Origin of the sequence: Achromobacter sp. LC458, from assembly GCF_001005835.2 — a bacterium.
Taxonomy (GTDB): domain Bacteria; phylum Pseudomonadota; class Gammaproteobacteria; order Burkholderiales; family Burkholderiaceae_B; genus Achromobacter; species Achromobacter spanius_B.
Map to the genome: position 1 here is coordinate 1 of NZ_LBHW02000044.1, position 45,392 is coordinate 45,392.

At 65.7% G+C, this 45,392-nt stretch carries 44 protein-coding genes; 21 read left to right on the forward strand and 23 right to left on the reverse strand.

Going from position 1 to position 45,392, the window contains the following annotated elements:
- Nucleotides 1–81 precede the first annotated feature (81 nt).
- The 12 genes from tmk to YH64_RS25585 all read left to right on the forward strand — a co-directional run bounded on the left by tmk (nucleotide 82) and on the right by YH64_RS25585 (nucleotide 11,813).
- Nucleotides 82–705, forward strand: a complete 624-nt coding sequence (gene tmk / locus YH64_RS25530) for a dTMP kinase (RefSeq protein WP_046806812.1) — start codon at nucleotides 82–84, stop codon at nucleotides 703–705.
- Nucleotides 702–1,751: a DNA polymerase III subunit delta' gene (gene holB, locus YH64_RS25535; RefSeq protein WP_046806813.1), complete on the forward strand. Its 1,050-nt coding sequence runs from the start codon at nucleotides 702–704 to the stop codon at nucleotides 1,749–1,751. The genes tmk and holB overlap by 4 nt, the downstream gene beginning before the upstream one ends.
- 80 nt (nucleotides 1,752–1,831) lie before the next feature.
- Nucleotides 1,832–2,602, forward strand: a complete 771-nt coding sequence (locus YH64_RS25540; protein WP_046806814.1) for a TatD family hydrolase — start codon at nucleotides 1,832–1,834, stop codon at nucleotides 2,600–2,602.
- A 203-nt stretch (nucleotides 2,603–2,805) separates the two neighbouring features.
- Nucleotides 2,806–3,762, forward strand: a complete 957-nt coding sequence (locus YH64_RS25545; RefSeq protein ID WP_046806815.1) for an ankyrin repeat domain-containing protein — start codon at nucleotides 2,806–2,808, stop codon at nucleotides 3,760–3,762.
- Between the two features lie 206 nt (nucleotides 3,763–3,968).
- A complete protein-coding gene (locus tag YH64_RS25550; RefSeq protein WP_046806816.1) occupies nucleotides 3,969–4,709 on the forward strand; it encodes an IclR family transcriptional regulator in 741 nt (246 codons plus the stop codon).
- A 203-nt stretch (nucleotides 4,710–4,912) separates the two neighbouring features.
- On the forward strand, nucleotides 4,913–5,656 hold the full coding sequence (locus YH64_RS25555) for a transporter substrate-binding domain-containing protein (protein WP_046806817.1): 744 nt from the start codon (nucleotides 4,913–4,915) through the stop codon (nucleotides 5,654–5,656).
- Complete coding sequence (locus tag YH64_RS25560) at nucleotides 5,653–6,321, forward strand: amino acid ABC transporter permease (RefSeq protein WP_046806818.1); 669 nt, start codon at nucleotides 5,653–5,655, stop codon at nucleotides 6,319–6,321. Before YH64_RS25555 ends, YH64_RS25560 begins: the two co-directional genes overlap by 4 nt.
- Complete coding sequence (locus YH64_RS25565; protein ID WP_046806819.1) at nucleotides 6,318–7,100, forward strand: amino acid ABC transporter ATP-binding protein; 783 nt, start codon at nucleotides 6,318–6,320, stop codon at nucleotides 7,098–7,100. Before YH64_RS25560 ends, YH64_RS25565 begins: the two co-directional genes overlap by 4 nt.
- The gene (hutG, locus tag YH64_RS25570) at nucleotides 7,097–8,044 is read left to right on the forward strand and encodes a formimidoylglutamase (protein ID WP_046806820.1); all 948 of its coding nucleotides are present in this window, start codon (nucleotides 7,097–7,099) and stop codon (nucleotides 8,042–8,044) included. Before YH64_RS25565 ends, hutG begins: the two co-directional genes overlap by 4 nt.
- A 271-nt stretch (nucleotides 8,045–8,315) precedes the next feature.
- Nucleotides 8,316–9,605 (forward strand): Glu/Leu/Phe/Val dehydrogenase, encoded by a 1,290-nt coding sequence (locus YH64_RS25575; RefSeq protein ID WP_104145655.1) that lies wholly within the window; start codon nucleotides 8,316–8,318, stop codon nucleotides 9,603–9,605.
- A 275-nt stretch (nucleotides 9,606–9,880) separates the two neighbouring features.
- The gene (locus YH64_RS25580) at nucleotides 9,881–10,360 is read left to right on the forward strand and encodes a thioesterase family protein (protein ID WP_046806822.1); all 480 of its coding nucleotides are present in this window, start codon (nucleotides 9,881–9,883) and stop codon (nucleotides 10,358–10,360) included.
- Nucleotides 10,361–10,703: 343 nt separating this feature from the next.
- Nucleotides 10,704–11,813 (forward strand): porin, encoded by a 1,110-nt coding sequence (locus tag YH64_RS25585; RefSeq protein ID WP_046806857.1) that lies wholly within the window; start codon nucleotides 10,704–10,706, stop codon nucleotides 11,811–11,813.
- Nucleotides 11,814–12,055: 242 nt separating this feature from the next.
- Here YH64_RS25585 and YH64_RS25590 read toward each other — a convergent pair whose 3' ends face one another.
- The 6 genes from YH64_RS25590 to YH64_RS25615 all read right to left on the reverse strand — a co-directional run bounded on the left by YH64_RS25590 (nucleotide 12,056) and on the right by YH64_RS25615 (nucleotide 16,193).
- The gene (locus YH64_RS25590; protein WP_046806823.1) at nucleotides 12,056–12,865 is read right to left on the reverse strand and encodes an RsiV family protein; all 810 of its coding nucleotides are present in this window, start codon (nucleotides 12,863–12,865) and stop codon (nucleotides 12,056–12,058) included.
- 32 nt (nucleotides 12,866–12,897) lie between these two features.
- Complete coding sequence (locus YH64_RS25595; protein ID WP_143215538.1) at nucleotides 12,898–13,674, reverse strand: biotin/lipoate A/B protein ligase family protein; 777 nt, start codon at nucleotides 13,672–13,674, stop codon at nucleotides 12,898–12,900.
- A complete protein-coding gene (locus YH64_RS25600) occupies nucleotides 13,671–13,946 on the reverse strand; it encodes a lipoate protein ligase C-terminal domain-containing protein (protein WP_046806825.1) in 276 nt (91 codons plus the stop codon). Before YH64_RS25600 ends, YH64_RS25595 begins: the two co-directional genes overlap by 4 nt.
- A 31-nt stretch (nucleotides 13,947–13,977) precedes the next feature.
- Complete coding sequence (locus tag YH64_RS25605) at nucleotides 13,978–14,442, reverse strand: GNAT family N-acetyltransferase (RefSeq protein ID WP_046806826.1); 465 nt, start codon at nucleotides 14,440–14,442, stop codon at nucleotides 13,978–13,980.
- Nucleotides 14,443–14,456: 14 nt separating this feature from the next.
- Nucleotides 14,457–15,158, reverse strand: coding sequence for a glutathione S-transferase N-terminal domain-containing protein (locus YH64_RS25610; RefSeq protein ID WP_046806827.1), 702 nt, complete (start codon nucleotides 15,156–15,158; stop codon nucleotides 14,457–14,459).
- A gap of 135 nt (nucleotides 15,159–15,293) precedes the next feature.
- Nucleotides 15,294–16,193 carry a DMT family transporter gene (locus tag YH64_RS25615; protein WP_046806828.1) on the reverse strand — a complete coding sequence of 300 codons (900 nt, stop codon included), beginning with the start codon at nucleotides 16,191–16,193 and terminating at the stop codon, nucleotides 15,294–15,296.
- 123 nt (nucleotides 16,194–16,316) lie between these two features.
- Between YH64_RS25615 and YH64_RS25620 the strand changes: the two genes are divergently transcribed.
- Nucleotides 16,317–16,784: an Lrp/AsnC family transcriptional regulator gene (locus YH64_RS25620; RefSeq protein WP_046806829.1), complete on the forward strand. Its 468-nt coding sequence runs from the start codon at nucleotides 16,317–16,319 to the stop codon at nucleotides 16,782–16,784.
- Nucleotides 16,785–16,830: 46 nt separating this feature from the next.
- Here the strand turns inward: YH64_RS25620 and YH64_RS25625 are convergent, their stop codons facing one another.
- The 3 genes from YH64_RS25625 to YH64_RS25635 all read right to left on the reverse strand — a co-directional run bounded on the left by YH64_RS25625 (nucleotide 16,831) and on the right by YH64_RS25635 (nucleotide 20,174).
- Nucleotides 16,831–17,322 (reverse strand): glutathione peroxidase, encoded by a 492-nt coding sequence (locus YH64_RS25625; RefSeq protein WP_046806830.1) that lies wholly within the window; start codon nucleotides 17,320–17,322, stop codon nucleotides 16,831–16,833.
- Nucleotides 17,323–17,411: 89 nt separating this feature from the next.
- On the reverse strand, nucleotides 17,412–18,608 hold the full coding sequence (locus YH64_RS25630) for a DUF1501 domain-containing protein (RefSeq protein WP_046806831.1): 1,197 nt from the start codon (nucleotides 18,606–18,608) through the stop codon (nucleotides 17,412–17,414).
- Between the two features lie 9 nt (nucleotides 18,609–18,617).
- Nucleotides 18,618–20,174, reverse strand: a complete 1,557-nt coding sequence (locus YH64_RS25635) for a DUF1800 domain-containing protein (RefSeq protein WP_046806832.1) — start codon at nucleotides 20,172–20,174, stop codon at nucleotides 18,618–18,620.
- Between the two features lie 226 nt (nucleotides 20,175–20,400).
- Between YH64_RS25635 and YH64_RS25640 the strand changes: the two genes are divergently transcribed.
- Nucleotides 20,401–20,733: a tetratricopeptide repeat protein gene (locus tag YH64_RS25640; RefSeq protein WP_082134614.1), complete on the forward strand. Its 333-nt coding sequence runs from the start codon at nucleotides 20,401–20,403 to the stop codon at nucleotides 20,731–20,733.
- 27 nt (nucleotides 20,734–20,760) lie between these two features.
- Here the strand turns inward: YH64_RS25640 and phrB are convergent, their stop codons facing one another.
- Complete coding sequence (gene phrB / locus YH64_RS25645; RefSeq protein WP_143215539.1) at nucleotides 20,761–22,182, reverse strand: deoxyribodipyrimidine photo-lyase; 1,422 nt, start codon at nucleotides 22,180–22,182, stop codon at nucleotides 20,761–20,763.
- Nucleotides 22,183–22,526: 344 nt separating this feature from the next.
- On the opposite strand from phrB, the gene YH64_RS25650 reads away from it, so the two are divergent.
- A complete protein-coding gene (locus YH64_RS25650; protein WP_143215541.1) occupies nucleotides 22,527–23,978 on the forward strand; it encodes a CoA transferase in 1,452 nt (483 codons plus the stop codon).
- A gap of 77 nt (nucleotides 23,979–24,055) precedes the next feature.
- Here the strand turns inward: YH64_RS25650 and YH64_RS25655 are convergent, their stop codons facing one another.
- From YH64_RS25655 to YH64_RS25675, 6 genes are all read right to left on the reverse strand, one after another.
- Nucleotides 24,056–24,604 carry a peroxiredoxin gene (locus YH64_RS25655; RefSeq protein ID WP_046806834.1) on the reverse strand — a complete coding sequence of 183 codons (549 nt, stop codon included), beginning with the start codon at nucleotides 24,602–24,604 and terminating at the stop codon, nucleotides 24,056–24,058.
- A gap of 85 nt (nucleotides 24,605–24,689) precedes the next feature.
- The gene (locus YH64_RS25660; protein WP_082134615.1) at nucleotides 24,690–26,183 is read right to left on the reverse strand and encodes a BcpO-related WXXGXW repeat protein; all 1,494 of its coding nucleotides are present in this window, start codon (nucleotides 26,181–26,183) and stop codon (nucleotides 24,690–24,692) included.
- A 33-nt stretch (nucleotides 26,184–26,216) separates the two neighbouring features.
- Nucleotides 26,217–26,381: a hypothetical protein gene (locus YH64_RS30280; protein ID WP_162941192.1), complete on the reverse strand. Its 165-nt coding sequence runs from the start codon at nucleotides 26,379–26,381 to the stop codon at nucleotides 26,217–26,219.
- Between the two features lie 258 nt (nucleotides 26,382–26,639).
- The gene (locus YH64_RS25665) at nucleotides 26,640–27,047 is read right to left on the reverse strand and encodes a DoxX family protein (RefSeq protein WP_046806835.1); all 408 of its coding nucleotides are present in this window, start codon (nucleotides 27,045–27,047) and stop codon (nucleotides 26,640–26,642) included.
- 214 nt (nucleotides 27,048–27,261) lie between these two features.
- Entirely contained in the window at nucleotides 27,262–28,650 is a 1,389-nt protein-coding gene (gene dbpA, locus YH64_RS25670) for an ATP-dependent RNA helicase DbpA (RefSeq protein WP_046806836.1), read from the reverse strand.
- Nucleotides 28,651–28,764: 114 nt separating this feature from the next.
- A complete protein-coding gene (locus YH64_RS25675; protein ID WP_046806837.1) occupies nucleotides 28,765–29,523 on the reverse strand; it encodes an IclR family transcriptional regulator in 759 nt (252 codons plus the stop codon).
- Between the two features lie 192 nt (nucleotides 29,524–29,715).
- On the opposite strand from YH64_RS25675, the gene xsc reads away from it, so the two are divergent.
- From xsc to YH64_RS25695, 4 genes are all read left to right on the forward strand, one after another.
- Nucleotides 29,716–31,527, forward strand: a complete 1,812-nt coding sequence (xsc, locus tag YH64_RS25680) for a sulfoacetaldehyde acetyltransferase (RefSeq protein WP_046806838.1) — start codon at nucleotides 29,716–29,718, stop codon at nucleotides 31,525–31,527.
- The gene (locus YH64_RS25685; protein ID WP_223265023.1) at nucleotides 31,517–32,494 is read left to right on the forward strand and encodes a bifunctional enoyl-CoA hydratase/phosphate acetyltransferase; all 978 of its coding nucleotides are present in this window, start codon (nucleotides 31,517–31,519) and stop codon (nucleotides 32,492–32,494) included. The genes xsc and YH64_RS25685 overlap by 11 nt, the downstream gene beginning before the upstream one ends.
- 127 nt (nucleotides 32,495–32,621) lie before the next feature.
- Nucleotides 32,622–33,014: a nuclear transport factor 2 family protein gene (locus YH64_RS25690; protein WP_104145670.1), complete on the forward strand. Its 393-nt coding sequence runs from the start codon at nucleotides 32,622–32,624 to the stop codon at nucleotides 33,012–33,014.
- Nucleotides 33,015–33,033: 19 nt separating this feature from the next.
- Nucleotides 33,034–34,437, forward strand: a complete 1,404-nt coding sequence (locus tag YH64_RS25695) for an FAD-binding oxidoreductase (RefSeq protein WP_046806841.1) — start codon at nucleotides 33,034–33,036, stop codon at nucleotides 34,435–34,437.
- A gap of 76 nt (nucleotides 34,438–34,513) precedes the next feature.
- Here the strand turns inward: YH64_RS25695 and YH64_RS25700 are convergent, their stop codons facing one another.
- The 4 genes from YH64_RS25700 to tauA form a co-directional block, all read right to left on the reverse strand.
- Complete coding sequence (locus tag YH64_RS25700) at nucleotides 34,514–36,046, reverse strand: PLP-dependent aminotransferase family protein (RefSeq protein ID WP_046806842.1); 1,533 nt, start codon at nucleotides 36,044–36,046, stop codon at nucleotides 34,514–34,516.
- 177 nt (nucleotides 36,047–36,223) lie between these two features.
- A complete protein-coding gene (locus tag YH64_RS25705) occupies nucleotides 36,224–37,051 on the reverse strand; it encodes an ABC transporter permease subunit (RefSeq protein ID WP_046806861.1) in 828 nt (275 codons plus the stop codon).
- Complete coding sequence (locus tag YH64_RS25710; RefSeq protein WP_046806843.1) at nucleotides 37,044–37,886, reverse strand: taurine ABC transporter ATP-binding protein; 843 nt, start codon at nucleotides 37,884–37,886, stop codon at nucleotides 37,044–37,046. The genes YH64_RS25705 and YH64_RS25710 overlap by 8 nt, the downstream gene beginning before the upstream one ends.
- 67 nt (nucleotides 37,887–37,953) lie before the next feature.
- On the reverse strand, nucleotides 37,954–38,982 hold the full coding sequence (gene tauA, locus YH64_RS25715) for a taurine ABC transporter substrate-binding protein (protein WP_046806844.1): 1,029 nt from the start codon (nucleotides 38,980–38,982) through the stop codon (nucleotides 37,954–37,956).
- 408 nt (nucleotides 38,983–39,390) lie between these two features.
- Here tauA and YH64_RS30725 point away from each other — a divergent pair, with 408 nt between their 5' ends.
- Both YH64_RS30725 and YH64_RS25725 read left to right on the forward strand, forming a co-directional pair.
- Nucleotides 39,391–41,112 (forward strand): methyl-accepting chemotaxis protein, encoded by a 1,722-nt coding sequence (locus YH64_RS30725; protein ID WP_046806845.1) that lies wholly within the window; start codon nucleotides 39,391–39,393, stop codon nucleotides 41,110–41,112.
- A 150-nt stretch (nucleotides 41,113–41,262) separates the two neighbouring features.
- Entirely contained in the window at nucleotides 41,263–42,606 is a 1,344-nt protein-coding gene (locus YH64_RS25725; RefSeq protein WP_046806846.1) for an amidohydrolase family protein, read from the forward strand.
- Nucleotides 42,607–42,650: 44 nt separating this feature from the next.
- On the opposite strand, the gene YH64_RS25730 is transcribed toward YH64_RS25725, so the two are convergent.
- The 3 genes from YH64_RS25730 to YH64_RS25740 all read right to left on the reverse strand — a co-directional run.
- Entirely contained in the window at nucleotides 42,651–43,343 is a 693-nt protein-coding gene (locus tag YH64_RS25730) for a response regulator transcription factor (protein ID WP_046806862.1), read from the reverse strand.
- 680 nt (nucleotides 43,344–44,023) lie between these two features.
- The gene (gene folE, locus YH64_RS25735; RefSeq protein WP_006219193.1) at nucleotides 44,024–44,569 is read right to left on the reverse strand and encodes a GTP cyclohydrolase I FolE; all 546 of its coding nucleotides are present in this window, start codon (nucleotides 44,567–44,569) and stop codon (nucleotides 44,024–44,026) included.
- Between the two features lie 193 nt (nucleotides 44,570–44,762).
- Nucleotides 44,763–45,392, reverse strand: a 630-nt coding sequence (locus YH64_RS25740; RefSeq protein WP_143215540.1) for a response regulator transcription factor, incomplete at its 5' end; no start/stop codon positions are given.

Consider the following 45,392-nt stretch of genomic DNA (forward strand, 5'->3'; position numbering starts at 1 on the left):
GGCCACCGCGCCCGTCACCGTGCCGGACGGCCCCGGCGCGGCGACGGACTCCGAAACCGACACACCTGAAGGACAAGACCAATGACCTCTCGCGGACGCTTCATTACGCTGGAGGGCGTGGACGGCGCCGGCAAAAGCACGCATACCGACTGGATCGCGGACTTCCTGCGCAGCCAGGGGCTGGACGTGGTCTCCACGCGCGAGCCGGGCGGCACGCCCCTGGGCGAAAAGCTGCGCGCGCTGGTACTGACCGATCAGATGGGCCTGGATACCGAAACCCTGCTGATGTTCGCGGCGCGCTGCGAACACGTGCGGCAAGTCATCGAACCGGCGCTGGCGCGTGGCGCCTGGGTGGTGTGCGACCGCTATACCGACGCCACTTACGCCTACCAGGGCGGCGGCCGCGAGTTGGGCGCCGAGCGGGTGGCCGTGCTGGAACAATGGATGCACGCGGGCCAACCCGATCGCACCTGGCTGTTCGACGTTCCCCTGGAAGTGGCGCGCGCCCGGCTGGCCGATGCGCGCGAGCCCGACCGCTTCGAACGCGAAGGCGCCGCCTTCTTCGAGCGCACCCGGCAGGCGTATCACGCCCGCGCCCAGGCTAACCCCGACCGCATCCACATCATCGACTCCACCCGGTCCATCGCGCAGATCCGCACGGAACTGGAAGCCGGGCTGCGGGCGTTGCTGGCCGCGACGACATGAGCGCGCCCCAGTTCCTGCCGTGGCAGATGGAGACGGCGCGTGCCTGGCTGGGCAACCGCGACCGCTTTGCGCACGCCTGGCTGGTGCACGGCCTGGCCGGCATCGGCAAGCTGGATTTCGCGATTGCCGCCGCTGCCAGCCTGCTGTGCGAAACCCCCGATAACGGCCTGGCCTGCGGTCACTGCGCCGCCTGTGCCTGGTTTGCCAGCGGCAACCACCCCGATCTGCGCCGCATCCGCCCCGAAGCCGTGGCCGTGGAAGAGGGCGCGGACGCCGCCGAGCCTGCCGAGGACGCCGAACCGACTTCGGGCGCGGCCAAGCGAGCCCCGTCCAAGGAAATTCGCATCGACCAGATCCGGTCGCTGGAGTCCTGGTTCAACACCGCCACGCACCGGGGCGGATGGCGCGTGGCGCTGCTGTACCCGGCGCACGCGCTGAACGTGGTGTCGTCCAACGCCTTGCTCAAGGTGCTGGAAGAACCGCCTCCCCATACCGTTTTCCTGCTGGTTGCCGACGCGCCTGACCGCCTGCTGCCCACGCTGGTATCGCGCTGTCGGCGCTTGCCCTTGCCGGCGCCCGACCCCGATACCGCGCTGCAATGGCTGCGTGCGCAGAACGTAGAGCCGGCGCGGGAATGGCTGGCGGCCGCGGGCGGCGCGCCGCTGGCTGCGTTGCGGCTGGCGCAGGCGGGCGATACGCCTTGCCCGCCGTGGCTGTCGCAACTGATCAACCCCTTGGCGCAGGGGCAGGCGCCCGATGTCGGCACGATGGCCGAAACGCTGGAAAAGGTGCCGGCCACGGAATGGATCGACGCCTTGCAGCGCCTGTATACGGATCTGATGCTGGCCAGCGCCGGCGCGCCCGTGCGGTACTTTCCGGCGTTGGGCGCGGGCGTGGCCAAGGTGGCCGCGCGCATGAACACGGCCCGCGTGGCCGAGGCGGCGCGCTGGCTGACGCGGCAGCGCGCGCTGGCCACCCACCCGTTGAACGCCAAGCTTTTCGCGCACGCCACCCTGCAACGCGTGGTGCTATCCTGCCAGGCGTAAGTCCCTGATTCAGCGGCGCTTTGTCTGTTGCGATTTCCTTTCGCAGCGGCCGCGCCGCGATCACTTTATGTAGTCACATCATGTACGTCGATTCGCACTGTCATTTGAATTTTCCTGAACTGGCCGCCGATCTGCCAGCCATTCTTGAGCGCATGGCCGCCAACCAGGTCAGCCACGCGCTGGTCGTCAGCGTCAACATGCCCGAATGGCCCGGCCTGATGTCGCTGGTGGAGCCCCAGCCCAACCTGTGGGCCTCGGTGGGCGTGCACCCCGATTACGAAGACACGCCCGATCCGTCGCCCGAAGAGCTGGCGCGCTTGTCGCAACACCCCAAGGTGGTGGCCATCGGCGAAACCGGGCTGGATTACTACCGTTTGTCCGAACCGCTGGATTGGCAGCGCGAACGCTTTCGCCGGCATATCCGCGCCGCGCGCGACACCGGCTTGCCGCTGATCGTGCACACGCGTTCATCCGCCGAAGACACGGTGCGCATGCTCAAGGAAGAAAAGGCAGCCGAGGTGGGCGGCGTGATGCACTGTTTCACCGAAACCTGGGAAGTGGCCCAGGCCGCGCTGGACCAGAATTTCTACATTTCGTTGTCGGGCATCGTCACGTTCAAAAACGCGCAGATCGTGCACGAAGTGGCCAGCAAGGTGCCGCTGGACCGCCTGCTGATCGAAACCGATTCCCCGTACCTGGCGCCGGTGCCGTATCGCGGCAAGCTGAATGACCCGTCCAAGGTGATCCACGTGGCCGAAAAGATTGCGGACCTGCGAGGCATCCCGGTGGCCGACGTGGCGCGGGCGTCCACGGAGAACTTCTTCAAGCTGTTCGGCAAGATCAAGAAGTAAGAAGTAAGAAGTAAGAAGTAAGCAGTAAGCAGTAAGCAGTAAGCAGTAAGCAGTAAGCAGTAAGCGCGGTGCGCAAAGACATACCGTTCAAAGACATACCGTTCAAAGACATACGGTTTGAATGCACATCATCGGCCAGGCCAGAAACCCGGCCTTCAGGCCGCCGCCCACCTAACCCTCGTTCCTTTCCATCCAGGATAGCCATGACCGCCCGCACACCGACTTTCCGCCCAGTCCTGTCGCAATGCCGAGGCGCGCTGTTGGCGCTGGCCGTCGCCTTCGGTGCCTGCGCGGCCCCCGTGGCCCACGCCGCCAACCCGGGCGATTGGTGGGTGTACGTGGCCAACGATTACCCGGACGACGTCAAGGACCTGCTGGCGCAGGGGGCCGACCCCAATGTGCGCTACCAAAACGGGCAACCCGCCCTGATGCGCGCGGTAGTCGACGGCGCCTGGAAGGTGTTTGACGTGATTGCGGCCGACAAGCGCACGGACGTGAACGCCGAGAATCCGGCCGGCGAAACGCCGCTGATGTACCTGGCCATTGCCGGCCAGACCGAACGCGCCAAAAAGCTGATCGCCCGGGGCGCCCAGGTCAATCGGCTGGGCTGGACGCCGCTGCACTACGCCGCGTCCAAGGGGCAGATGGAAATGGCGCGCATGCTGCTGGGCAAGAAAGCCATGGTGAACGCGCCTGCCCCGGGCGGTGAAACGCCCCTGATGATGGCGGCGTTGGGCGGCAATCGAGAAATGGTCGATCTGCTGATCAAGGCGGGGGCGGACGTCACCACGCGCGACCTGAAGAGCCAAAGCGCTGCTGACTGGGCACGCAACGGCAAGTCGGCGGCGGTGGCGACGTACCTGACCACGAAGGTGGCCCAGGCGGACGAGGCCAAGCGCGCGCGCCGCGCGGCCAGCCCCGCGCCGGTAGAGGCCGATGCCGCGACGGGTGCGGATGCCGCCGCGCAGGGCAGCGCGCAAGGTGCCGCGCAGCCGGCTGTGGAAACGTCTGGCGCGTCGATGGGCGTAGCGCCGGGCGCCGCGCCGGCGGCCGCGGCTCCGGCACCCGCTGGCAGTGCCTCGGCCCCGGCCGCCGCACCCAGCGTGGGCGGCGTATCCGGCGTCAAGCTGAACAACTACGACACCCCTGCCGCACCGTAAACAGGCAGGACGCAGGGCGCCCAGCCATCGCAACGCGCTGTTGCCCCTTTCCCCCCTGATAGGGACACATCAAAAAGACCGCATTGCGGTCTTTTTTTCGTACTTATCTGGGGTTTTCCCTGCTTATTCTCATCCTTCGGGAAAAAATCAAAGAAGAACCACCATGAATTGATAATCTCGGCTCCTTATTGGCGGGAGCAGAGTGGATGTCGGAACCATCGGTAGGGGCGGGCGCGGATCGTGTCCTGTACGTGTTGGCCACGCTGGCCCGGCACGATGGCCCGTTGACGATCGCCGCGCTGGCGGAAAAAACCGGGCTGGCCCAAAGCACGCTGTATCGCCAGGTTGCCTTGCTCAAGCGCTGGGGCTTTGTGGCCGAGCACGAGGGCGAATACGGCCCGGGGCCGCTCTGCGTTCAACTGGCGTGGGGCTTTGACCAGTCGTCCTTTTTGATACACGAAGCGCAGCCCGACATGGCGACGCTGGCTGCCGCATCCGGCGAGACCATCGGTTTGCTGGTCGCCGTCAAGGATCAGGCCGTGTGCCTGGACATGATCGAAAGCCAGCACCCGCTGCGCTGTTCCTTCACCAAGGGACGCGGCCTGCCGTTGGCGCGCGGCGCATCCGCCAAGTCATTGTTGGCCTTCATGCCGCTGGGCCGTCTGCAAGCCGCCTTGGCCTATCTGGCCGACGAAGCCGGGGTGGACCCGTCCCGCCTGGAAGACGAGCTGGAACGGATACGCGGGCAGGGCTATGCCGTCACCGATAGTGAAGTGGATGCCGGCGTGTGGGGCGTAAGCGTCCCGATATTCCAGCGGCCCAATCAGGCCGTGGCCTCGATCACGCTGATGGCGCCGTCCACGCGCGCGGCGCAACGGCCCGACGCACTGATCGCCATGACCGTGGCCGCGGCGCGCCGCATTTCCGACCGCCTGAAGGTCCACTGAAGATCCTCTGACCGGGCGCTGCCGCCCGATCCCAATCGAATATGTCGTTGCACTGTCGCCCCAGCCGTTTCGTTTAGCCGTCCCCTTGGCCGCCTGCTCCGCCGCATCCGCGGGCCGGCCCTTTTAGCCGCCTGTTCCGCCGCATCCCTCTAGCCGTACTCACCGCCGTACTCACCGCCGTACCCATTCGCATAGGACTCACCATGACCACTCGCCGCACATTGTTGACCGCCGCCCTGACGCTGGGCCTTGCCTGGAGCGCCGGCGCGGCGCATGCCCAGGAAACCATCCGCGCCGTTACCGACGCCACGTTCCCCCCGATGGAGTTCGTCAAGGACGGCAAGCGCACCGGCTTTGACATCGAGCTGGTCGAAGCGCTGGCCGGCGCCATGGGCAAGAAGGTCGAATGGATCGACATCGATTTCAAGGGCCTGATCCCCGCTTTGCAAGCCGGCCGTGCCGACATCGCCGTGTCCGCCATCTACATCACGCCCGAGCGCAGCAAGGTGGTGGACTTCACCGACCCGTACTACGCCGGCGGCCTGGTCGTGCTGACCAAGACCGATAGCCCCATCAAGACGCTCAAGGACCTGGACGGCCGCAAGGTGTCGGTGCAGGTGGGCACGAAGTCGGTCAACTACCTGAAAGAGCACCTGCCGGCCGTGCAGCGGGTGGAAGTCGAGAAGAACCAGGAAATGTTCAACCTGGTGCAGATCGGCCGCGCCGACGCCGCCGTGACGGGCAAGCCCGCCGCCAAGCTGTTCGCCCAAAGCACCACCGGCCTGACCGTGCTGGACGACCAGGTGACGACCGAGGACTACGGCATCGCCGTGCCCAAGAGCAAGCCCGAGCTGACCCGTGATTTGAACGCCGCCCTGAAAAAGCTGAAGGCGGACGGCAGCTACCAGGCCATCGTGAACAAGTGGTTCGAGGCGCCCAAGAAATGAACCTGGAATTCGCCCCCGTCTTCGCCGACTTCGACAGCCTGATGCGGGGCGCGGTGGTTACCGTGGAGGTAACCGCCGGCGCCTTGCTGCTGGGCTGTGTCATGGGCCTGTTGGTCGGCGTCGGCCGGCTCAACCCCAAGCGCTACGTCATCTACAACCTGTGCAGCGTTTATCTGCTGTTCTTTCGCGGTACGCCGTTGCTGGTGCAGCTGTTTATCTGGTTCTTTGGCCTGCCGCAGTTTGGCGTGACCTTGCCCGCGTTCGCTTGCGGCGTGCTGGGCCTGGGCATGTATTCGGGCGCCTACGTGTCGGAAATCGTGCGCGGCGCCATTCAGTCGGTGGACCGTGGCCAGACTGAGGCCGCGCGTTCGCTGGGTATGTCGTCCGGCCAGGCCATGCGCATCATCATCCTGCCGCAGGCGGTCGTGCGCATGATTCCGCCGCTGGGCAACGAGTTCATCGCGCTGATCAAGAATTCGGCGCTGGTGTCGCTGCTGACCATTCACGACCTGATGCACGAAGGGCAGAAGATCATCAGCGTGTCGTATCGGTCGCTGGAGACCTATCTGGTGGTGGCCTTGATCTACTTGGTGCTGACCACCGCCGCCATGTTGATTTTGCGCAGGGTTGAAAAGCACCTGCGCGCCGGAGGGATGGTGCAATGAACCCGCTAGGCAATCCGCAGGAAATGATCCGCATCCGCGGCCTGGAAAAATCCTACGGCGAGCATGCCGTGCTCAAGGGTATCGACTTTGACGTGCTGCCGTCGCAGGTAGTCGTGGTGATCGGCCCCAGCGGGTCGGGCAAAAGCACGCTGCTGCGTTGCTGCAACGGCCTGGAAGTGGCCGAGGCGGGCACCGTGGACATCTGCGGCCAGACCTTGCTGGACCACGGCACGCTGCTGCCCGAGGCCGCGCTGAACCAGCTGCGCATGCAGGTGGGCATGGTGTTCCAGAGCTTCAACCTGTTTCCGCACCTGTCCGTGCTGGATAACGTTACCGTGGGCCCGCGCACGCTGCGAGGCATGGGGCGTGACCAGGCCAATGCGCTGGCCGAAGACCTGCTGAAAAAGGTGGGGCTGGTGCAGAAAATGGCGGCCATGCCGGCCAGCCTGTCGGGCGGGCAGAAGCAGCGCGTGGCCATTGCGCGCGCGCTGGCCATGCAGCCTAAGGTCATGTTGTTCGACGAGCCGACCTCGGCGCTGGACCCCGAACTGGTGGGCGAAGTGCTGCAGGTGATGAAACTGCTGGCGCGTGAAGGCATGACCATGATGGTCGTCACGCACGAAATGGGTTTCGCGCGGGATGTGGCCGACGTGGTGGCGGTGATGGATGGCGGGGTGATCCTGGAATCCGGCCCGCCCGAAGTGATCTTTACTGAACCGCGCGAGGCTCGCACCCGTGAATTCTTGCAAGCGGTATTGAGCCAGGGGACGGCGGCATGAGCGCGGCACAGCGGGATCAGAATGTGTGGAAGGCGCGCGACGACAGCGCCGAACAGGGCGACACGCGTCGCTTGGCGCACATCGTTCAGGCCGAAGCCGGCCAGGCAAACAAGGGCGAACCCGTCCTGCTGGGGTTTGCTTGCGACGCGGGCGTGGCGCGTAACCAGGGGCGTGTCGGCGCGGCCGAAGGGCCGGCGGGCATCCGCAAGTTCCTGGCCGGCTTGCCGGCGCACGGGCTAGCCCGGCTGCTGGATGGAGGCGATGTGGTGTGCCAGGGCGATGAGCTGGAAGACGCGCAAGAACGCCTGGGCCTGCGCGTGGCGGAACTGCTGGGGCAGGGCGCCCGCCCGTTGGTGTTGGGCGGCGGGCATGAAATTGCCTGGGGCACTTTCCAGGGTTTGGCGCGTTGGCTGCAAGCCCGTGGCGACACCGAACCCGTGCTGGTCCTGAACCTGGATGCGCACTTCGACCTGCGTACCGGCCGCCCGGGAAGTTCCGGCACACCCTTTGACCAGATCGCGCGCTACTGCGAAGCCGAGGGGCGGGCGCTGCAATATGCCTGCCTGGGCGTCTCGCGGCTGGCGAACACGCCGGCGTTGTACGCCCGCGCCGCCGAGGTGGGGGCCGTGTGGGTAGAAGACCGCGACATGCAGGAGCGCCATCTGGAAGCTCGGCTGGCCAACGTGGACGCGTTGCTCGCGCGCGCGCGCCACGTGTACCTGACCATCGACCTGGACGTGTTGCCGGCGGCGGTGATGCCCGGCGTGTCCGCGCCCGCGCCTTACGGGGTGCCGATGGCCGTTGTTGAGGAAATCGTGCTGCGCGTGAAGGCCAGCGGCAAGCTGCGGGTGGCCGACCTGGCCGAGTACAGCCCGCGCTTTGACGTGGACGGCCATGGCGCGCGCGCGGCGGCGCGATTGGCCTGGCAGCTGATGGCGCCGTGAAGAGGTGCGCGGTGAAAGGGGGCAGTCCTGAACGGGGCTGCCCCTTTTTTCATCGCTGTTCCGGTAACGCCCGGCCGGCGCGGCTTGCGGTTGACCGAGGCTGGACGCGTGCGCGTTCGCGGCTTAGGATAGGTCAGTTTTCGAGCCGGGCTCGTGACCCGTACGGTATCCGCCATAACTATGCGTCCCTATTAAAAATATTTAGGTTTTAAATAGGGACGCTATAGTTTTCGTGGATAAAATGGCGCAACTTTGTCAGGAGATCATGCTCATGTCTCACACTCCCACCCATGCCTTGCCGTCTTATCTGAATGCCGATGACCTCGGCCCCTGGGGTAATTACCTGCAACAAGTCGACCGGGTCACCCCGTACCTCGGCACCTTGGGTCGGTGGGTCGAGACGCTCAAGCGTCCCAAGCGCGCCTTGATCGTCGATGTGCCGATCGAACTGGATAACGGCACCATCGCGCACTTTGAAGGCTATCGCGTGCAGCACAACGTGTCGCGCGGCCCGGGCAAGGGCGGTGTGCGTTTCCACCAAGACGTGACGCTCTCCGAAGTGATGGCATTGGCCGCATGGATGTCGGTCAAGAACGCCGCCGTGAACCTGCCTTATGGCGGCGCCAAGGGTGGCATCCGCGTTGACCCGCGCACGCTGTCGCAATCCGAACTGGAACGCATGACGCGCCGCTACACCAGCGAAATCGGCGTCATCATCGGGCCGTCCAAAGACATTCCCGCCCCCGACGTCGGCACCAACGCCCAGGCCATGGCCTGGATGATGGACACCTATTCCATGAACGAAGGCGCCACCGCCACGGGCGTGGTCACCGGCAAGCCGATCGCGCTGGGCGGCAGCCTGGGCCGTGTCGAAGCCACCGGCCGTGGTGTGTTCGTGGTGGCGTGCGAAGCCGCTCGCGACCTGAACATCGACGTGTCCAAGGCGCGCGTGGTCGTGCAGGGCTTTGGCAACGTGGGCGGCACCGCTGCCCGTCTGTTCCATGAAGCCGGCGCCAAGGTCATTGCCGCCCAGGATCACACCGGTACCGTGCACAACCCCGCCGGTCTGGACGTCCACAAGCTGCTGTCGCACGTGTCGCAACATGGCGGCGTGGGCGGCTTCTCGGGTGGTCAGGCGCTGGACAAGGACGAATTCTGGACGCTGGAAACCGAATTCCTGATCCCGGCCGCATTGGAAAGCCAGATTACCGCCGACAACGCCGCCAAGGTGCGCGCCAAGGTCGTGGTGGAAGGCGCCAACGGCCCCACCACCCCGGAAGCGGACGACATCCTGTTCGAACACGGCGTGTATGTGGTGCCGGACGTGCTGGCCAACGCTGGCGGCGTGACGGTGTCGTACTTTGAATGGGTGCAGGACTTCTCCAGCTTCTTCTGGAGCGAAGAAGAGATCAACCAGCGCCTGGAACGCATCATGCGCGAAGCCTATAGCGCGGTGTCGCAGGTGGCCAAGGAACACAAGGTAACGCTGCGCACCGCCGCGTTCATCGTGGCTTGCACGCGCATCCTGCAAGCGCGCCAGGTGCGCGGCTTGTATCCGTGATGACTGAATCGGCGTGGCGTCATTGACGCGGCGCCGAGGAGGCCGAGGCAGACAAAAAGAGAAATCGCCCCGCAAGGGGCGATTTCCATTGGGGCATGGCCGGCGCAATCTGAATAGAATGTGCCGGAGCTGGAGCCCAAGCTCAAAGCCGAGCCCCGACCCAGACCATGGTCCATGCCAAGGTCCAGGCCTATACCCAAGCTGAGCCCGTACCCAGGCCGGTCGCAGCCGCCGCCGCTCATCGACACTTCCCCTTTCGCCACCCGGAGACCTTCATGACTCAAGCCCTGCCGTCCACGACACTGACCGTGGACCCCGCCTGGATCGACGCGTATGGCCATTTGAACGCCGCGCACTATGTCGGCATCTTCGATCGTGTGGGCTTTGAGCTGCTGGGGCAGGTGGGCGTGGGGCTGGACTACACCGAGGCCACGCGCTGCGGCATCTACACCATGAACGTGCACGTGGCCTATCTGCGCGAAGTGCTGGCCGGTGACCCGCTGATGCTGCGCGTGCGCTTGCTGGAATCGGATGACAAGCGGGTGCTCTGCCTGATGGAACTGACCCAGATCCGCGACGGCTACCTGGCCGCCACCATGGAGCAGCTGTCCTTGCATGTGGACCTGAACACGCGTCGCGCCACGCCGTTCCCGCCCGAGTTGGAACAACGCCTGGCCCGCGCCGTAAGCCAACACGCGGCCGAGCCACTGCCACCGGGCTACCGCCGCCTGCTGCCGCTGAAAGGTCCGCGTTAAGGGACGAAGCGACGCTTGGGCCGACGCCCAAACCCAGGTCGAAACTGCGCCGAAACAACACTCCAACCCGCGCCGAACCACGCTCGGTGATGCCGTGATTGCATTGCCAGTGCGCCCTTCATAACATGCTCTGGTGACGTGCTCGTGGCCGCACCGGCATTCTTTCCGGTTGTGGAGCGCTGACCACAGTGGGGCTTTTTTTTCGCGAATCGGGGCCACTAGCCGTACCGCATCATTTTCTGACACATAGCGTCCCTAGAATTCGTTCCTGCCATGCGCCATGCGCCGCTTGCCCAGCAAGCCGGCACGCGGCCTGGGTATGTTCAATCAAAGGGAATATGTAATGAAAAAGACTCTGCTCGCAACCGCGCTCCTGGCCGCCGTCACCGGCGTGGCCCAAGCGGAAACCTCGGTAACGCTGTATGGCCTGATCGACACCGGTATCGGCTACCAGCGCATCAAGGGCGACGGTTATCACGAATCCAAGGTCGGCATGGTTAACGGCGTGTCGAGCGGCTCGCGTTGGGGCCTGCGTGGCGCCGAAGACCTGGGCGATGGCCTGTCTGCCGTGTTCACGCTGGAAAGCGGCTTCAATTCGGGCAACGGCCAATCCGGCCAAAGCGGTCGCCTGTTCGGCCGCCAAGCCACCGTCGGCCTGAAGGCCGATTCGTGGGGCCTGCTGGAATTCGGCCGCCAGACCAACATCGCATCCAAGTACCTGGCCTCGATCGACCCGTTCTCGGGCAGCTATGGCCAAGCTAACGTGGGCGTGGCCTTCAGCGCCGCCAACACCGTCCGCTACGACAACATGGTCCAGTATTCGACCCCGTCGTTCAGCGGCTTCCAGTTTGGCGTGGGCTACTCGTTCAACGCGTCCGACACGACCGCCGCCCAAACCGGCTTCAAGACTGCTGACAACACGCGCGCCATCACGACCGGCCTGCGTTACGTGAACGGCCCGCTGAACGTCGCCGCCACGTACGACCAACTGAACCCGGCCAACCAGCTGGGCACGGATGCCACGCCCAAGTCCTGGTCCATCGCGGCCGCCTACGACTTCGAAGTCGTCAAGCTGGCATTGGGCTTTGGCCAGACGCGCGACGGCTGGTTCACCGGCCAAAGCATCAACTCGTTCGGCAGCGGCAGCCCCACGGCCAGCAGCTTCGGCACCAACGTTGCCGTGTCCGGCTTCAAGGCCAATTCGTACCTGGTCGGCCTGACCGTGCCGTTGGGCGCCAGCAGCATCCTGGCGTCGTGGCAGCGTGCCGACCCGAACGGCAACCCGCTGACCGCCGGCAACGATTCGACGATGAACGTCTACAGCATCGGCTACACGTACAACCTGTCCAAGCGCACCAACCTGTACGCGCTGGGTTCGTACGCGACCGACTTCGCGTTTGTTGACGGCGTCAAGAGCACCGTCGGCATCGTGGGCGTGCGCCACCGCTTCTAAGCCATCGCGGCAGGCCGGCGACGCGCGCGCGTGGCGCGCGCCGCCGGCCCGTTCTTGCCGCGGTTGCATTGAGCGGACTGGGCGTCTTACCCGGCCACAGACGCGAAAAAAGCGGCCACCTCCCTAGCTCCACTCTCAGTCCGCTCACCCGAACCTCGGCCTGCACAAGGCCTTGCGCCGCGCTGAGCACGCATCCTTGACCGGCATTGGGCCATGCGCCCGTTGCCGGTCTTGGCATTGGCCTACGACGTGGGCAACAGTTCCGGCTTCAGGATGCCGCGCAGGTCGGCATAAGGGATGCTTAGTTCCGGTTCGCCGTGCGAGTAGGGCGCAATCGAATAGGCGTCGTATTTGACGACGATGCCGTCGCGCGTCAACGCAAAGTTGTCGCTTTCCTGGAAGGGCCACATCTTGTTGTAGGCGGCGGGATCGCGCTTGGCGTCGGGGTTGCCCGTCAGCCATTTGGCATGCGCGCGCTGCAAGGCCGCAACGTATTCCGCGCGCCGGCCTGGGATCAACGCTTCATCCAGACTCATGACGCGGCCGCGCGAACGCTCCCAGTTCAAATACTGCGTGGCCGGAATGCCGTGCGCGGCGCCCGTCAAAAATTGCTCGGTGTGCAATTCAATCGCCACGATGTCGCCCACCGTGTCTTTCACCGACGCCTTGAAATACGTGGCGTCGCGGGCGCGCGCGGTCGACCAGAAGTATTGGGTGTATTCCGACAGCGTGTTGTAGGGGCCACGCCGATTGGCATCGGTGCCGGTCATGTAGGCCAGCACGTGGTCCACCAACGCCGTCAATTTGGGTATGCCCGGAAACGCCACGCTGTCGATTTCAATGCGCGGGCAGTCGCCTTCGCAGCCCGGTTTGTTCGACGCCCATTTGATCCGCTCGGTGGACAGGTCGCCCACTTTTTCCGGGGTGGTCGAAGCGGGCGCGGCCAGGGTGATGTTGGCAGGCGGCGTACTGCCACAGCCGGCCAGCGCCAACAAGGCCGCGCCCAGGATCAGACCGCTTATCCCGCCTGGCGGCGTGAATGTGCGACGCATTGAACTACCTCCACAAAATCAAGATCTTGCCGTCAAGGCACCACGCCCGTCCACTCGGGCGTCGAGAACTTTTCATCGGCTTGCTGCTGGGCGCGCGCCAGCGTGTCGCTGCCGATTTGCCCCGGAGTCAGACGATGCAGGCCGGCAAAAGTTTCCAGCATGCGCTCGATGATGACTTCGCGCGCCAGACCGGTCTGCGTGCGCAGCGGGTCCACGCGTTTCTTCGCGCTGGTGGTGCCTTTGTCGGACAGTTTCTCGCGGCCAATGCGCAAGACCTCGACCATTTTATCGGCGTCGATGTCGTACGACATGGTCACGTGGTGCAGCACCGCGCCCGCACGTCGGGCTTGCGCCGCGCCGCCAATCTTGCCGATGTCGGACGCGATGTCGTTCAGGGGTTGATACCAGGCCTTGATGCCCAGGCCCTGCAACGCCGTCAAAACCCAGGCGTCCAGGAACGCATAGGATTCCTGGAAGCTCATGCCGTGCACCAGGGCTTGCGGCGCGCTTAGCGAATAGGTAATGGAGTTGCCCGGTTCGATGAACATCGCACCGCCACCGCTGACGCGGCGCACGACTTCAATGCCGTGGCGCTTGGCGCCGTCGGGGTCCACTTCGTTTTTCAGGGATTGGAAACGGCCGATAACGACGGCGGGCGCCGCCCATTCCCAGATGCGCAGCGTGGGCGGGCGCTGGCCCGCGCCCACTTCATCGGTAATGACGGCGTCCAGCGCCATGTGCAGCGACGGCGCCTGCGGGCCTTCGTGGATCAATTGCCAGTCGTAATCGTTCCAGTCGGTGCGCGTCATGCAAGCGCCCTCCGCAGCACCACGGCCACGGCTTCGGCCGAAAAGCCGAACAGTTCGGCATCGGCGGGCAGGGCGGATTGCACCGCCACCGCCAATTCCAGTTCGCCGGCATCGGCCGGCATGCCGTTCAAGCCGCTGTTGATGGCTTCCAGCGCTTCGGGCGGCTCTAGAAAGAAGTCGCCGCTGATGCGTACGTTGGCCAGGCGGCCGTCGCGCACTTCCAGATCCGCGACAACCAATTTGCCGCCGGGGACTTTGTATTCGCCATGCATGGGCGCTCCTTGCGAAATCAATGAACAAAAACTACAGGTTCAGCTTCATGCCGTCGTGGCTGGCCGTAAAGCCCAGGCTTTCGTAGAACCGGCGCGCATCGGGGCGCGCGCGGTCAGTCGTGAGCTGGACCAGGCCGCAGCCCTGAGCGCGGCACTGGTCGATAGCCCATTCGAACATGGCCCGACCCAGACCCTGGCCGCGCGCCGACGAGGCGATGCGCACGCTTTCGATCTGGCCGCGCCACAGGCCCAACCGCGACAAGCCGGGTATGAACGATAACTGCAAACAGCCGACCAGGTGTGGACCTTGCTCAACCACGGCAAGGAACTGGTTGGAATCCTGCGCGATGGCGGCGAAGGCAGCCGTGTAGCGCGGGTTCAGCGGCACCGAGGCGTCTTCGCGCTTGGCGCCCAGCTCATCGTCGGCCAACAGGGCCACGATGTGCGGCAGGTCTTCCTGGCGCGCGCGGCGAAAGACCAATTGCGGATCGGACATCGCAGTGCTCCTGGCTAGCGGGCAAGGTTCTGCGCGGTCTGGCCGAACAGAATCCGGCGCGATTCCTCATCGCTGATGGACGGCGCGGTGTTGACGCTGTCGGCCAACGCGTACGCGCGCTGCGTGGCGGGGCGTTGCGCGATGGCGTTGAACCAGCGTTGCAGATGCGGGAAGTCGTTCAGGTCCTGACCCTGCTTGGCATGCGGCACGATCCACGGGTAGGCCGCCATATCGGCGATGGAGTAGTCGCCCGCCACGAATTCGCGGTCGGCCAGACGCTTGTTCAGCACGCCGTACAAGCGGTTGGTTTCCTTGACGTAGCGGTCGATGGCGTAGGGGATGCGCTCTTGCGCGTAGCCCGAGAAGTGATGATTCTGGCCGGCCATGGGGCCAAGGCCGCCCATTTGCCAGAACAGCCATTGCGACACTTCCGCGCGGCCGCGCAGGTCGGCCGGCAGGAACTGCCCGGTCTTTTCGGCCAGATACAGCAGGATGGCGCCCGACTCGAACAGCGACAAGGGCGCGCCGCCGTCGGCCGGTTGCTGGTCGACGATGGCAGGGATGCGGTTGTTGGGCGCGATGGCCAAAAATTCGGGTTTGAACTGATCGCCGCGGCTGATGTTCACCGGGTGGATCTTGTAGGGCAGGCCGGTTTCTTCAAGGAACAGCGTGATCTTGTGGCCGTTGGGGGTGGTCCAGTAATAGAGATCGATCATGGGGTGCGTCCTGGGAATCAAGGCGCCGCCGGCCGTGCCGGCGGGTGGAAGGCCATGATAGCGGCAGGCATTGTCGCCGGCCCCGAATAACCGGGGCCGGGGGCGGGTTTCTTGGCGGCCCCCAAACCCCGCGCCTTACACCACCCGGTGGGACCCGCCCGGCAGCCGCCACGTCCAGTTCAGGCTGACGCCGGCGGCGGCCACGAAGATCATCGCCACGCCCACCACCTGCATGGGTTCCATGCGCTGGCCGTAGACGACCAGGTCCAGCAGGATGGCCACGGCGGGGTAGATGAAGCTGAGCGCGGCGGTGGACGTGGTCGGCAGCTTCTGGATGGCCGAATACATCAGGATGTACATCAGGCACGTATGCACCAACCCCAGCGCCACCAGATAGCCCCATTGCAGCGGCGCGGTCGGGACGGCGCTGAAATCCGCCATCGGCAGCAGCATCACGGCGCCCAGCGTCACCTGAACCAGCGCCAGCACCTGCGGCGGCACGCCCTTCAAGCGCTTGACGATGACCGCCGTCACGCCATACAGCGCGGCCGCGCCCAGGCCCAGCAGCAGGCCCGACAGATAGGCCTGGCCGCCGGCGTGCGTGTCCGTCAGGCGCAGCACCAGCAGCAGGCCGGCAAACGCCACCACGGACCACGCCAGCTTGCCGCGTGACGGGCGTTCGCCCAGGAACAGCACGCCCAGCCCGATCAAAAAGAAGGGCTGCACGTTGTAGACCGCGGTGGCCAGGGAAATGGACGCCAGCCGGTACGCCGAGAACAGCAAGACCCAATTCATGACCAGCGCGGCGCCGGCCACCAGCGCCAGGAACAGCGTCTTGCGCGTGAACAGGCCGGGCTTGAGCAGGCCGCGCGACCAGCAATAGATAAACAGCGCCATGGCCCCGAACAGGCAGCGAAAGAAAACGACGTTCCAGGCGCTTTGACCGGATTCCAGGACAAACACGCCCAGGGTGCCGGATAAGGTCATGGCGGCGGCCATTTGCGCCAGGCCAAGGCGTTCTGATGCGGGGGGCATGAGGGGGTCTCCATCGGCCGTCTGGCCACGTTCTTGATGGAGAAATTATCCCAGGCGCATCGACGCGGTTATATGATGAATGCGTGGCGCTTTCATCCGCCAACCTTCATTTAGGTGAAATTTATGCAGAACGACCTAAAAAACGAAAACCCGGTACTGGATGGTATTGATCGCCGCCTGGTGCAGACCCTGGCGGCCAACGCGCGGACCACCACGGCCGACCTGGCTCGGCAGGTAGGCATGTCGGCGCCTAGCGTGGCGGACCGGCTGCGGCGCCTGGAGGAATCCGGCGTCATCCGCGCCTACACGCTGGATGTGGACCCGGTGGCGCTGGGCTACACGCTGGAAGCCATCGTGCGCATCCGGCCGCTGCCGGGCCAGCTGCGTCACGTCGAAGGCTTGATCGAGGAAATCCCGGAATTCGTCGAGTGCGACAAGGTCACGGGCGACGACTGCTTTATCGCCCGTGTGGTGCTGCGGTCGATCTCGCATCTGGACGGCATCCTGGAACGCGTGACGGAGTTCGCCGAAACCAACACCGCCATCGTCAAGGCGCATACGGTGCGCCGCCGCCTGCCGCCGTTGCGCTAAGGGCGAAGTCCCGGCCGCGTCGTCCCAGCCCCGTAGTCCCAAGCCCTTACACCGGGGCCGACAACGCCCGCGCCACGTCGTCCTTCAAACCCGCCGGCGTGTCGGTGGGCGCGTAGCGCTTGATGACCTGGCCATCGCGGCCCACCAGGAATTTGGTGAAATTCCACTTGATGCCTTCGGTGCCGAAGACGCCGGGCTTTTCGCCCTTGAGCCAGCGGTACAGCGGATGGGCGTCGGCCCCATTGACGTCGATCTTGGCAAACAGCGGAAAGCTGATGTCGTACTGCGTGGCGCAGAAATTACGGATCTCGGCTTCGTCGCCCGGTTCCTGGTGGCCGAATTGGTCGCACGGAAAGCCTAACACCGCAAAACCGTCGTCACGGAACGAACGGTACAGATCTTCCAGCCCCGCGTATTGCGGCGTGAAGCCGCACTTGGACGCCACATTGACGACCAGCAGCACGCGGCCGCGATACGTGTCCAGGGATTGATCCACCCCGTGAATATCGCGGGCGGTGAAATCGAAAATCGTGCTCATGCGGGCTCCTGTGTCGGGCGTTGCGACGCGGGCGCGTCGGTGCGCCAATTGGCTCGTGGAGTGTAGCGCCGCGTGCGCACGCCGGGGTATCAGACCAATCCGATATCCACGGGGGCCACACCCGGGAATACCTGCGCCAGGCGGGCTTTGTCCAGCCCGTACAAGCGCGCGAACAGGCCCGCGAAAACGGCGCGGTATTCGTTCAGAACAGGGTAGTCGCGGTCCTGGAACAGGGTGTCGTGGCGGACGGGAACCTGGCGTCCGGCAATCCGGCCACCGCGCACGTTGCCGCCCATCACCCAATACACGGTGCCGTGACCGTGGTCCGTGCCCTTGTTGCCGTTTTCGCGAAACGTGCGGCCAAACTCGCTGATGACCACGACGGTGGTCTGGCCCCAGGCCGGCCCCATCGCGTCGGCATAGGCCGCCAGCGCGCGCCCCAACTGCCCCAGCCGGCCGGCCAAGGCACCCGTGGCGGCACCCTGGCCGACGTGCGTGTCCCAGCCGCCCACATCCACAAACCCGACGTTGTAGCGGTCGGTCATGAAGCGGGCGATGCGGCGGATTTCCTTTTCCAACTTGTCGGTCGACACGGCGTTGCCGTTCGCGGCCTGCATTTCGGCGTCCAGTTCCTGCCGGGTGGCGCCCATGACGCGCTGGCCTTCGTCCACGGCCGCGTGCAGGTCCGTGTCGCGGTACATCGCGGCAATGGCGCGGTTGTCGGCGTCGCTCAAGCGGGATTTTCTGTTCGCTCCGCCCAGGTCCACGTTGGGCACGCGGGCATCGCCACGCAAAATTTGCGGCACATCGGAGGTAAACGCGGCGGGGTGCGAACCGTTGGCGCCCAGGGCCAACGTCAAGCGGTTCAGAAACCCGGATCGGTAGTTGCCATCCTTGCGGGCGCCTTGGCCCAGCTCGATGCTGTTCTGCGTTTCGAAGTGGCTGCGGGTCAGGTCCTCGGTGCCGGCAAACGGGACAAAAGCCAGCTGCTTGTTGCGGTAGAACGGCAGCAAGCTATCGGCCAGCGCCGGGTGCAGGCCCCAGCCATCGGCCAGCGGCAGGGCGGCGCCATCGCCCGAGCCGGGCCGGGCGATGGCAATGCTGGGGCGCGACTCGTAATAGAAGTCGCTGGACGTGGGCACCAGCAGGCTGGCGGCGTCGTACGCGCCGCGCATGAAGACGACCAGCAGGCGGTTGCCCGACGCGGCGGGCGCCGCATACAAGCGGCTGCCGCCCAGCAGCAGCGGGGCGGTGGCCATCATTTGAAGCAAGCGGCGGCGGTCCATCGCGTTCTCCTAGCGGCGCATGAATTCTGGCGAGGCCAGCAGGTAGGTATTGGCATCCACGGGTTTTCGGGCCTGGCCCAGGGCCTGGCGCGTTGCGGGCGACAGGACGCGCAACAGATCCGGGTTGGCATCCAGCAGCGGTGTCGCCTTGGGCAGCGCGACCGGCTCCGGGGCCTCTGTCGTGCGATAAAACGGCTGCGGTGCGGCGGCAATGGCGCGCGCAATTTCAAACCGTTGTGTCATCTGCCCCGAACCCGCCCAGTCAGATTGCGACATCGGATAGCCGTCGGGGGTTGGGCGTTGGTACATGCCCTGGCCCATCTGTTGCAGCATCGACAACACCGCCTTGGGATTGCGGATGGGCGGCATGTCGGCATAGGTCAATCGCAAAGCAGAAAACACGTAATGCACCGGGTCCTTGAACACGCCGGTCTTCAAGGACTTGGCGAATTCCGGCGAGGCGATCATCGTTTGCAGCGTGGCCGCGATGTCGCCATCTTGGGCCAGAAAGGTTTTGGCCATGCGCGCCACCAACGCGGGCGGCGGCGATTCCCCCACGAAGTACGCGGCCAGTTTGGTGCTGACAAAGCGCGCCGTGGACGGGTGGCGCGCCAGCAGGTCGATGGCTTGATCGACTTCGTCCAGGCCGCCGCCGCGAATGGTGTGGCCCAGGAACACCTTGTCGCCGCTATCGTGGCGCGCGGGGTTGAACAAAAACAGCCCCTGTTGGACCAGCCCGGCGCGCAATTCGGGTTTGACCTTGGGTGGCTTGTCGCTGTTATGCACGCCCAGGCCGGTCAGGATGCGCGCCAGTTCCTGCACGTCTTTTTGCGTATAGCCGCCACCCACGCCCAGTGTGTGCAGCTCCATGATTTCGCGCGCATAGTTCTCGTTGATGTGCCCCGCCACGTTGCGCGTGTTGTCCAGGTACACCAGCATGGCGGGCGACCTGACGGTGGCGCGCAGCATGTCGCGGAATTTGCCCAGCGCGTGTGGGCGAATGGCTTGCTCTTCGTATTGCGGCAGATACGTGCCCACGTCGCCTTTGCCCGCGAACACATTGAAGTGGTTCATCCAGAACCATGTCATCTGTTCCTGCAAGGGGGCGGGCGAATACAGCGCGCGCCACACGGCGCGGCTGGCGGCGTCCTGGGCGCGCTGCCGCGATATCGCGCGTGCGTCGCGCTGCGCTTGCAGCTTGGCCTGGGGATCCAGATCGCGCGCGTCTTGTCGCAGCTTGCGCTGCCGCGCCTGGGCGTCCTGTTCGGTTTCCTGGTTGATGGGCAGTGCATCGATGGCCGACTGCACCTCGGCGGGCAACCGCGCGTGGGCGTCCGGGTGCAACTGCGCATGCAGGTAGCGCTGCGCGCCCATCTCGCGGATGCGAGCCAGCTCGGCGGGCGTGGCGCCCCAAGTGATGCGGTTGACCAGGGCGGCTTCATACGCGCGGGTGTCTTCTTGCGGGGCAGTGGCCGCGGCAGGGGAAGCAGCCGCCGCTGCCACGCTCGCCAGCGCCAGGCACAGCATTGGCACGACGTTGGTCAGCAGCATTCGTGATCGCATCATGAATCAAGACCCTGAAAGGGCAATAAGCGGTGTGACAGGATAATCCTCCGAACATTCCCGCGCCGGGCGGTCCTGAAACGCGCGGAAACCGCAATTTTCAGTTCGCTGCCGACCCGGCGCGGGCTGGGGCCATTGCGGCGCTTGGCGGCACGTCGTCCTATCATGGCCGCTTGCAGTCAATAACGCTGCACAAGACGATGCACAAGACGAAAGCAGGAGCACGCCGATGGAAGGAATGATCGAACGCCTGGAGGCGATGTTGGCCAAGGGCACCGACAATATGTTGCTGCGATTTTCGCTGGGCAAGGCCTATGCCGAGCAAGACAGCTTTGAAAAAGCCGAAACCCATTTGCGCGCGGCGTTGGCGTTCGACCCCGCGTATTCCGTCGCGTGGAAATGGCTGGGCAAGGCTTGCCTGGGGCGGGGCGACGTAGAGCAGGCGCGCGCAGCGTGGGACCGGGGCGTGGCGGCCGCCCAGGCGCGCGGCGACAAGCAGGTCGAAAAGGAATTGCAGGTGTTCATCAAGCGCCTGGACAAGCAGGCGGCGGCGGGTTCGTGATCCGCCGCGCGCCGCGCTTGATCGCATTCATCCCACCGCCGGCAAATTCCCAAACGCTTCCAACGCACGCAAGCGGCTTTGCGCCAGGTCGACGATCGGCATCGGATAGCCCGCCGCCGCACGTTCCATCGGGCTGGGGTCGTGGATGGCCTTGTCATCCAGATCGGCCAGTTCGGGCAGCCATTCGCGCAGGAACACGCCGCGCGGATCGAAGCGGCGCGATTGCGACAGCGGGTTGAAGACGCGGAAGTACGGCACGGCGTCGGCGCCCGTTGACGCGCTCCATTGCCAGCCGCCGTTGTTGGCGGCCAGGTCGCCATCCACCAGCTGCGCCATGAACCACGCTTCGCCCAGCCGCCAATCGATCAACAGGTTTTTCGACAGGAACATGGCGGTGACCATGCGCAGCCGGTTGTGCATCCAGCCCAGCGCCAGCAATTGGCGCATGGCCGCGTCCACGATCGGAATACCGGTCCGGCCTTGCTGCCACGCTTGCAGGTCATCCGGCGCGTCCCGCCACGGCACGGCGGCGGTCTCCGGCTTCATCGGCTGATGCATGGACAGCGAGGGGTAGGCAGCCAGCAGATGCTGATAGAACTCGCGCCACAGCAGTTCGTTGATCCATGTCGCCGCGCCCGCCTTGCCGCTATCGAGCTCGCCGTGATTGGACGCCAGCGCCGCGCGCAGCGCCTGGCCGGGCGACAGTACGCCTGCCGCCAGATAGGGCGACAAGCAACTGGTGGCGGGCAAGGACGGAAAATCGCGTTCGTCCTTATAGGCGTCGATGATGCCGTCGGTGAAGGCGTCCAGCCGGTCTCCCGCGGCAGTTTCGCCGGCGGGCCATAGCGTGCGCACCGCGTCGCCGGGCGCGGCGAAGCCGTCGAAGGCGTCCGGCAGCGGGTCGGCCGCCCAATTGGGCGGGGTTTGCGGGCGGGGGGCGGGCACCGCTACCACCGGCGCCGTGCGCAGCCGTTCGCGGCAGGTGCGCGCATACGGCGTGTACACGCGATAACAGTCGCCCTTGCCCGTGGTAACCGTGCCGGGCCGCAGCAGGGTCGCGCCGTGATGCAGCGTCCAATCCACGCCGATGCCGTCCAGCGCGGCGGCCACGGCGGCGTCGCGGCGGCGTTCGTTGATCGCCCATTCGGTGTTGGCGTGCACTTGGGAAATGCCGTGCGCCTGGCAGAAATCAGCAATCGCGTGGGGCGCGTCGCTCCAGTCCGACACCGTCAGCAGCTTCAGCGGAATGCCGCGTTCGCCCAGATCGCGCGACAGTTCACGCAGGTTGCGCAACCAGAAATCCACCTTGGCCGGCGCGTCGCCATGCTGGCGCCACTGTTCGGGCGCGGCCAGGAACAGCGCGGTCACCGTTCCGTTTTCACGGGCAGCCGCCAGCGCGGGGTTGTCGTGCATGCGCAGGTCGGTGCGCAGCCAGAGCAGCGTATTCATGGAGGGCGATCCAGGCAGAATGTGGGCGGACGGCACTGCCGTTCGTCGAGGCTGGCATTCTATATTGGCCCGGCGCTTGGAAGACGATGTAAAAACTACGAGTAGATGTGACGGCGCGCAGTCGGGGAATCGGCGCTTGCCGAGCGCCCGCTCGCGTGACGCCCGGAACCCGCGCCTCTCCTGGGTAGCGTGGGGACGCGAATGACGTCGCGCAGCATGTTGCGAGCCTGGCGGCATGGCCTATACCGGTCAAACCGTGAAACACGCTGGCGCGAGGTTTGTATTGACGCGCCTGGGCCGCCGCCATGTAATCGATTCAACGACTGAAAATAAAGTTGAACGCTATGGGAAATCTGATGGACCTTCGCCCGTCCTTTTTACGGGGACGCACATCCGCCGCCACGACATCGCGCGACGTCCTGCAAAGGTTGTGGCGTTCTTTCGATTTACCCGACGAATCCCTTGAACACGTGATGTTGACGGGCGCCGACCCGGTATTGCCGTCCTCATTCGCCGTGGGGACGGCCGCGCAGACCAGCATGGCTGCCGCGGCCCTGGCTGCCGCCGAACTCTGGCACCTGCGTGGCGGCGCACGCCAGCATGTCAGCGTAGACATGCTGCACGCGGCGCAGGAATGCCGCAGCCACTTCACCATCAACGGCGTCACGCCCAATATCTGGGACCCGATCAGCGGCGTCTACCAGTGCGGTGACGGGGGCTGGGTGCGCATCCATGCCAACTTTGCCCATCATCGAGACGGCGCGTTGGCCCTGTTGGGCTGTCCCGTCGGAGAGGGCACCACGCGCGACGCGGTCCAGGCGGCGTTGAGCCGCTGGAAAGCGCTGGACTTTGAACAGGTGGCCGCCGACGCGGGCCTGGTGGTTGCCGCGATGCGCAGCTTTGACGAATGGGACCGCCATCCGCAGGGCCAGGCCGTGGCGGCGCAACCCTTGATGACCATTGAGCGCATCGGCGATGCCGACCCGCGTCCCTTGCCCAAGTATGGGCACGACGCCCGGCCGCTGAAAGACATTCGCGTGCTGGACCTGACGCGCATCATCGCCGGCCCCGTGTGTGGCCGGGCGCTGGCGGCTTATGGCGCCGACGTGATGCTGGTGAACTCGCCGCAGTTGCCCAACATCGACAACATCATCGACACCAGCCGGGGCAAGCTCTCGGTGCTGGCTGACCTGGACACGGCCGACGGCCGCATCGCGCTGGGCAACCTGCTGCGCAGCGCCCACGTGTTTGTACAGGGCTATCGGCCTGGCGGGATGGCGGCGCTGGGCTTCGGGCCGGAAGACGCCGCGCGTATCCGCCCGGGCATCGTGTATGTGTCGCTATCGGCCTATGGCAACGTGGGCCCGTGGGCCAACCGACGGGGTTTCGATTCGCTGGTGCAGACCGCCACGGGCTTTAACCACGCCGAGGCGCAGGCAGCTGGCCAGGAAGCGCCCAAGCCCCTGCCGATGCAGATTCTTGACCATGCCTCGGGCTACCTGATGGCGTTTGGCGCGCAGGTGGCGTTGGCGCGGCAAGCAACGGAAGGCGGCAGTTGGCACGTGCGCGTGTCGCTGGCGCAGACGGCGCATTGGTTGCGCGGGATGGGCAGGGTGGAAGGCGGGCTGGACTGCCGCATGCCGGACTTTGACGGCTTGCTGGAAACGGAGGCGTCGGGGTTTGGCGAGCTGGTAGCCGTGCGCCATGGCGCGCGCTTTTCGGAAACGCCGGCCCGTTGGACCCGCCCGTCAAGTCCGCCGGGCACGCATCCGACCGTGTGGCCGTTTAACACGTAGGACGTTCCGCGCTCGTGGCCGGAAAATAACGAAGGCGCCGTTCGGCGCCTTTTTTTCTGGCTTGCGGAAGTCGCCTCTTACTTGGTTTTTTCCTGCTTGGCCTTCCAGTCGCGCAGCGCGCGCATGGTGTTCGTCACGTGCGACTCGGGGTTCATGTCGGTGAATTCGTACAGGATTTTGCCCTGCGGCGAAATCACGTAGGAAATCCGCTGTGCGTATTCCGGGCGCTTGTCGTGCACGGCGTCATACGACTTCATGATCTTGCCATCGGCATCCGCCGCCACGGCGAACTTGCCACGGCATTCACTGACAGAGAATTTGTTCAGCGTGTCGATGTTGTCCGTCGATACGCCAATAACGGTGGCGCCCAGCGACTTGTATTCGTCGGTGGCTTCGGCAAAGTTGTGCGCTTCGATGGTGCAGCCCTGCGTGAAGGCGGCGGGAAAGAAATACAGGACGACCGGGCCTTGCTGTAGCGCGTCGTTCAACTTGAACGTGAAGACCTTGCCGCCCAGCGAGGCGTCGGTGCTGAAGTCGGGCGCGGGCGCCCCGACGTTCAAGGCGGCGTGGGCGGATGCGGCGGCCAGCAGGCCGCAGAGCATCAGGCTAGAAACAAGGCGCTTCATGGAAGTCTCCAATAATCAATCGTTGGGCGCGCGGCGGTGGGCGGCAAGTGGCCTACTGTAGTCCGCGCGCGGCGCAGGGTCCAGTTCAGTCACGGTTAGGGCCACCGCCTCGGCCGCCGCCATCGCCGCCACCGCCCGGCTGCCGCTGCGGCTGTTCACGCGCCTGCTGTTGCCGCGCCTGCTGCTGTTCGCGGCCTTGTTGTTGGCGAGCTTGTTGCTGCTGCTGTTCCCGTGCCTGCTGTTCACGCGCCTGCTGCTGACGGCCTTGCTGCTGCTCACGGGCCTGCTGCTGGCGGGCTTGTTGCTGCTGTTGGTCGCGGGCCTGCTGCTGGCGGGCCTGTTGTTGCTGTTGCTGCTGCTGTTCGCGCTGCTGCTGATTCCGCTGCTGCTGATCGCGCTGTTGAATCTGCTGCTGGACCCGCTCTACATCCCGCTGCTGCACGTCTCGTTGCTGGCGGTCGCGTTGCTGTTGGTCCCGCTGCTGCTGATCCCCTTGCGGATTTCGCTGCTGAATCTGCTGCTGAACCCGCTCTACATCCCGCTGCTGCACGTCTCGCTGCTGGCGATCGCGTTGCTGCTGGTCCCGCTGCTGCTGATCCCGTTGCGGATTACGCTGTTGAATCTGCTGCTGGACTCGCTCTACATCCCGCTGCTGCACATCCCGTTGCGCCTGCGTCCCGACCACGGTCTGGCCCGGGCCTCGGCCTTGGTCCGGCCGATTCGGATTCCCGCGATTCGGGTCGGGGCGGTTATTGTCACCGCCCGGTCGCCCACCCTGTGGCCCGCGACCGTTATCGGGGTGATCCACAAACGCCTGCGGCGGGCGGCCCTTGTTGTGGTCGTAGAACTGCGCGCGGTTATTGCCCGCTTCGCGCACGTAGTTGCGCTGTAGGTCGGTCGGCGGCGCATGGCGGTCGTTGCGGGCGGCCAGCTCGCGCGGGTCCGCCGCGCGCCGGATGCCGTTCGGCCCGCCGTGATAGCTGACGCGGCGGTTGTCGATGTTGTTGACGACCACGGTGTGGTTGTAGACGTTGGTGACTCGCGTGACGTTTACGTTCGTCACCGAGCGGTTGTAGTAGAAGCGGTCGCGCTTCCAGTAACCGCCCACATAGCCCAGCCCGACATAGCCGAAGCCATAATTGATGCCGCCATAGAATCCCACGTGGGGGCCCCAGTAACCGGGGCTCCATACGTACAGCCCATTGGAGAACCCCCAGTATCCGGGCGTCCACAAGGCGCCGTTATAGGGCGCCAGCACCCAGGCGCCGGGCACCCAGAAAAATCCGTAGCGGTTGCGGCTCCAGTAGCCTGGCACCCACAGATAGCCGTCGGCCGGGGCAGGCGGCTGCACATACTGGGGCAAGGGCGGCGGCGGTTCCGGGCTGCGGTCCACCAGCGCAAGATTCGCGGATGCCGGGTCGCCGCCATCGTAGTCAGGGGCGGCGGGCGCTCCCGGCGGGGGCGGCGGGGCGTCGTAGGTTTGCGCCACGGCGGCGCTGCCCGTCGCCAGCAAGGACACGGCAAGAGCGATATGGGCGGCGGCAGGCCGCAGGCGGGAAATCCGGGCTAGGGGCGTCATGGCAGTTCCTTCAGGACGCGTCGACGGCGACGGTCAATAACCGCGGTAGTAGTAATGCGGCGCGGGATACGCCGGGTAGTAATAGTGCGGCGTGTAATACACCGGCGCGGGGCGATAGTACGCCGGGCGGGCCGGCACCACGACGCATCCGGTCAGCGTGCTGGCTATCACCATCATCAACAAAAGGCGCTTCTTCATGTTCTTGACTCCCTACCTGCGCCAGGCGTGTCATACGCCCTTGGTGCGCTGGTAAGGATTAGGCCATACCGGATGGCAGTCGTTCGCCTCTTGTAATCGATCCGAAACAGCTTTCGCGTGACCGATGTTTGCGCCTGCGTGACGGCGCATGTCGTTGGTATCAAACGTTGCGGAAAAAAGAACGGGGCCGCGATGGCGACCCCGTTTTGCGTCACGCCGCGTCACGCCGGGTAACGGCGATGGCGGCAGTGGAGGCGATCAGTTCCAGCGTCCGCCGTTGCCGGCCAGGCTGAAACGGCCGGCGCCCATGAAGGCCAGCGCCAGCGCGGTGAACAGGAACATGCCTTGCAGTTCCAGTGCCCAGCCGCCATTGTTGGTCATGCTGCTGAGCTGCCCGGTGTGCGCCAACAAGATGGCAACCACCATATTGATGGCGATGATCAGGCCACCCAGGCGCGTGTACACGCCAACGATGAGCAGAACGGGCGCGATGATCTCGCCCACGTAGACGCCATAGGCCAGAAAGCCCGGCAGGCCGTGCGAAGACAGCATGCCGCTGATGCCGGTAACGCCATTGCCCATCAGTTTGGACAAGCCGTGCAGCAGAATCAGGATGCCCAAAGCCAGGCGCAGGATCAGCTTGCCGGTATCGTCGGACTTGATCATGGTGAATTTCTCTTGTGATGGTTAAAGGAGGACAAGGCTACGTTGGAACCCACCGCGAACCATTGGTTCCAAGCCCACACCGCCGCGCATCCGACGGGGCGGCTGCGTCAAGCGGCGCCATTATGGCAAATGCCCTGCAAAATCATCAAGCTTTCGTCACGTCCTGGCGGTAATTGCTGGCGGTACCGCCGGGCGTATCGAACCCTGCCAATAATCAGAATTCCTCAAGAAAGCGCATACGGAAGCGCCGGCCCTTGATGTTGCTGTTGGACACGCGCGAAAACGCCTGCTTGGCAATCTGGCGGTCCAGCGCCACGTAGGCGTTGAATTCCGTGATGTTGATCTTGCCCACCTGTTCAAACGTCAGCCCGCCGTCGCCGGTCAGGGCGCCCAGCAGGTCGCCCGGGCGCAGCTTGTCTTTCTTGCCGCCCTGGATGCACAGCGTCACCATGGGCGCGCGCAAGGGGCGGTCGGCCTTGGGTTTCAGCGATTTGATGTCGCCCCACTTCAAGGGCGAGCCCTGGTATTGCTCAACCAGATTGGCCCAGCGCATTTCGTCGGGCGAACACAGGCTTAGCGCCAAACCCTTCTGATCGCCCCGGCCGCTGCGGCCGATGCGGTGCACGTGCACTTCGGTGTCCTTGGTGACGTCCACGTTGATGACGGCGCCCAGGTTCTGGATGTCCAGGCCACGGGCCGCCACGTCGGTCGCCACCAGCACGGCGCAGCTCTGGTTGGCGAACTGGATCAGGATCTCGTCGCGTTCGCGCTGTTCCAGGTCGCCATTGAGCGCCTGTGCGCTGATGCCGTCGGCTTGCAGGCGTTCCACCAGGTCGTGGCTGCGGACCTTGGTGTTGCAGAACGCCAGCGTGGACACCGGGCGGTAATGCGCCAACAGGCGGGCCACGGCGTCCAGGCGGTCTTTTTCGTCGATTTCAAAGAAGATCTGTTCGATGCGGCTGGCGTCGTGCTGCGCCTCGACCTTGACCTCGGCGGGGTTGCGCAGAAACCGCGCGCTGAGCTTGCGGATGTTGTCGGGGTAGGTGGCCGAGAACAGCAGCGTCTGGCGCTTGGTGGGGCAGTGCGAGGCAATGGCCACGATGTCGTCGTAGAAGCCCATGTCGACCATGCGGTCGGCTTCGTCCAGCACCAGCGTGGTCAGGCCGGCCAGGTCCAGGCTGCCGCGTTCCAGATGGTCCTGGATACGGCCGGGCGTGCCCACCACCAGATGCGCGCCGCGCGCCAGCGATTCGGCTTGGGGGCGGGCAGGGGCGCCGCCGCACAGCGTCAAGATCTTCACGTTGGGAATCAGGCGCGCCAGGCGGCGCAGTTCCTGTGCAACCTGGTCGGCCAATTCGCGGGTGGGGCACACCAGCAACGCTTGCGGCGCCAGGCGGGTGGGGTCCAGCTTTTGCAGCACGCCCAGGCCAAACGCCGCGGTCTTGCCGCTGCCGGTCTTGGCTTGCGCGATGATGTCGCGGCCTTCCAGGATCAGCGGCAGGCTTTGCGCCTGGATAGGCGTCATTTGCTCAAACCCCAGGCTTTGCAGGTTATCAAGCAGGGCGGGCAGAAGGGGAAGGGTAGAAAAGGGCGTGTTGGTCACAATAGGGCGATTCGCAAAAACCGCGAAAAAACGGAGTCGACCGACAGTGTAAGCCCTGGAGTGGGCGGACCCTAGCCCGCAGCCCTGGCCCTGGCCCCAGCCCCAGCCCCGCCGCTACCCTTCAGCGTCGTAGGTGCCGGCCAGCGCGCGGGCGGCCTCTTGCATGCGGGGCAGCCAGCCGCGCGCCCCGTCGATGGACAAGCGGGCCACCGGCGCGTGCAGCGCCACGGCGGCGATCACCCGCGAGCCACGCAGGATCGGCACGGCCATGCAGACGATGCCCAGCAGGAATTCCTCGCGGTCAAAGCTGGCGCCTTCCTTCTTGATGGCCCGTAACTCGTTTTCCAGCGCGCCCACCTCGCACAACGTGTTCGGCGTGTAACGCGGCAGGGGCGCGGCGGCCAGCAGGCGCGCGCGCGCCTCGCGCCGCATGTGCGCCAGAAACAGCTTGCCGCTGGCCGAACAATGCAGCGGCACGCGCGAACCCGTTTGCAGGTTCACCCGCAGCGGCCAGGCGGTTTCCACGCGGTCCAGGTAAATGACTTCGTCGCCATCCAGCATGGTGCAGTTACAGGTTTCGCCGATTTCGTCGACCAGGCTGTCCAGGATGCGATGGCGTTCACCGCGCAAGGGGGAATTGAGCAGCGTCTCGCGGGCCAGGGCGCTAAGCCGGGGGCCGCTGACATAGCTTTTGCCGGCGGGTTCGCGCAGCAGCATCCCGGCGTCGACCAGCCGCGTCAGGATGCGCAGCACCGAGGGCTTGGGCAGGCCCGTCGCGTCGGTCAGGGCCGCCAGCGACACCGGCGCGTCGGACCGGGCCACCTGTTCCAAGAGGGTCAGCGCGCGTAGCGCGGCAGAGGATTCGTCTTTCATCTTTCAATATTTGAAGATTCAGCTGCCGGGGCGCCATCGTCGTACGGATTTTGCAGAAAATGGAACGCAGTGGGATGGGAAACGCGGGATTTCTCCGGCAGTATCGATTCACCCCGGCCACGATGCAAGCACGATGCGGGCAACCGCCCCGCGTGCCACCTCCCACAGCGCCGGCCTGCCAGGAGACACACCATGAGCAGCAAGCAACACATGACCCCCAGTGAAGCGTTCGTTGAAACGTTGGTCGCGCAGGGCGTCAAGGACGTATTCGGCATTGTGGGTTCGGCCTTCATGGACGCGCTGGACTTGTTCCCCGCCGCCGGCATCCGCTTCGTGCCCACCGTGCACGAGCAGGGCGCCGCCCACATGGCCGACGGCTATTCGCGCGTGACCGGCCGCCACGGCGTGTGCATCGCCCAGAACGGGCCGGGCATCACCAACTTCGTCACCGGCGTTGCCGCGGCGTACTGGGCGCACAGCCCCGTCGTGGCGATCACGCCCGAAACCGGCACGGCCGGCATGGGCCTGGGCGGTTTTCAGGAAACCGAGCAGCTGCCCATTTTTTCGCGCATCACCAAGTACCAGGCGCACGTGAACCGGCCGGATCGCATGGCGGAATTCACCGCCAAGGCCTTTGACAACGCGATGGCCGAACGCGGCCCGACGCAGCTGAACATCCCGCGCGATTATTTCTACGGCGAGATCGATGTGGCCATCCCCGAACCGCGCCGCGTGCGCCGGGGGCCGGGCGCCGAAGAAGACCTGGAAGCGGCGGCGCGGCTGCTGGCCGAGGCCAAATTCCCGGTCATCGTGGCGGGCGGCGGCGTGCTGTTTTCCGAGGGCCAGGCGGAATGCGTGGCCTTGGCCGAACTGCTGGGCGCGCCGGTCGTTACCAGCTATCTGCACAACGACGCCTTTCCCGCGAGCCACCCGCTGTGGTGCGGCCCGCTGGGCTATCAAGGGGCCAAGGCCGGCATGAAGCTGCTGTCGCAAGCCGACGTCGTGCTGGCGCTGGGCACGCGGCTGGGGCCGTTCGGCACCTTGCCGCAGCACGGCCTGGACTACTGGCCGCTGGGCGCGCGCATCATTCAGGTGGATGCCGACCACCGCATGCTGGGGCTGGTGCGGCCCGTGTCGGTCGGCATCTGCGGCGACGCCAGGCCCGCCGCCGCCGCGCTGACCGAAAAGTTGAAGTCGCGTGACGTCGCTTGCGTGCGCACCAAGGCCGCGCGCGGTGACGACATCGCCTCGCAAAAGGCCGCCTGGGAAGCCGAGCTGGATGGCTGGTCGCACGAACGCGACGACTGGAGCCTGGACATCATCGAACAAGGCGGCGGCCGCATGCACCCACGGCGCATGCTGCGCGAGCTGGAACGCGCGATGCCCAAGCATGTCATGGTGTCCACCGACATCGGCAACATCTGCTCGGTGTCCAACAGCTATCTGCGCTTTGACGAGCCGAACTCCATGCTGGCCGCCATGAGCTTCGGCAACTGCGGCTACGCGCTGCCCGCGTTGATCGGCGCCAAGCTGGGCCGCCCGGACCGCCCGGCGGTGGCCTATGTGGGCGACGGCGCGTGGTGCATGAGCTTTCAGGAATTGCTGACCTGCGTGCGCGAAAAGATCCCGGTCACGGCCGTGGTGTTCCATAACGGCCAGTGGGGCGCGGAAAAGAAAAATCAGGTGGACTTCTATGGCCGCCGCTTCGTGGGCAGCAATCTGCTGAACCCGAATTTTTCCGAGCTGGCGCGCGCCATGGGCGCCGAGGGCATCCGCGTCGAACACGCGGACCAGGTGGGCGCGGCGTTGCAGGCGGCGTGCCAGGCGCAGTCCGAAGGCAAGACCACGGTGCTGGAAATGATGGTCAGCCAAGAGCTGGGCGATCCGTTCCGGCGCGACGCGCTGAAGCAGCCCGTGCGCTTTCTGGACAAGTACAAGCGCTACGTCAACCAGCCGTTCCAGGCGGGCGAGGTGCCGTTGCCGATCGATCCGGTTGGGCGTTAAGGCCAGCCGCCGCCAGAGACCAGGAGCCCGCCGTATGGCTAGCGATCAATTGTTCGCGCCCCTGCGCGATGCCGCGCTGTCGGCGGGCCGCTTGCGCACGGCGGTGGCGTACCCCATGTCGGCCTCCAGTCTGGATGCCGCCGTGCAGGCGCAGCGCGCCGGCCATATCGAGCCCGTGCTGGTGGGGCCGGCGCGCAAGCTGCTTGACCGCTTGGCACAGGCGGGCTTGCGGCCGGGCGACTTCGACATCGTCGACACGCCCGATGACGAATGCCTGGCCGCGCAGACGGCGGCGGGGCTGGCGCGCGACGGCGCCGTGCAGATGTTGATGAAAGGCAGCCTGCATACCGAACACTTCATGGCCGCCGTGGTGTCGCGCGAATCCGGTTTGCGCACGAGCCGGCGCGTCAGCCATGCCTTTGTGATGGGCGTTGCCGCCTACGCCAAGCTGTTCATCCTGACGGACGCGGCGGTCAACATCGCGCCCACGCTGATGGAAAAGGCCGACATCGCGCAAAACGCCATCGACCTGGCGCAAGCGCTGGGCATCGGCCGGCCCAAGGTGGCGGTGTTGTGCGCCACGGAATCCGTCAACCCCGCCATGCCCGCCACGCTGGACGCGGCGGCCCTGTCCAAGATGGCCGACCGCCAGCAGATACGTGGCGGCGACATCGATGGCCCGCTGGCGTTCGACAACGCCATTTCGCGACAGGCGGCTCAGGAAAAGGGCATTGTGTCGCGCGTGGCGGGCGACGCCGACATCCTGCTGGCGCCCGACATCGAAGCGGGCAACATGCTCTACAAGGAGCTGACCTGGCTGGCCGGCGCGGACACCGCCGGGCTGGTACTGGGCACGCGCGTGCCGGTGCTGCTGACCAGCCGGTCCGACTCCGTGCAGGCGCGCGTCAACAGCTGCGCCATCGCGGTGCTGCACGCCCGTGCCTTGCTGGCAGCACGCGACGCTTGAACCCGGAAAATTCTGGTGCAAGCGATTTGCCGCGTCTGGTTCTAGACCCTGCCACCCCCGCCACGTACCTTGAGTCCAGACGCCCGCGCGCGCTTTGCGACGGGTATTTCGACACAGGGAGCAGGCAATGCCAAACACCGTCACCGCCGACATGCTGGCCGAATTCGCGGCCGCCTGGAACCGCCACGATATCGACGCGCTGATGCGCTTCATGACGCAAGACTGCGTGTTCGAGACCGTCGGCGGACCGGACGCCTGCGGCAGCCGGCACACGGGGTCGGAAGCCGTCCGCACGGCCTTCGCGGCGGCCTGGAAGAACTTCCCGGATGCGCAATGGAACAACGGCCGGCATTGGGTGGCGGGCGATCGTGGCGTGTCGGAATGCACGTTCACGGGAACGGCGGCCGACGGCACGCGCGTCGAGGCCGACATGGTCGATATCTTCACCTTTCAAGACGGCAAGATCCGCGTGAAGAACGCGTTCCGCAAGCAGCGGCCCGCCTTGCCCGCCCGGGCGTGAGACGCGCATGGATACCCAAATGTCCTTCGACACTACGCGCCCGGCGCCGGCCGCCGCCCCACGCGTCAACGCCTACAACCCCACGTACGATCCGCTGGTGTCGCCACCCGGCCAGGGGCAGGACTACGCGCCCACCTACTGGGTCGCCACCGCGGGCGCACCGCCCGAAGACGATGGCCCCATCCAGGGCGACGTGGATGCCGATGTGGTGATTGTGGGTTCGGGCTTCACGGGCCTGTCCGCCGCGCTGACACTGGCGCGCGACTTCGGCGTGCGCGCGCTGGTGCTGGAAGCCAACCGCGCCGTGTGGGGCTGCACCAGCCGCAATGGCGGGCAGGGGCAGAATGCCTCCGGGCGTCTGTACCGGTCGCAATGGATCGGCCGCTGGGGCATGGATACCGCCAAGCGCCTGGACGCCGAAATCCGCGAAGGGTTCGAATACTGGAAAAGCCTGGTGGCCCAGGTCGATTGCGACGCGCAGCCCGGCGGGCATCTGTACACCGCGCATCGGCAGAAGAAGATGGCGTTCCTGGCAAACGAGGCGCGCGTCATGCGCGAGGTGTTTGGCTACGACGCTCGCATGCTCAGCCAGGGCGAGTTGCGTGAACGCTATGTGCACGATCACGAGGCCGTCGGGGCCATGCACGAGCCCGACGGCGTGGGCGTGCATCCCTTGAAGCTGGCGTATGACTATTTACGCCAGGCGCGCGCGCTGGGCGTGCGCGTGCATCCGTCCAGCCCGGTGCTGGGCTGGCGCCGCGACAATGGCGCCATCGCCCTGCAAACCCCGGCGGGTGTAGTGCGTGCGCGCCGCGTGGCGTTTGCCACCGGCGGCTACACGGCGCAGGGCGTCAACCCGCTGCTGGACAATCGCATCATGCCGGTGCTGTCCAATTCCATGGTGACGCGTGTGCTCTCGGACGCTGAGCGCGAGGCCGCCGGCCTGAAAAGCACCGTGTTCATCACCGACACCCGCACCTTGCGTTTCTATTACCGCCTGCTGCCCGACGGCCGCATGCAGATCGGCAGCCGTAGCGCCTTGCGCGGCGCCGACGCCCAGCACCCGCGCCACCTGGCCTTGCTGCGCGAGGGGCTGGCGCGCAAGTTTCCGTCGCTGCGTGATGTCGAGGTGGCGTATTCGTGGTGGGGCTGGGTCGACGTCAGCCACGACATGATGCCGCGCGTAACGCAGCCCGACCCGTCCCAGCCCGTGTACTACGCCTTTGGCTACGGCGGCAACGGGGTGGCGTTCTCGGCCCAGGCCGGCAAGCGGCTGGCCCAGCGGATGATGGGCCAGGACGGCGCGCCCTGGAACCTGCCCATCTACGATTCACCGCTGCCCGGGCACCTGTTCGCCCCGTTCAGGCGGCTGGGGCAGGGGCTGCTGTATCGCTGGTATCACCTGCGGGACGAGCATCTGTAGCGTGCACAGGTGTCGTGCATCGGTGGCGGGCCCCCGTAGCGTGCAAGCTGAACTGCGTGCCGAACGCGGCCCGCGCCTACGCCGCCGCCCGCAGCCGATACCGGCGCACCACCTGCGCCAGTTTTGCGATGCCCGGTTCGATCAGTTCGGGCCGTATCGACGTGAATCCCACGCGCAGGAAGTTGCGGGGCGCGTCGGCCCCGTTCATGAAAAAGACGTCGCCCGGTTCCACCACCACGCCCTCGGCCAGCGCCGCCTCGGACAGCTGCGCCGCGTTCAGCCAGGGTGGGCCTTGCAGCCAGCACGACGACGACCCCGTGATGGGCGTGGGCGCGAAGTCGGGCAGGTGCCGGGCCAGCGCGTGCGCCAGTTCCGCGCCGCGCCGTTGATACGCTTGCGACTGTTTGCGCAGCAGCGAATGGTGATGGCCCAGCGAAATGAATAGCGAAAACGCGCGCTGGATGTACGCGGACGGGTGCCGCAGCATCAGCCGGCGCAGCGCGCGCAGTTCGCGGGTCAGCTCGCGCGGGGCAACGATATAGCCGATGCGCAGGCCCGGCGCGAACGACTTCGCCAGGCTGCCGACATAGATCACCCGCCCGTCACGGTCCTGGCTTTTCAGCGCCGGAATCGCGCCTTCGCCCCAGCGGCTTTCGCTTTCGAAGTCGTCTTCGATAATCATGCTGTCGGCCTGTCGCGCCAAGGCCAGCAGGGTTTCGCGGCGTTCCATCGACAGCGTGACGGTGGTGGGGCATTGATGCCCCGGCGTCACAAACACATAGTCGCAGCCCAGCAGATGCGTGCCCGTGCACAGCCCGCCTTCGTCCACCGGCATCGGCAGCAAGTGGCGCGTATGGCTGGCAAAGATGTTGCGGGCGTCGGGGTAGCCGGGGTCTTCCATGCCGACCACGGTGTCTTCGTTGACCAGCAGGTCCGCCAGCAGATATAGCGCGTGCTGCGCACCCACGGTGATCACGATTTCTTCGGCATCCGCCCACACGCCCCGGCGCGGCAATACCTGCGTGCGGATCTGTTCGATCAGCGCGGGGTCGTCGTGCGTGATCAGGTCGGGCGCCCAACTGCGGATGTCCAGTACCGACAGCGCCTTGATGCAGCATTCGCGCCATTCGGCGGTGGGAAACAGGTCTGCGTCGAACTGGCCGTACACAAACGGGTAGGGCTGCTTCTGCCAGTCTTGCGGCTTGGTGATATTGCGCTGTTGCGATGGCCGAAAGCGCAAGCGCTCGTCCCAGCGCACGCGTTGCGGGGCCTCAACGTCCAGCATGGCGGCGGTCGGATCGGGCACCGACCCCGAATGCCCCTGCATCACTGAATCGCAAACGAAATGGCCGCTACGTTCGCGCGACACCAGATACCCTTCGCTGACCAGTTGCTGGTACGCAAAGACCACCGTGTTGCGCGCAATGCAAAGCTGGTCGGCCAACTGGCGGCTGGACGGCACCGGCATGCCAGGCGGCAGGTGCCCGCTAAGAATGGCCGACACCAGCATCTGGCGCACGCGGCCTTGCAGGCTGAGGTTGGGCGCGCTTTCCCGTTCGAACAGGCGTTCCCACATCACAGGCTTTTGCATCGCGGCCTGGCTGGACATGACGGCTCCTTGTGATGGCGGCGCGGGGCCTCAAGGCAAGGGCCGCCGCGCGATCCGGTAGGTAGGATAGAGGACGCCCCTTTGGCGCGGAATGGGGGATTGCCCTGCCGGGCGCGTGCAGCGGCCGGGCAGGGCAATCGGGGCCGCGCCATCAGCCCACCCCATCGGCCCGCGCGGCTAGATGCGTCCCTTCCAGGGGATGGCAAATTTCTCCACATACCGCACCAGCAGATCGAAGGCGAAGGCGAATACGCCGATCACGATGATGCCCATGATGACGATGTCGCTGGCCAGGAACTGCGCGGCGTTCAGCACCATGAAGCCCAGACCCCGGTCCGCTGCCACCATTTCAGCGGCCACCAGCGTGGTCCACCCCACGCCGATGCCGATGCGCAGGCCCGTGAAAATCTCGGGCATGGCCGCCTTCAGGATCACGTGCCACACGATCTGCATCGGCGTGCCGCCCATGGCGTAGGCCGCATGGATCTGTTCGATGGATACCGACCGCACCCCGGCGCGCGCCGCGATCGCCATGGGTGCAAAGATCGCCAGATAAATCAGCAGGATCTTCGGAAACTCCCCGATGCCGAACCAGATGATGATCAGCGGCAGGTACGCCAACGGCGGCAGGGGGCGGTAGAACTCGATGGGCGGGTCGAAGATGCCGCGCGCGTAGCGGTTGACGCCCATCAGGATGCCGACCGGCACCGCCGTGATGCAGGCCAGGAAAAATGCCGAGAACACACGTGTCAGGCTGGCCATGGCGTGTTCGGCCAAGGTGGAATTGGCCACGCCGTCGGTCATGGCCGACACGAACTTGTCGTACACGGCAAAGGGCGATGGCAGGAACAGCGGCTTGACCCAGCCGGTGCTGGTCACCAGGAACCACAGCGCCACCAGCGCAATGCTGGTGATCAGGCTGATGTGGCCGCTGTAGCCCGCGCCGGGGGCGCCATAGACCTTGCCGGGGGCGGCCGGCTTGCGGCCCCCGCGCGATTCACGCATGGGCCGGCTCGCGGGCGGGCTCGTGGGCGGCAAGCTCGTCGCCGTAGATGATGCCAAGGACTTGCTCGCGCATGGCGATGAAGTCGGGGCTGGATTTGATGCGGCGGCCATCGCGGGTCTCCAGGTAGCGCCGGTTGAAATCCGGCGTGAAGGTGTGCGTGATGCGCCCCGGGCGCGGCGACATGACGATGAGCCGCGATCCCAGGAACAGCGCCTCTTCCACGCTATGGGTAATGAAGAAGAACATCTTGTTGGTCTGGCGCCAGATATCCAGCAGCAGTTCCTGGATGGTTTCACGCGTCAGCGCGTCCAGCGCCGCCATGGGTTCGTCCATCAGCAGCATGGCGGGGTCGCAGGTCAGCGCGCGCGCAATGCCCACGCGTTGCTGCATGCCGCCGGACAGCTGGTAGATCATGTGACGGTGAAAGTCCTGCAAGCCCACCAGTTCCAGGTTGCGGCGGGCGCGGGCACGCCGCGTTTCCTTGTCCACGCCTTGCAGCTTCAGGCCGAATTCCGTGTTCTCCAGCACGTTCAGCCAAGGCAGCAGGGCGTGCTTCTGGAACACCACGCCCCGGTCGGCGCCCGGGCCAATGATGGGCCGCCCGCCTAGCGTGATCTGCCCTTCGGTGGGCGACAGAAAGCCGGCAAGCAGGCTAAGCAAGGTGGTCTTGCCGCAGCCCGACGCGCCCAGCGCCACGACGAACTCGCCGGGCTCGATGGTCAGGTTGACGTCTTGCAGCGCGATGACCGGCCCGCTGTCGTGCAAGCCGGGATAAGTGACGCTGACATGGTCCGCGCGCAGCGCCTGGGCGGCGGGCAGGGTCGGGTGGTTCATGCGGATTCCCCTTGTAACGGGACGCCCGCGTCTAGGCGGGCGTCCTTTCCGAAGACAGCCGTGCTACCTACTTGGCCGCCGCCTTCGCGTACTGGTCGGTCACGTGCGGGCTGTAGTCAGTCAGCGCCCGGTCGATCTGCTTCTGGTCCTTCAGGAACTTGGCGCTGGCGTCCAGCGCGCGCACCGCGCCGGATTCCTTGCCGCCACCCAGCCATGTCGGCGACGCCTGCTCTTGCGCGGTCGGGAACACCAGCAGCTTGAGCGCGCCGATGATGTCGTCCGGCTTGCCGCCGATCAGCCGCACGATGCCTTTGACCTGGGGCGATTCCGCCGTCCACTTGGCGCCGTTGGCCTGGTAGTCGGCATAGGACTTGGCCAGCACGCCGGTGAAGGCGGCCATGAACTTCGGGTTCTTCGCGGCCCAGGCGCGGTCCACGACGATGCCGTCGAACGTGGGCACGCTGGCGCGGCCGATGGCTTCGGAATCGGCAATCACCTTGCCGGTCTTTTCAATTTCGGTCAGCGCGGGCGGCCAGACGTAGGCGGCGTCGATGTCGCCGCGCTGCCAGGCGGCCACGATCTGCGGCGGCTGCATGTTCAGGATGCGCACGTCGCGCGGGTTGATCTTCCATACCTGGTCCAGGCCCACCAATAGGTGAAAGTGTGACGTCGATACAAACGGCGTCGCCACCCGCTTGCCCTTCAAATCAGCCGTGCTGTTGATGCCCGAGCCGTTACGCGCCACCAGTGCTTCGGACTTGCCGATGTTGTCCAGGATCCAGAACAGTTGCAGGTCCACGCCGCGCGTGGCGGCCGATGTGATGCCGGTCGACCCCAGCACCCCCACCGGTACATTGCCCGAGGCCAGCGCCGTCGAAATATCCCCGCCGGACGTGAACTGGCGCCAGTCGACCTGGTACCCGGCTTCTTTTAATGCGGCATCGAAACTGCCATCGGCAATGGACGACAAAAACGGGCCCACGATCTGTTGATAGCCCACCACCAGCTTGGTCTGGGCGTAAGCGGGCGCGGCCACCAGCGCAGCGGCAAGGCCGGCCAGGGTGCAGCGGCGGATGAGGCGGTAAATCGCGTTCATGGTGATCTCCGAAAGAGAGTGGGCCGCGCCCCGACGCGACCGGCTTTGTGCCGGTGCGGCCTGGTGCCAGTTTGCCCGGATAGGGCCAGAACGCTAGGTCCAGATGGGCGGTTCAGTAGGTGCCAAAGCGGCGACCCGAGCCGCGCGCGGGCGGGATGTGCCCATGGTGGTTCCCGGCATCGTCCAGCGGCTATCGGCCAAATGCCCGAGGCCCGCGCCAGCGCTCGTCGATAGCACCAAAGCATCGCTTTCGCGGTGACGGAAATGTCATTCATTTGTTAACGATTTGTCGGAGGCGCTGGGATACATTCGTTTCGTCCGACCCAGCGGGCGCGGTGGACACCCCAGGCCCTCAGTCCCCGCTGGCGCGCGTTGCTGCCCCGGGGTCATGAATTCCTTCGAGGTCGTATGTTCACTCACTTGAAAGTCCGCAGCTGTCTGGGCATTTTGCTTGCGCTGTTCTTCACCGGCATGCTGGTCGCCAACGGCGCGGCCTGGCTGGACACACGCTCCAGCAACGCCAAGCTGGGCCAGGTCAACGAAGCCTATTCAATGCGCGTCGTGCCCGTTTACGAGGCCTACACCCTGATGCTGCGCGCACGCCTGGCGATGGACGCCGCGATGATCAACCGGCAGGTCGGCCGCATCACGGAAAGCGATGCCGACGCCGCGCGTGCCGAAGACCTGTGGCGACGCTCGCGCGAGCGGTTCGATGCGTTCGCCAGCGAGGTGCGCGCGCCCGCGTTGCAGGAAAAGGCGGCCCCGGTGGCGGCCGCGTTCAAGCTTTACGACTCGTTGGCCGCCGAACAGTTCGAATCCATGCGCGGCCAGGACGCCCGGGCGTTCGCCTTGCAGATGGACGCGGTGCAGGGCGCCCACCTGGCGTTCGACCACGAAGTGGCCGGCTATCTGCGCTATGTAGACGCCCAGACCAACGGCTTTGTCGAAGCCGCCGCCACCCAGCACGTGCGCGCCAATACGCTGATCGCGGCGCTGCTTGCCGTGGCCGTGTTGCTCAGTATCGGCGCGGCGCTGTTTGTCAGCCGCTCGGTGTTACGCCCCTTGCTGCGCGCCGGCGCGCATTTTCAAAGCATCGCCGACGGCAATCTGACCAACCCGATCGAGATCAAATCGCACAATGAAATGGGTCAACTTTTTCTTGGCCTGCAACGCATGCAGGCCAGCCTGGCCAAGACGGTCGCCGCCGTCCGCCAAAGCGTGCACCAGATCAGCCACGGAACGCGCGACATCGCCGAAGGCAATGTGCTGCTGTCGTCGCGTACCGAACAGCAAGCCGCTACCTTGGAAGAAACGGCGCTGTCGATGGGCCGGCTGGCGGTAACCGTCAAGGAAAACGCCGACAACGCGCTGCGCGCCAACCAGCTGGCCGAAGGCGCGTCGCAGGTGGCGGGGCGGGGCGCGGCGGTGGTGGCCGACGTGGTCGGCACCATGCAGGACATCAGCGCCAGTTCGGCCAAGATCACGCACATCGTGTCGGTCATCGACGGCATTGCGTTTCAAACCAACATCCTGGCGCTGAACGCGGCCGTGGAAGCGGCGCGCGCGGGGGACCAGGGCAAGGGGTTTGCCGTGGTGGCCGGTGAAGTGCGGGCGCTGGCGCAACGCAGCGCGCTGGCCGCGCGCGAGATCAAGCAACTTATCGCCGACTCGGCCGGCCGGGTGCAGGCGGGCGCGCAGCAGGTGGCGCTGGCCGGCGAAACGATGCGCGAAATCGAAAGCGCCGTGCACCGGGTGACCGACATCATGGGTGAAATTGCCGCGGCATCCAGCGAGCAGGCCCAAGGCATCGACCAGGTGAACCTGGCCGTGTCCAGCATGGACGAGGCCACGCAACAGAACGCGGCGCTGGTCGAGCAGGCCGCCGCATCGGCGCGCGCGCTGCGCGACCAGGCCGAAGGTCTGGCGCAAACCGTCGCCGTCTTCACCGTATCGCCGCGCGTGGTCATCGACATGCCCGATGCGCGTGTGTCGAATGCATCCACGGCAAACCAGACGAACCCGGCCCGGGCGGGGGCGCCGCGCAAGCGCGTGGCGTTGCAGCGCCCGGCAGCGGCGCCCGCGCCGGCGGGCCTGGGTGCGGCCGTGCAGGACGATTGGCAGGTGTTCTGACGAAGCGGCGCCGGAAGGAGGATCTGGCGCCCGCCCGGTAGTATCCGCTGGCCGGTTCCGTGGGGATAGGCCAGCGGTCGATCAACGCTACGCACGTGCGCAAAGCCGGGCAGCCGGTCGGCCGCGTGCCCTCACGACAAGAAGAAAACAATGAGCGATTTCGACATGGTGATACGCGGTTCGCTGGTCAACGCCGATAGCATTCTGGAAGACGGCTGGTTGGGGATCATGGACGGCAAGATCGCGGCAATGGGCAGCCACAGCCCGCCCGCCGCGCGGGATCTGGTGGACGCGCGCGGCTTGTGGGTGCTACCGGGCGCCGTCGACAGCCGTACGTATATCGGCGGCTGGGCCGATGGCTGCGGCATCCGCCGCGCCTCCCGGGCGGCAGCCGCGGGCGGTGTGACCACGCTGGTGGACATGCCTTACGAACACGCCGAGGTGGTCGCCAGCCGCGCGCAGCTGGATGCGATGGTCTCGCGCATCGGGCGTGAGGCGCATGTGGACGTGGCGGTGGCGGGCACCGTCAACACCCAGCACGGCCTGGATGCCGCTGACGCTCTGGCCAGCGGCGGCGTGTGCGCCTTTTCCATTCCCACGTTCGAGCACGAGCGCAACCGCTTTGCCCATCACGAAAGCGATTTATTGCAGGCTTTTCAGGGCATTGCGCGCTTCGGCCTGGCGTGCAGCATGCACAACCACGCGCGGCTGACGGCCAGCCGTAACGCGCGGCGCTTGCTGGATGCCGGCCGGGCGGGCAGGGAAGTGCTGGCCCGCGCCAACCTGCCCCTGATCGAAGGCCTGACCACGCGCCTGCTGTGTCGCGTCGGCGCGGCGGCCGGGGTGCGCATGCAGGCGGCGGATGTGTGGTCCGAAGAAGGCTATGCCATGTGCGCCCGCTACCGCCAGGCCGGGCACTGGGTCACCATCGAAACCAGCCTGCGCAGCCTGGTCATGAGCACCGAAGATGCGATGCAGCAGTTTGGTGGATCAGCCGACGACTACCCCTTGCTGCGTCCCAGTGTCGAGGTCGACGCCCTGTGGCGGCGGCTGGCCACCGACATGTGCACCTTCGTGTCCAGTGGATACCAGGCGCGCGGCGACGACGCCGGTGATGACTCGGCCCCCACCGTGGACTACGGGCCCGACCTGCTCTTGCCCGCGCTGTGGTCCGGCTGCGAATCGCGCGGCCTGTCGCCCACGCTGGTGGTCCGACTGCTATCGCAAAAGCCCGCCGAACATTTCCTGCTGGACGACCGCAAGGGCTCGTTCGATATCGGCAAGGACGCGGACTTCGTCGTGCTGGCGCCCGGGCGGTCGGCGGCGCAGCCTGAGCAGGCGTTCGGTCGGCCCTACACCGTGCATGTGTTTGGCACGTGGCGCCGTGGCGAACTGGTGTATGACGGCAGCCAGGTGCAAGGCGAACCGGGCAAGGGCCGTTACCTGCGGCCGCGCGCCACGGTCCGTGAGGAGCGTGGCGCGATGATGATGTGACGCATGAGCCGATGCGCGCCGGGCGTGAGCGCGGCGCGCATTAATCAGTAGGGCGGGTCGCGTTGTTCCAGGACGTAGCCCAGGCCCCAGACGGTGTGCAGCAGGCGCGAACTGAAGGGGTCGTCCATTTTCATGCGCAGCCTGCGCACGGCCACGTCGATGGCGTTGGTGCCACGGTCAAAGTTGATGCCCCACACGTGCGCCGCCAGGTTCATGCGCGACTGCACTTCGCCATGCTTGCGCATCAGCCGTTCAAGCAGCGCGAATTCAATCGCGGTCAGCCGGATGCGTTGGCCTTCGCGCAAGGCCTTGCGGCTTAGCAGTTGCAGTTCAAGATCGCCCACGCGCAAGACGTGTTGCGTGCTGGGCTCGTCGGCCGGTGAGGATCGCCGGTTGATCGCCTTCATGCGCGCGACCAGCTCGCAGGTGGCATAGGGCTTGGCCAGGTAGTCGTCCGCGCCTTCGCTCAAGCCTTGCACGCGGGCTTGCAGTTCGTCGCGCGCCGAGACGATCAGCACCGGCACATTGCTTTCCTTGCGCAGTTCCCGCAGCACGGTGAAACCGTCCATCACGGGTAGCTGCACATCAAGCAGGATCAGGTCATACGGAAATGTTTTTGCAATGCGTAGGCCGCTTACTCCATCGGTGGCAATGTGGACGATCTGGCCTTGCTCGGCAAGCGTATGGCTCAGTGCTTCCGCCGAGGTCTTGTCATTGTCGATTACGAGGACTTTCATGGGTTGCTGCATCGAATGGACGCCGCTGGCTTGCGGGGCCGCGCCAAGGCGCGAACCTGCAAATTGGCGGTCTTGTGCAAACGGACTGGCGCAACGATTGCAGCGATGAAGCGTGCACGCCAGGCGACCCGTCATGCTGACGGCTAATAACGCTCTTGTGAATTGGAAGAGTCTTAAAAATGCCCCGACCGGCAGGCCGGTCGGGGTAAAGCTGCTGCGAACGGTGTGTCAGATCGGGGGGGGGGAAGGCGACGACACCGTTTTTGCTGCGACGACTGCAACTTCAAACAACAACTAGACATCTCACGACGTTCGCTTTCGGAGGCTGTGGCGGCTCCGATTGCTAGGCCGCGGTTCGCAGCGTAATGATTGTGAGGGGGCTGCGAATGACTTCAATGTAGAGCGCGTCGGCGCCCTCCGTTCGCTTGAAAACGGAGGCTTGCGGTGGGGATTTGGGGCGTTTCAATTGCCCGTGATAAGCCGGTCGATTCCGCGAATTCAGGCGGATATCCGGGCGGGTGCGCGCAGACGCTGCAAAACGAGGCGATGGGCTCGAAATGCCATCGCGCAATCCACCGAGCAAGGACGTCGGCGGGTGCTATCTCCGCGGATTCAATGCCAAGTGAAACGGGCGGTGCAGCCAGCTTGGCCGCACCGCCCGTTGTGGCGTGCTGGAACGATCAGCGGATCAGGCTGAGGAATTCGGCGCGGGTCGACGGGTTGTCATGAAATTCGCCCAGCATCACGGACGTGACCATCGACGAATTCTGCTTTTCAACGCCTCGCATCATCATGCACATGTGCTGCGCTTCGATCACCACGGCCACGCCGGCCGCGCCGGTCACCTTCTGCACGGCCTCGGCCACCTGGCGGCTGAGGTTTTCCTGGATCTGCAAGCGGCGCGCGTACATTTCAACGATGCGGGCCACCTTGGACAGGCCCAGCACCTTGCCCGCCGGCAGATACGCCACGTGCGCCTTGCCGATGAAGGGCAGCATGTGGTGTTCACACAGCGAATACAGTTCGATGTTCTTGACCAGAACAATTTCGCGCGTATCGGACGTGAACAGCGCGCCGTTCACGATTTCGTCCAGGTTCTGCGCGTAGCCCCGGCACAGGTGGCGCATGGCCTTGGCCGCGCGGGCGGGCGTATCGGCCAGCCCTTCGCGGCTTGGGTCTTCCCCTAGCGCTTCGAGAATGGCGGTGTAGTTCTTTTCCAATGACATGGGGGACTCCAGGGGCCACACGTTCATCGTGGCATTGTCGCGTGCCGCGTCGGCGACGCGGGAATGCAGGCAAGTCTACCGCAGCGCGCGCTTGCAATCATGGGTAACCCCACGCCATGGGCGGTTCATAGGTGGGTCAGGGCAAGGTAAAAGCCGCATTCATGCGACGCCCGGCCCAGCCTTCGGTCGCTCGTCAAACCCCCCGGTTTTCCACCGCGTACTTGATCAGTTCGGCCTGCCCGTCGATACCCAGCTTGCGCTTGATGTTCAAGCGGTGCGTTTCCACCGTGCGCACCGACAGGCCCAGCGCGTGCGCGATCTGCTTGTTGGCCTGGCCGGTGGCGATGTGGCGAAGCACGTCGCGTTCCCGTTGCGTCAGCAGGGTGGCCGGTGCGCTGGCCTGCGACAAACGCACCGCGACGGACGCGCTGAAATAGCTGCGGCCTTCCATCACGGCGCTGATCGCCGTCACGATTTCCTCGGCCGGCTCATCCTTGAGCAGATAGCCGCGCGCCCCGGCCTTGACCGCCTGCACCATGTATTCCGGGTTGTCGTGCATGGTCAGCACCAGGACGGCAATCTGCGGATAGCGTTCGTGCAGCTGCGCCGTCAGTTCCAGCCCGCCGCCGCCCGGCATGTTCAGGTCCATCAGCGCCAAGTGGGGCAGGGTGTCGCCAAGCGGGGCTTCGGCCTGGCACGCGGCCAGGAATGCCAGCGCGGCGGCGGCGTTGCCGGCTTCGCCCACGACCTGAAGGCGGGGCACGGTTTCCAGCCGCAACCGCAGGCCGTCGCGTACCAGCGGGTGGTCGTCAACCAGCAACAG

Coding starts and splice junctions, on each gene's coding strand:
- YH64_RS25625 (WP_046806830.1), bottom strand. CDS start 17,322: ATGAGCACGATTTTCGATTTCACCGCCCGCGATATTCACGGGGTGGAT.
- holB (WP_046806813.1), top strand. CDS start 702: ATGAGCGCGCCCCAGTTCCTGCCGTGGCAGATGGAGACGGCGCGTGCC.
- YH64_RS25630 (WP_046806831.1), bottom strand. CDS start 18,608: ATGGACCGCCGCCGCTTGCTTCAAATGATGGCCACCGCCCCGCTGCTG.
- YH64_RS25595 (WP_143215538.1), bottom strand. CDS start 13,674: ATGACGCGCACCGACTGGAACGATTACGACTGGCAATTGATCCACGAA.
- YH64_RS25605 (WP_046806826.1), bottom strand. CDS start 14,442: ATGTCCGATCCGCAATTGGTCTTTCGCCGCGCGCGCCAGGAAGACCTG.
- YH64_RS25590 (WP_046806823.1), bottom strand. CDS start 12,865: ATGCGTCGCACATTCACGCCGCCAGGCGGGATAAGCGGTCTGATCCTG.
- YH64_RS25695 (WP_046806841.1), top strand. CDS start 33,034: ATGTCCTTCGACACTACGCGCCCGGCGCCGGCCGCCGCCCCACGCGTC.
- tauA (WP_046806844.1), bottom strand. CDS start 38,982: ATGAACGCGATTTACCGCCTCATCCGCCGCTGCACCCTGGCCGGCCTT.
- hutG (WP_046806820.1), top strand. CDS start 7,097: ATGAGCGCGGCACAGCGGGATCAGAATGTGTGGAAGGCGCGCGACGAC.
- YH64_RS25655 (WP_046806834.1), bottom strand. CDS start 24,604: ATGAAGCGCCTTGTTTCTAGCCTGATGCTCTGCGGCCTGCTGGCCGCC.
- YH64_RS25545 (WP_046806815.1), top strand. CDS start 2,806: ATGACCGCCCGCACACCGACTTTCCGCCCAGTCCTGTCGCAATGCCGA.
- YH64_RS25635 (WP_046806832.1), bottom strand. CDS start 20,174: ATGATGCGATCACGAATGCTGCTGACCAACGTCGTGCCAATGCTGTGC.
- YH64_RS25650 (WP_143215541.1), top strand. CDS start 22,527: ATGGGAAATCTGATGGACCTTCGCCCGTCCTTTTTACGGGGACGCACA.
- YH64_RS25660 (WP_082134615.1), bottom strand. CDS start 26,183: ATGACGCCCCTAGCCCGGATTTCCCGCCTGCGGCCTGCCGCCGCCCAT.
- YH64_RS25565 (WP_046806819.1), top strand. CDS start 6,318: ATGAACCCGCTAGGCAATCCGCAGGAAATGATCCGCATCCGCGGCCTG.
- xsc (WP_046806838.1), top strand. CDS start 29,716: ATGAGCAGCAAGCAACACATGACCCCCAGTGAAGCGTTCGTTGAAACG.
- YH64_RS25600 (WP_046806825.1), bottom strand. CDS start 13,946: ATGCATGGCGAATACAAAGTCCCCGGCGGCAAATTGGTTGTCGCGGAT.
- YH64_RS25560 (WP_046806818.1), top strand. CDS start 5,653: ATGAACCTGGAATTCGCCCCCGTCTTCGCCGACTTCGACAGCCTGATG.
- YH64_RS25725 (WP_046806846.1), top strand. CDS start 41,263: ATGAGCGATTTCGACATGGTGATACGCGGTTCGCTGGTCAACGCCGAT.
- YH64_RS25585 (WP_046806857.1), top strand. CDS start 10,704: ATGAAAAAGACTCTGCTCGCAACCGCGCTCCTGGCCGCCGTCACCGGC.
- phrB (WP_143215539.1), bottom strand. CDS start 22,182: ATGAATACGCTGCTCTGGCTGCGCACCGACCTGCGCATGCACGACAAC.
- YH64_RS25615 (WP_046806828.1), bottom strand. CDS start 16,193: ATGCCCCCCGCATCAGAACGCCTTGGCCTGGCGCAAATGGCCGCCGCC.
- YH64_RS30725 (WP_046806845.1), top strand. CDS start 39,391: ATGTTCACTCACTTGAAAGTCCGCAGCTGTCTGGGCATTTTGCTTGCG.
- YH64_RS25555 (WP_046806817.1), top strand. CDS start 4,913: ATGACCACTCGCCGCACATTGTTGACCGCCGCCCTGACGCTGGGCCTT.
- YH64_RS25620 (WP_046806829.1), top strand. CDS start 16,317: ATGCAGAACGACCTAAAAAACGAAAACCCGGTACTGGATGGTATTGAT.
- YH64_RS25730 (WP_046806862.1), bottom strand. CDS start 43,343: ATGAAAGTCCTCGTAATCGACAATGACAAGACCTCGGCGGAAGCACTG.
- YH64_RS25665 (WP_046806835.1), bottom strand. CDS start 27,047: ATGATCAAGTCCGACGATACCGGCAAGCTGATCCTGCGCCTGGCTTTG.
- YH64_RS25675 (WP_046806837.1), bottom strand. CDS start 29,523: ATGAAAGACGAATCCTCTGCCGCGCTACGCGCGCTGACCCTCTTGGAA.
- folE (WP_006219193.1), bottom strand. CDS start 44,569: ATGTCATTGGAAAAGAACTACACCGCCATTCTCGAAGCGCTAGGGGAA.
- YH64_RS25580 (WP_046806822.1), top strand. CDS start 9,881: ATGACTCAAGCCCTGCCGTCCACGACACTGACCGTGGACCCCGCCTGG.
- YH64_RS25640 (WP_082134614.1), top strand. CDS start 20,401: ATGGAAGGAATGATCGAACGCCTGGAGGCGATGTTGGCCAAGGGCACC.
- YH64_RS25710 (WP_046806843.1), bottom strand. CDS start 37,886: ATGAACCACCCGACCCTGCCCGCCGCCCAGGCGCTGCGCGCGGACCAT.
- tmk (WP_046806812.1), top strand. CDS start 82: ATGACCTCTCGCGGACGCTTCATTACGCTGGAGGGCGTGGACGGCGCC.
- YH64_RS25550 (WP_046806816.1), top strand. CDS start 3,969: ATGTCGGAACCATCGGTAGGGGCGGGCGCGGATCGTGTCCTGTACGTG.
- YH64_RS25540 (WP_046806814.1), top strand. CDS start 1,832: ATGTACGTCGATTCGCACTGTCATTTGAATTTTCCTGAACTGGCCGCC.
- YH64_RS25575 (WP_104145655.1), top strand. CDS start 8,316: ATGTCTCACACTCCCACCCATGCCTTGCCGTCTTATCTGAATGCCGAT.
- YH64_RS25690 (WP_104145670.1), top strand. CDS start 32,622: ATGCCAAACACCGTCACCGCCGACATGCTGGCCGAATTCGCGGCCGCC.
- YH64_RS30280 (WP_162941192.1), bottom strand. CDS start 26,381: ATGAAGAAGCGCCTTTTGTTGATGATGGTGATAGCCAGCACGCTGACC.
- YH64_RS25700 (WP_046806842.1), bottom strand. CDS start 36,046: ATGTCCAGCCAGGCCGCGATGCAAAAGCCTGTGATGTGGGAACGCCTG.
- YH64_RS25610 (WP_046806827.1), bottom strand. CDS start 15,158: ATGATCGATCTCTATTACTGGACCACCCCCAACGGCCACAAGATCACG.
- YH64_RS25705 (WP_046806861.1), bottom strand. CDS start 37,051: ATGCGTGAATCGCGCGGGGGCCGCAAGCCGGCCGCCCCCGGCAAGGTC.